The organism is Streptomyces flaveus (genome assembly GCF_014647675.1).
Taxonomy (GTDB): Bacteria; Actinomycetota; Actinomycetes; order Streptomycetales; family Streptomycetaceae; genus Streptomyces; species Streptomyces flaveus.
Genome location: NZ_BMPQ01000010.1, coordinates 1 through 55838, shown reverse-complemented (window position 1 = coordinate 55838; position 55838 = coordinate 1). Strand labels below are relative to the sequence as shown.

At 70.2% G+C, this 55838-nt stretch carries 55 protein-coding genes and 2 pseudogenes (1 of these 57 running past the window's edge); 25 read left to right on the top strand and 32 right to left on the bottom strand.

Going from position 1 to position 55838, the window contains the following annotated elements:
• The 7 genes from IEZ21_RS21315 to fabI form a co-directional block, all read left to right on the top strand.
• Positions 1-200, top strand: the final stretch of a protein-coding gene (locus IEZ21_RS21315; protein ID WP_189323522.1) for an AfsA-related hotdog domain-containing protein. 769 nt of this gene lie to the left of the window's left edge; the window shows 200 of its 969 coding nt (coding positions 770-969); its start codon lies off the left edge, out of view; it ends in the stop codon at positions 198-200.
• Positions 200-883 carry an HAD-IA family hydrolase gene (locus IEZ21_RS21310; RefSeq protein ID WP_189323521.1) on the top strand — a complete coding sequence of 228 codons (684 nt, stop codon included), beginning with the start codon at positions 200-202 and terminating at the stop codon, positions 881-883. The genes IEZ21_RS21315 and IEZ21_RS21310 overlap by 1 nt, the downstream gene beginning before the upstream one ends.
• Positions 884-923: 40 nt before the next feature.
• Positions 924-1931, top strand: coding sequence for a beta-ketoacyl-ACP synthase III (locus tag IEZ21_RS21305; protein WP_189323520.1), 1008 nt, complete (start codon positions 924-926; stop codon positions 1929-1931).
• A 69-nt stretch (positions 1932-2000) separates the two neighbouring features.
• Entirely contained in the window at positions 2001-2252 is a 252-nt protein-coding gene (locus tag IEZ21_RS21300; protein WP_189323519.1) for an acyl carrier protein, read from the top strand.
• Positions 2252-3499, top strand: a complete 1248-nt coding sequence (locus IEZ21_RS21295) for a beta-ketoacyl-[acyl-carrier-protein] synthase family protein (protein ID WP_189323518.1) — start codon at positions 2252-2254, stop codon at positions 3497-3499. Before IEZ21_RS21300 ends, IEZ21_RS21295 begins: the two co-directional genes overlap by 1 nt.
• Positions 3496-4206, top strand: a complete 711-nt coding sequence (locus IEZ21_RS21290; RefSeq protein WP_189323517.1) for an SDR family oxidoreductase — start codon at positions 3496-3498, stop codon at positions 4204-4206. The genes IEZ21_RS21295 and IEZ21_RS21290 overlap by 4 nt, the downstream gene beginning before the upstream one ends.
• Positions 4203-5000: an enoyl-ACP reductase FabI gene (gene fabI, locus IEZ21_RS21285; protein WP_189323516.1), complete on the top strand. Its 798-nt coding sequence runs from the start codon at positions 4203-4205 to the stop codon at positions 4998-5000. Before IEZ21_RS21290 ends, fabI begins: the two co-directional genes overlap by 4 nt.
• 50 nt (positions 5001-5050) lie before the next feature.
• Here the strand turns inward: fabI and IEZ21_RS21280 are convergent, their stop codons facing one another.
• A complete protein-coding gene (locus IEZ21_RS21280) occupies positions 5051-6256 on the bottom strand; it encodes a DUF418 domain-containing protein (RefSeq protein WP_189323515.1) in 1206 nt (401 codons plus the stop codon).
• 199 nt (positions 6257-6455) lie between these two features.
• On the opposite strand from IEZ21_RS21280, the gene IEZ21_RS21275 reads away from it, so the two are divergent.
• From IEZ21_RS21275 to IEZ21_RS21265, 3 genes are all read left to right on the top strand, one after another.
• A complete protein-coding gene (locus IEZ21_RS21275; RefSeq protein ID WP_189323677.1) occupies positions 6456-7127 on the top strand; it encodes a response regulator in 672 nt (223 codons plus the stop codon).
• On the top strand, positions 7124-8242 hold the full coding sequence (locus IEZ21_RS21270) for a sensor histidine kinase (protein WP_189323514.1): 1119 nt from the start codon (positions 7124-7126) through the stop codon (positions 8240-8242). Before IEZ21_RS21275 ends, IEZ21_RS21270 begins: the two co-directional genes overlap by 4 nt.
• A gap of 329 nt (positions 8243-8571) precedes the next feature.
• On the top strand, positions 8572-9810 hold the full coding sequence (locus IEZ21_RS21265) for a DUF418 domain-containing protein (RefSeq protein WP_189323513.1): 1239 nt from the start codon (positions 8572-8574) through the stop codon (positions 9808-9810).
• 127 nt (positions 9811-9937) lie between these two features.
• On the opposite strand, the gene IEZ21_RS21260 is transcribed toward IEZ21_RS21265, so the two are convergent.
• A complete protein-coding gene (locus tag IEZ21_RS21260; protein ID WP_189323512.1) occupies positions 9938-10624 on the bottom strand; it encodes a hypothetical protein in 687 nt (228 codons plus the stop codon).
• 324 nt (positions 10625-10948) lie between these two features.
• On the opposite strand from IEZ21_RS21260, the gene IEZ21_RS21255 reads away from it, so the two are divergent.
• The 5 genes from IEZ21_RS21255 (at position 10949) to IEZ21_RS21235 (ending at position 16919) form a co-directional block, all read left to right on the top strand.
• A complete protein-coding gene (locus IEZ21_RS21255) occupies positions 10949-12262 on the top strand; it encodes an ABC transporter substrate-binding protein (protein ID WP_189323511.1) in 1314 nt (437 codons plus the stop codon).
• Positions 12263-12364: 102 nt separating this feature from the next.
• The gene (locus IEZ21_RS21250; RefSeq protein WP_189323510.1) at positions 12365-14401 is read left to right on the top strand and encodes a branched-chain amino acid ABC transporter permease; all 2037 of its coding nucleotides are present in this window, start codon (positions 12365-12367) and stop codon (positions 14399-14401) included.
• A complete protein-coding gene (locus tag IEZ21_RS21245) occupies positions 14398-15213 on the top strand; it encodes an ABC transporter ATP-binding protein (RefSeq protein WP_189323509.1) in 816 nt (271 codons plus the stop codon). The genes IEZ21_RS21250 and IEZ21_RS21245 overlap by 4 nt, the downstream gene beginning before the upstream one ends.
• Positions 15210-15923: an ABC transporter ATP-binding protein gene (locus IEZ21_RS21240; protein WP_189323508.1), complete on the top strand. Its 714-nt coding sequence runs from the start codon at positions 15210-15212 to the stop codon at positions 15921-15923. The genes IEZ21_RS21245 and IEZ21_RS21240 overlap by 4 nt, the downstream gene beginning before the upstream one ends.
• 141 nt (positions 15924-16064) lie before the next feature.
• Entirely contained in the window at positions 16065-16919 is an 855-nt protein-coding gene (locus tag IEZ21_RS21235) for an alpha/beta fold hydrolase (protein WP_189323507.1), read from the top strand.
• Positions 16920-17144: 225 nt separating this feature from the next.
• Here IEZ21_RS21235 and IEZ21_RS21230 read toward each other — a convergent pair whose 3' ends face one another.
• The 3 genes from IEZ21_RS21230 to IEZ21_RS21220 form a co-directional block, all read right to left on the bottom strand.
• Positions 17145-18473, bottom strand: coding sequence for an MFS transporter (locus tag IEZ21_RS21230; protein ID WP_246567985.1), 1329 nt, complete (start codon positions 18471-18473; stop codon positions 17145-17147).
• Positions 18470-21664, bottom strand: coding sequence for an AfsR/SARP family transcriptional regulator (locus IEZ21_RS21225; protein ID WP_189323506.1), 3195 nt, complete (start codon positions 21662-21664; stop codon positions 18470-18472). Before IEZ21_RS21225 ends, IEZ21_RS21230 begins: the two co-directional genes overlap by 4 nt.
• 781 nt (positions 21665-22445) lie before the next feature.
• Entirely contained in the window at positions 22446-23306 is an 861-nt protein-coding gene (locus IEZ21_RS21220) for an alpha/beta fold hydrolase (protein ID WP_189323505.1), read from the bottom strand.
• A 65-nt stretch (positions 23307-23371) separates the two neighbouring features.
• On the opposite strand from IEZ21_RS21220, the gene IEZ21_RS21215 reads away from it, so the two are divergent.
• Positions 23372-23908 carry a cysteine hydrolase family protein gene (locus IEZ21_RS21215; protein WP_189323504.1) on the top strand — a complete coding sequence of 179 codons (537 nt, stop codon included), beginning with the start codon at positions 23372-23374 and terminating at the stop codon, positions 23906-23908.
• 48 nt (positions 23909-23956) lie between these two features.
• Here the strand turns inward: IEZ21_RS21215 and IEZ21_RS21210 are convergent, their stop codons facing one another.
• The 10 genes from IEZ21_RS21210 to IEZ21_RS21165 are packed head-to-tail and all read right to left on the bottom strand — an operon-like array spanning position 23957 to position 33867.
• On the bottom strand, positions 23957-24349 hold the full coding sequence (locus tag IEZ21_RS21210; RefSeq protein ID WP_189323503.1) for a PPOX class F420-dependent oxidoreductase: 393 nt from the start codon (positions 24347-24349) through the stop codon (positions 23957-23959).
• On the bottom strand, positions 24346-25875 hold the full coding sequence (locus tag IEZ21_RS21205; RefSeq protein WP_189323502.1) for an FAD-dependent monooxygenase: 1530 nt from the start codon (positions 25873-25875) through the stop codon (positions 24346-24348). Before IEZ21_RS21205 ends, IEZ21_RS21210 begins: the two co-directional genes overlap by 4 nt.
• On the bottom strand, positions 25872-27440 hold the full coding sequence (locus IEZ21_RS21200; protein WP_189323501.1) for an MFS transporter: 1569 nt from the start codon (positions 27438-27440) through the stop codon (positions 25872-25874). The genes IEZ21_RS21205 and IEZ21_RS21200 overlap by 4 nt, the downstream gene beginning before the upstream one ends.
• Positions 27441-27491: 51 nt before the next feature.
• The gene (locus IEZ21_RS21195) at positions 27492-28529 is read right to left on the bottom strand and encodes a beta-ketoacyl-[acyl-carrier-protein] synthase family protein (RefSeq protein ID WP_189323500.1); all 1038 of its coding nucleotides are present in this window, start codon (positions 28527-28529) and stop codon (positions 27492-27494) included.
• A complete protein-coding gene (locus IEZ21_RS21190; RefSeq protein ID WP_189323499.1) occupies positions 28516-29355 on the bottom strand; it encodes an HAD family hydrolase in 840 nt (279 codons plus the stop codon). Before IEZ21_RS21190 ends, IEZ21_RS21195 begins: the two co-directional genes overlap by 14 nt.
• A 4-nt stretch (positions 29356-29359) precedes the next feature.
• Positions 29360-30325: an aldo/keto reductase gene (locus IEZ21_RS21185; protein WP_246567983.1), complete on the bottom strand. Its 966-nt coding sequence runs from the start codon at positions 30323-30325 to the stop codon at positions 29360-29362.
• Between the two features lie 17 nt (positions 30326-30342).
• Entirely contained in the window at positions 30343-31575 is a 1233-nt protein-coding gene (locus tag IEZ21_RS21180; RefSeq protein ID WP_213089334.1) for a beta-ketoacyl-[acyl-carrier-protein] synthase family protein, read from the bottom strand.
• Complete coding sequence (locus IEZ21_RS21175; RefSeq protein WP_189323498.1) at positions 31572-31811, bottom strand: acyl carrier protein; 240 nt, start codon at positions 31809-31811, stop codon at positions 31572-31574. Before IEZ21_RS21175 ends, IEZ21_RS21180 begins: the two co-directional genes overlap by 4 nt.
• A gap of 17 nt (positions 31812-31828) precedes the next feature.
• Complete coding sequence (locus IEZ21_RS21170) at positions 31829-32875, bottom strand: beta-ketoacyl-ACP synthase III (protein ID WP_189323497.1); 1047 nt, start codon at positions 32873-32875, stop codon at positions 31829-31831.
• Complete coding sequence (locus IEZ21_RS21165) at positions 32872-33867, bottom strand: AfsA-related hotdog domain-containing protein (RefSeq protein WP_281399466.1); 996 nt, start codon at positions 33865-33867, stop codon at positions 32872-32874. Before IEZ21_RS21165 ends, IEZ21_RS21170 begins: the two co-directional genes overlap by 4 nt.
• A gap of 358 nt (positions 33868-34225) precedes the next feature.
• On the opposite strand from IEZ21_RS21165, the gene IEZ21_RS47720 reads away from it, so the two are divergent.
• From IEZ21_RS47720 to IEZ21_RS21150, 3 genes are all read left to right on the top strand, one after another.
• The gene (locus IEZ21_RS47720; RefSeq protein WP_246567981.1) at positions 34226-34366 is read left to right on the top strand and encodes a transposase; all 141 of its coding nucleotides are present in this window, start codon (positions 34226-34228) and stop codon (positions 34364-34366) included.
• A gap of 372 nt (positions 34367-34738) precedes the next feature.
• A complete protein-coding gene (locus IEZ21_RS21155) occupies positions 34739-34996 on the top strand; it encodes a type II toxin-antitoxin system VapB family antitoxin (protein ID WP_189323673.1) in 258 nt (85 codons plus the stop codon).
• Positions 34993-35406 carry a PIN domain nuclease gene (locus tag IEZ21_RS21150; RefSeq protein WP_189323495.1) on the top strand — a complete coding sequence of 138 codons (414 nt, stop codon included), beginning with the start codon at positions 34993-34995 and terminating at the stop codon, positions 35404-35406. The genes IEZ21_RS21155 and IEZ21_RS21150 overlap by 4 nt, the downstream gene beginning before the upstream one ends.
• 181 nt (positions 35407-35587) lie before the next feature.
• Here IEZ21_RS21150 and IEZ21_RS21145 read toward each other — a convergent pair whose 3' ends face one another.
• The 4 genes from IEZ21_RS21145 to IEZ21_RS21130 form a co-directional block, all read right to left on the bottom strand.
• Positions 35588-36280 (bottom strand): TetR/AcrR family transcriptional regulator, encoded by a 693-nt coding sequence (locus tag IEZ21_RS21145; protein WP_189323494.1) that lies wholly within the window; start codon positions 36278-36280, stop codon positions 35588-35590.
• 40 nt (positions 36281-36320) lie between these two features.
• Positions 36321-37082 (bottom strand): SDR family oxidoreductase, encoded by a 762-nt coding sequence (locus tag IEZ21_RS21140; protein WP_189323493.1) that lies wholly within the window; start codon positions 37080-37082, stop codon positions 36321-36323.
• Between the two features lie 269 nt (positions 37083-37351).
• On the bottom strand, positions 37352-37708 hold the full coding sequence (locus tag IEZ21_RS21135; protein WP_189323492.1) for an MmcQ/YjbR family DNA-binding protein: 357 nt from the start codon (positions 37706-37708) through the stop codon (positions 37352-37354).
• Positions 37705-38100 carry an MmcQ/YjbR family DNA-binding protein gene (locus IEZ21_RS21130; RefSeq protein WP_189323491.1) on the bottom strand — a complete coding sequence of 132 codons (396 nt, stop codon included), beginning with the start codon at positions 38098-38100 and terminating at the stop codon, positions 37705-37707. The genes IEZ21_RS21135 and IEZ21_RS21130 overlap by 4 nt, the downstream gene beginning before the upstream one ends.
• Positions 38101-38229: 129 nt before the next feature.
• Between IEZ21_RS21130 and IEZ21_RS21125 the strand changes: the two genes are divergently transcribed.
• Positions 38230-39165, top strand: a complete 936-nt coding sequence (locus IEZ21_RS21125; protein ID WP_189323490.1) for a helix-turn-helix domain-containing protein — start codon at positions 38230-38232, stop codon at positions 39163-39165.
• Positions 39166-39337: 172 nt separating this feature from the next.
• Here IEZ21_RS21125 and IEZ21_RS21120 read toward each other — a convergent pair whose 3' ends face one another.
• From IEZ21_RS21120 to IEZ21_RS21110, 3 genes and pseudogenes are all read right to left on the bottom strand, one after another.
• The gene (locus tag IEZ21_RS21120) at positions 39338-39898 is read right to left on the bottom strand and encodes a TetR/AcrR family transcriptional regulator (RefSeq protein ID WP_189323489.1); all 561 of its coding nucleotides are present in this window, start codon (positions 39896-39898) and stop codon (positions 39338-39340) included.
• 151 nt (positions 39899-40049) lie between these two features.
• A pseudogene (locus IEZ21_RS48860) lies at positions 40050-40286 on the bottom strand (NAD(P)H-binding protein); the annotation flags it as partial.
• A 66-nt stretch (positions 40287-40352) separates the two neighbouring features.
• Entirely contained in the window at positions 40353-40772 is a 420-nt protein-coding gene (locus IEZ21_RS21110; RefSeq protein WP_189323488.1) for a cyclophilin-like fold protein, read from the bottom strand.
• Positions 40773-40885: 113 nt separating this feature from the next.
• Between IEZ21_RS21110 and IEZ21_RS47715 the strand changes: the two are divergent.
• A pseudogene (locus IEZ21_RS47715) lies at positions 40886-41020 on the top strand (helix-turn-helix domain-containing protein); the annotation flags it as partial.
• Between the two features lie 22 nt (positions 41021-41042).
• Here IEZ21_RS47715 and IEZ21_RS21105 read toward each other — a convergent pair.
• The 8 genes from IEZ21_RS21105 to IEZ21_RS21070 form a co-directional block, all read right to left on the bottom strand.
• On the bottom strand, positions 41043-42065 hold the full coding sequence (locus IEZ21_RS21105) for an alcohol dehydrogenase catalytic domain-containing protein (protein ID WP_189323487.1): 1023 nt from the start codon (positions 42063-42065) through the stop codon (positions 41043-41045).
• A 58-nt stretch (positions 42066-42123) separates the two neighbouring features.
• Positions 42124-43560 carry a carboxylesterase family protein gene (locus IEZ21_RS21100; protein ID WP_189323486.1) on the bottom strand — a complete coding sequence of 479 codons (1437 nt, stop codon included), beginning with the start codon at positions 43558-43560 and terminating at the stop codon, positions 42124-42126.
• A gap of 568 nt (positions 43561-44128) precedes the next feature.
• On the bottom strand, positions 44129-45220 hold the full coding sequence (locus IEZ21_RS21095) for a branched-chain amino acid ABC transporter permease (protein ID WP_213089333.1): 1092 nt from the start codon (positions 45218-45220) through the stop codon (positions 44129-44131).
• Positions 45221-45338: 118 nt separating this feature from the next.
• The gene (locus tag IEZ21_RS21090; protein ID WP_189323485.1) at positions 45339-46199 is read right to left on the bottom strand and encodes a branched-chain amino acid ABC transporter permease; all 861 of its coding nucleotides are present in this window, start codon (positions 46197-46199) and stop codon (positions 45339-45341) included.
• The gene (locus IEZ21_RS21085; protein ID WP_189323484.1) at positions 46196-47074 is read right to left on the bottom strand and encodes an ABC transporter ATP-binding protein; all 879 of its coding nucleotides are present in this window, start codon (positions 47072-47074) and stop codon (positions 46196-46198) included. The genes IEZ21_RS21090 and IEZ21_RS21085 overlap by 4 nt, the downstream gene beginning before the upstream one ends.
• Complete coding sequence (locus tag IEZ21_RS21080; RefSeq protein ID WP_246567979.1) at positions 47071-47844, bottom strand: ABC transporter ATP-binding protein; 774 nt, start codon at positions 47842-47844, stop codon at positions 47071-47073. Before IEZ21_RS21080 ends, IEZ21_RS21085 begins: the two co-directional genes overlap by 4 nt.
• Complete coding sequence (locus IEZ21_RS21075) at positions 47841-49037, bottom strand: ABC transporter substrate-binding protein (RefSeq protein ID WP_213089332.1); 1197 nt, start codon at positions 49035-49037, stop codon at positions 47841-47843. Before IEZ21_RS21075 ends, IEZ21_RS21080 begins: the two co-directional genes overlap by 4 nt.
• A gap of 381 nt (positions 49038-49418) precedes the next feature.
• Positions 49419-50051 (bottom strand): TetR/AcrR family transcriptional regulator, encoded by a 633-nt coding sequence (locus IEZ21_RS21070; RefSeq protein WP_189323483.1) that lies wholly within the window; start codon positions 50049-50051, stop codon positions 49419-49421.
• 222 nt (positions 50052-50273) lie between these two features.
• Here IEZ21_RS21070 and IEZ21_RS48460 point away from each other — a divergent pair, with 222 nt between their 5' ends.
• The 4 genes from IEZ21_RS48460 (at position 50274) to IEZ21_RS21050 (ending at position 52918) form a co-directional block, all read left to right on the top strand.
• Positions 50274-51137 (top strand): MBL fold metallo-hydrolase, encoded by an 864-nt coding sequence (locus IEZ21_RS48460; RefSeq protein ID WP_281399465.1) that lies wholly within the window; start codon positions 50274-50276, stop codon positions 51135-51137.
• Between the two features lie 72 nt (positions 51138-51209).
• A complete protein-coding gene (locus IEZ21_RS21060) occupies positions 51210-51359 on the top strand; it encodes a hypothetical protein (protein WP_189323481.1) in 150 nt (49 codons plus the stop codon).
• Positions 51356-52300 carry a fumarylacetoacetate hydrolase family protein gene (locus IEZ21_RS21055; RefSeq protein ID WP_189323480.1) on the top strand — a complete coding sequence of 315 codons (945 nt, stop codon included), beginning with the start codon at positions 51356-51358 and terminating at the stop codon, positions 52298-52300. The genes IEZ21_RS21060 and IEZ21_RS21055 overlap by 4 nt, the downstream gene beginning before the upstream one ends.
• A gap of 435 nt (positions 52301-52735) precedes the next feature.
• Positions 52736-52918 (top strand): hypothetical protein, encoded by a 183-nt coding sequence (locus IEZ21_RS21050; RefSeq protein ID WP_189323479.1) that lies wholly within the window; start codon positions 52736-52738, stop codon positions 52916-52918.
• A 110-nt stretch (positions 52919-53028) separates the two neighbouring features.
• On the opposite strand, the gene IEZ21_RS21045 is transcribed toward IEZ21_RS21050, so the two are convergent.
• Positions 53029-54057, bottom strand: coding sequence for a CHAT domain-containing protein (locus IEZ21_RS21045; protein WP_189323478.1), 1029 nt, complete (start codon positions 54055-54057; stop codon positions 53029-53031).
• A partial coding sequence (locus IEZ21_RS21040; protein ID WP_189323477.1) for a tetratricopeptide repeat protein occupies positions 54047-55838 on the bottom strand: 1792 nt, incomplete at its 5' end. The genes IEZ21_RS21040 and IEZ21_RS21045, both read right to left, overlap by 11 nt.

The following is a 55838-nucleotide window of genomic DNA, read 5'->3' as shown; positions in this document are numbered from 1 at the left end:
CCCGGCAGGCCGCGCTCCTCGCGGCGGGCACCGGCGTGCGGATCACCGGCTACCGCTCGGCGTTCGCCCGGTTCGCCGAACTCGACTCCCCCGTCAGGGTGTCGGCCGTGCGCCGCGCCTGCGACGAGGTGGCCGTCCGCTTCCGGCAGGGCGGCACCGCCGTCAGCGAGATCGCCGTCGGCGTCTCGGAGGACCACTGATGGCGCCCGGGACCGGGCCGGTACGCGCGGTCTGGACCGACTACGGTGGCGTGCTGACCCCTCCGGTGGCCGAGTCCATGAAGACCTTCTGCGCCCGGCTCGGCGTGCCGCCGGCCACACTGCTCGCCGCCATGCGGCAGGTGTCCCGCGACTGCGGGGCCGGCGACGACATCCTGGCGCCGCTCGACACCCCGCTGCTCACCCAGGAGACCTGGGAGCGCCGCGTCGAGGAGGCCCTCGCGACGCACAACGGCATCCGCGTCGACCTCGGTGACTACCCCGCGCGCTGGTTCGCCGACCGTGCCGTCAACCAGCCCTGGCTCGACACGCTGCACCGGCTGCGCCGACAGGGCGTGTTCGTCGGCCTGTTGTCCAACATGCCGCCCGCCTGGGACCGGCACTGGCGCCTCGCCGTACCGCCCGAAGGTCTCTTCGACGCCGTGGTGCTCTCGTACGCGTCCGGCTGCCGCAAGCCCGAGGAGGAGATCTTCCGCCTCGCCGCCGAGCGGGCCGGGGTGCGCCGCGAGGAGTGCGTGCTCGTCGACGACCTGGCGGTCAACTGCGCCGGAGCGGAGCGAGCCGGGTGGCACGGCGTCGAGTTCACCGGCGCCGCGGCCGCTTCGGCCAGGGTCGACGCGCTGGTCGCGACAGACATCGCCCTCGTCCCGGGAGGCGACGCGTGAGGCCCACCGCCCGCACCACCCCCCTCCCAGGAGGCCACCCATGAAAGCCGCCGTCATCAGCGGCATCGGCGCCTGGCTGCCACCCGACCTCGTCACCAACGACGACCTCGCCGCACGTATGAACACCTCCGACGAGTGGATCCGCACTCGCACCGGCATCCGCACCCGGCACTTCGTGTCCGCCGGCATGCCGACCTCCCGGCTCGCCGCGGAGGCCGGGGCGCGGGCCATGGAGTCGGCGGGCACAGCGGACGTGGACGCGGTAGTCCTCGCCACCACCACACCCGACCGCCCCTGCCCGGCCAGCGCCCCCGAGGTGGCCCGCCGCCTGGGCCTCACCGGACGCCCGGCCTTCGACGTCTCCGCCGTCTGCACGGGATTCCTGTACGCCCTCACCACCGCCGCCGGGATGATCGCCTCCGGAGCGGCCGAACAGGTCCTCGTCATCGGCGCCGAGGCCTTCAGCACCCTCATCGACCCTCGTGACCGCTCCTGTGCCGTGGTGTTCGGCGACGGCGCGGGCGCGGTGGTGCTGCGCGCCGGGGAACCCGGCGATCCCGGCGCCCTGGGCCGGATCGTGCTCGGCAGCGACGGATCACTCGCCGATCTGATCACGGTGCGGGCCGGCGGCTCCGAGCGGCCCCACCCCGACGCCGATCCCGAGCGCACCGACGCGGCCGACCGCTACTTCTCCATGCGGGGCCGGGAGGTCTTCGAGCACGCCGTGGCCCGTATGTCCGAGTCGGCGCGCGCCGCACTCGCCCACACCGGATGGCAGCCGGGCGACGTCGACCGACTGGTCGGCCACCAGGCCAACCTGCGCATCCTGCGGGCTGTCGCGGAGCAGCTGGACATCCCGGCGGACCGGCTCGTCATCCACCTGAACCGGGTCGGCAACACGGCGGCGGCCTCCATCCCGCTCGCCCTGGCGCACGCGCACGCGACGGGCGACCTCGCTCCCGGCGCGCGCGTCGTCCTCGCCGCCTTCGGAGGCGGCGCCACGTGGGGGGCCACGGCACTGACCTGGCCCTCGCTGAAGTCCGTGTAACCACAGGCAGGTTCACGCCCCACTCGTCCCCACCCCACCCCACCCCACGCCCGAAAGGCGGCATCAGCCATGAGCACCTTCACTCCCCCCACCTTCGAGATCCTCTCCCAGGTCCTGGAGGAGAAGTTCGGCGTCCTGCGCGAGGACATCAAGCCCGACACCGTCCTGGAGGACATCGAGCTGGACTCGCTCGCGCTCATCGAGGTCGCGCTGACCCTGCAGAAGCGGCTGGGCTTCGTGATACCCACCGAGGACCTCAACAGCGGCGGCACCGTCTCGGACCTGTACGAGCTGGTGAACTCGGCGGCGGGGAACGCCTGATGGCCGAGCGCACCGGACGGGACGCACCCGTCGCGATCACGGGAATCGGCCTCGTCACCCCGGCCGGCATCGGCGTGGCGGCTAACTGGGAGCGGGTCCTGTCGGGCCGCTCCACCGCACAGCGCGACCCGGCGCTCGCCGGGCTGCCCGTGGACATCTCCTGCCGGGTCCCCGGCTTCGACGCCAACGCCCTGCTCGGCCGCTCGACGGCCTGGCGCCTGGACCGGGTCAGCCAACTCGCCCTGGTGGCCGCCAAGGAGGCCCTGGCCGACGCGGGCCTCGACCCGCGAAGGTGGGACGGCGCCCGGGTCGGCGTCGTCATGGGCAACGCGCTGGGCGGCGCGGCCTCCTACGAGGACGCTCACAGCACGTACTACCAAGAAGGCGCCGACCAGGTCTCGCCGCTGGTGATGGTGAACTGGCCGGTCAACATGATCTCCGGATATCTCGCCATGCACTGCCGGGCCCTCGGTCCGAACCTGGTGGTCGCCACCGCCTGCGCCTCCGGCGTCACCGCGGTCGGCACCGCACGTCAGATGCTGCAGTCCGGCGTCTGCGACCTCGTGCTCGCCGGCGCGTCCGAGGCACCACTGAGTCCCACGCCGATGGCCGCCTACCACCGGATGGGCGCGCTGTCCCGGCGCACCGACGACCCGGCGGGGGCATCCCGCCCCTTCGACGCGGACCGCGGCGGCTTCGTGGCCGCGGAGGCGGCGTCCGTGCTGGTCCTGGAGCGCGAACAGGACGCACGGGCGCGGGGCGGCACGGTCCGTGCGCTGGTCGCGGGCTTCGGGGCCAGCGCCGACGGGCACCACGCCTCCGCGCCGGACCCGGCGGGCGCCGGCGTGGAGCGCGCCCTGCGCTCGGCGCTCACCGACGCGGACGTGGCCCCCGAGGCCGTCGACCACGTCAACGCCCATGGCACATCGACCAAGTTGAACGACCTGATGGAGTCCCAGCTGATCAACCGCGTGCTCGGCGGGCGGCCCTCGGCCACCTCCACCAAGGGCGTCACGGGACACGCGCTCGGCGCCGCGGGCGCCATCGAGGTGGCCTACACGGCCCTGACCATCGAGCACGGCCTGGTGCCGCCCACCGCCAACCTCGACAAACTCGACCCCGAGATCGACATCGACGTCGTCAGCGGCGCGCCGCGCGAACAGCGCGTCACGACGGCGACCAGCCACTCCTTCGGATTCGGCGGGCAGAACGCCGTCCTCGTCCTACAGAAAGCGGGCACACGATGACCGACAGCCGGTCCGTCTTCGTCACCGGAGGGAATCGCGGCATCGGCCTGGCCATCGCCCGCGCCTTCGCCGCCCAGGGCGACCGGGTGGCGGTCGGCCACCGGTCGGACGAGCCTCCCGAGGGCTTCTTCGGCGTACGCTGCGACGTCACCGATTCCGACTCGCTGGACGCCGCGTACGAGAAGATCGAGTCCGAGCACGGTCCGGTGCAGGTCCTGGTGGCGAACGCCGGAATCATGCGGGACAAGCTGGCTCTGCACACCACCGACGAGGACTTCCTGGAGATCCTCGACACCAATCTGGTGGGCGCCTTCCGGTCCGCGCGACGGGCCATCCCGGGGATGCTGGAGGGCCGTTGGGGCCGGCTCGTCTTCATCTCGTCCTTCTCCGGGATGCTCGGGTCTCCTGGGCAGGCCAACTACGCGGCGTCGAAGACGGGCCTCACCGGTCTGGCCCGCTCTCTCGCTCGCGAGCTGGGACGTCGGGGCATCACGTCGAACGTCGTGGCCCCCGGTTTCATCGACACCGACATGGTCGCGGGTGTCACCCCGAAACGACGTGCCGAGTACCTCTCCATGACCGCGCTCGGCCGCCCCGGCACCCCGGAGGAGGTGGCGAACGTGGTGCGCTTCCTCGCCGGCGAGGACGCCTCGTATCTCACCGGCGCGTTCCTGCCGGTCAGCGGCGGACTCGGGATGGGCGTATGAGCACGGAGACAACGGAGACAAAGGGCGGCGGACTGCTCGCCGGGAAGCGGCTGCTGATCACCGGCGTGCTCTCCGACACATCGATCGCCTTCCACGTGGCGCGGATCGCCCAGCAGGAGGGCGCCCAAGTGGCGCTGACCTCCTTCGGGCGGGCCCTGCCCATCACGGAGGCGATGGCCGAGCGGCTGCCCGCACCCACGCCCGTGATCCGGCTCGACGTCACCGATCGCGGCGACCTCGACGCACTGTCGGCCGCGATCGCCGACCGTCTGGGCGGCCTCGACGGCATCGTGCACTCGATCGCGTTCGCCCCGCGGTCCGCGCTCGGCGGTGCCTTCCTGGAGACGTCATGGCAGGACGCGGCGACGGCGCTCGAAGTGTCGGCGTACTCCCTCAAGGCCCTTGTCACGGCGTGCCTCCCGCTACTGAAGGAGGGCTCGTCCGTGGTGGGACTCGACTTCGACGCGGCCCTGGCCTGGCCCGGCTACGACTGGATGGGCGTCTCCAAGGCAGCGCTCGAGTCCGTCACCCGCTACCTGGCGATGTACCTCGGGGAACGGCGCATCCGCGTCAACCTCGTCGCGGCGGGCATGGTTCGCACCCTGGCAGCACGCTCGATCCCCGGAGTGGACCGTATGGAGGAGATCTGGCGCACCCGCCCGCCACTCGCCTGGGACGTCCACGACCCGGAACCGACGGCGAAGGCCTGCTCGGTGCTCCTCTCGGACTGGCTGCCGGCCACCACCGGCGAGATCCTGCACGTCGACGGGGGGCTCCACGCGGTCATGACGTGAGAGGCATTGGCCTTGCCCAGGGCAGACTCCACCGTCTCCGTCGATGCGTCTCATTGAACGCGCCGGGCCATCTCGGTCGCCCGGCCCATCAGCCATTCGAGCGGCCCTCGCTGGAAGAAGCGGGACCAGATGGTGGCGAGGACGGTGACGGACGCGATGAAGCCGAGCAGGATGTACAGGGGCTGGACGGTCGCTTCCTCGGTGTTCAGGAGCCAGATGGCGACGATGTGGTAGACGTACGCCGTCAGCGACATCGAGCCGACCGCGATGACGGGCCCCGCCAGGCGGCGCAGCCGGGGGAAGGCGTCCATGGCGGCCAGGCACGCGGTGATCACCAAGATCGCCACACCGGTGGCGCCCACGATGGACAGGGTCGCCTCGCTGTGCGGGGCGGCGGCCAGCATCCCGGCCGGGCTGTCGCCGAAGATGCCGATGCTGTCGGGCGATACGGACGACATGGACGACATGCCCGATCCCTCTTCGGCTTTCCGGACGGCTTCGGCGGCACCGGGCACGAGACGCAGCGCCAGCCAGGAGCCGCCGTAGCCGGTGACGGCGAGGGCGACGCCGGTGAGGGCGAGGCGTATCCGGACAGTCGTGGCGGCCAGGTCGCAGCGGGCGACAGCCATACCGGCGAGGACGAACGGGACCCAGGTCAGGGCCGGATAGCCGCCGGTGAAGAACAGCGAGACGAGGCCGTCGGCCTGGCCGTAGGAAAGGAATACGCGGTCGCCGACCACCGGCTTCAGCGCGTACAGCAGTTGCGGGCCGATCAGGGCCCAGCCCGCGGCGATCAGCGCCAGCGGCTTGGCGCCCAGCCGGTACAGCGGGAGCACGAGCAGGAAGAACAGTCCGTAGAAGGCGAGGATCGGCACGACCGGGGTGCCGGTCATGGTCAGGGCGGTGCCGAGGGCCAGCAGGATCACGGCCCGGATGATCACCTTGGCGACGGCCTGGCGGCCGGCCAGGCCGGTCTTCGGTGTGCGGCGCCCGGTGATGAGGGCGACCGCGAAGCCGGCCAGGACGGCGAACAGGGCGGAGGAGCGGCCTTGCGCCAGCTCCATCAGGAAGCCGATGACACCGTCCTGGCCCGGGGCGGGGCCCACATGGACCGCGTACATGCCGAAGACGGCCAGGCCCCGGGCCAGGTCCAGTCCGACCAGTCGGCCCACGCCGGGCATGCCCGGCGTGGGCTCACCGCGCTCGTGTTCAGGGGACGGTGCGTCGGTCGGCGGGGAGTCCGCGTGCTGTGTCATGGCTCTCAGGCTGGAGACCGGGCCGATCATGGAGTATCCGGCAGAAGGCTGCCGTGTCCCCGCCGACCGGAGGGTGATACCCCGCCGGGTGGCTGGAGCTGCCATCCGGCAGGCTGCGGGGGCGCTCCGAAGCTTTAGGGTCGAGGCGGTAAGAGCCGGACGGCATGGACGAAGGTGAGGCCGAGGGCACGTGAACGGGGTGATCCGGGTAGTCGTGGTGGACGACGAGGCACTGGTCCGGTCTGGGTTCGGGCTCATCCTGGGCGCGTCCGAGGACATCGAGGTCGTCGCGACGGCGAGCGGTGGCGACGCCGTGGAGACCGTCCGCCGGGAGCGGCCGGATGTGGTGCTGCTGGACATCCGGATGCCGGACGTCGACGGGCTCACCGTGCTGCGCGAGCTGCGGACGATGCCGGACGCTCCCGTCGTGGCGATGCTGACCACGTTCGACGCCGACGAGTACATCCTGACCGCGTTGCACTCCGGCGCCGCCGGTTTCCTGCTCAAGGACACCGAGCCGGAACAGCTCGCCCACCTGGTGCGCACCCTGGCCGCGGGCGGCGTGGTGCTGTCCCCCAAGGCGTCGCGCACCCTGCTGCACAGCCACCCGGGCACCGAGGCCGCCGTCGACGAGGAGGCGGCCAGAGTCCGGCTGCTCACCACGCGTGAGCGCGACGTCCTCGTCCTGGTGGCCGAGGGCCTGTCGAACGCCGACATCGGGGCACGCATCCACCTGGGTGCCGGCACCGTCAAGGACCACGTCAGCGCGATCCTCACCAAGCTGCGGGTGACCAGCCGGGTGCAGGCCGCGCTGCTGGCGCAGCGGGCCGGACTGCTCGACGCGCGCCCCCAGCCGGAGGCCCGACGATGAAGCGCGCACGCGCCCTGTGGGAACAGGTGCCCGCGCCGGCCGTCGACCTCGTCCTGGTGGCGGTGGCAGCCGTGGACGTATGGCTGATGTTGTGGGACGACACGCGTCCCGGCGTCGCGCTGGCCACGCTCGGCTGCGCCGCGCTGGCCTTCCGGCGCAGGTTCCCGCTCGGGGTCCTCCTGCTCACCCTGCCCATCGCGCTGATGCAGGATATCGCCGTCGCCCCGCTCGTGGCGCTGTTCACCCTGGCCGAACGCTCCCGCAACCGCCTCCTCCTCGCGGGGTGCGTCGCCTTGGCCGCCGTGGTGAGCAGCGTTCCGTGGCCCCTGGCCAGTTTCTCCGAGGTCGGCCGGACCATGACGCTGATCGACTTCGTGTACAGCCTGGCCACCGCCGCGGCCCCGGTCCTCTTCGGGCAACTCCTCCAGGCGCACCGGGACCTGGCGCGGCGGCTGGCGGAGATCGAGGAGGCCAGGGAGCACGAGCGGGCCCTGCACGCCCAGGCCGTGCTCGCCCGCGAACGCGCCCAGCTGGCCCGCGAGATGCACGACGTGGTCTCCCACCAGGTCAGCCTGATCGCCGTACAGGCCGGAGCCATGCAGGTCGCCACCCAGGACCCGAACGCCAAAGAGGCCGCCCGCACGATCCGTTCCCTGAGCGTCACCACACTCGACGAACTGCGCACCATGGTCACGCTGCTGCGCGCCTCCGGCGGCCGAGCCACCGAGCTGACTCCTCAGCCCACCCTGGCCGACCTGCACAAACTCGTGGAGTCAAGCGGCACGCACGCACAGCTGACGGGTGAACTCCCGCCCACCGTGGGCACCCCGGCCCAACGGGCTCTCTACCGCACGGTCCAGGAGGCGCTGACCAACGTCCGCAAGCACGCCCCCGGCGCCACGGCCCGCGTCGAACTGTGGCAGGACGGCGACCACGTCGGAGTGACCGTCGCCAACACCCCGCCCACACGCCCCTCGTTGTCCCTGCCCGGATCACAGCACGGTTTGATCGGCCTGCGGGAACGGGCCGACATCCTGCACGGCACCCTGGAGGCAGGCCCGACCACGGAGGGCGGCTACCGGGTGCGGCTTCGAATTCCCCTCAGCACGGACTGACCGACCAGGACCTCATGCCGGCACGTCGGCTGCGCCGGCTCACCAGACCCGCCGCTCGGGCTCCGTGTGCATCCCGAGGGAAGTGTCGGTCTCCTTGTGTCGCGCACGCTGTGTCACGCCTCCAGCCTGCAAGTGCGGCCGTCTCGCGCCCATCCGGCAACCGTCGGGTCCACCCCCGCCGAGTGGGGGGAGAACACCGCCGTCCGGTCGCGCCGGACCCGGCCGGGAGGAGACTCCGCCGGTCGGCGGGGCGGTACCCGCCGACCGGCGGGGCTGATACCGAAGACTGCCGGATGGTCCGCCCCGGTCGTCCACGCGAGATTCTCCGCATGACAAAGATGCAGCCGCTGCAGGAGGCACCTCCGCAGGAGGCGTCTCCTGCCCATCCCCAAACCCCGCCCGAGTCCGCCGTGCCGACCTCGCCCGGTCCTTCGATGGGACGCCTCGTCGGGGTGGATCTGGCCCGCGCGCTGGCGGTGTTCGGCATGTATGTCGTGCACATCGGCCCTGCGCTGTCGGCCACGGACGGTGTCGGCAGCTGGGTCCGGTACATGGCGGACGGTCACTCGTCGGTCCTGTTCGCCACCCTCGCCGGGTTCTCGCTGATGCTGCTCGCCGGCCGCCGGGAGCCGAAGACGGGCCTGGCCGGCCGGCAGGCGAAGGCCAGGATCGTGATCCGTGCCGTGGTCCTGCTGGCGCTGGGCACCGTGATGGCGATGGAATACGGAGGAGTGGTCATCCTCGGCTTCTACGGGGTCTACTTCCTGCTGGCCCTGCCCCTGGTGCGCCTGCGCGCCAGGACGCTCGCGATCATCGCGGCCGCCCTCGCCCTCGTCACACCGCAGCTGTCGTTCGCCCTGAACGCTCTGCTGACCCAGCCGGTCCAGCAGAGCGTCAACGCCTACGACCCGCTCCACCGGCTCAGCGACGTGGGAGTGCTCGATCTGCTGTTCACCGGCTTCTACCCGACGATCACGTGGATATCGTTCGTGATCGCCGGTATGGCGCTGGCCCGCCTCGACCTGTCCCAGGCCGCCGTCCAGTGGCGCCTGGCCGCGCTCGGCGCCGCCCTCACCGTGGCCGCGTACGGCATGTCCTTGCTGCTGGCCGGCAAGGACGCGTTGAGGAGCACGGCGGAAGACGGGTCGTCGTCCGGCGGCTCCGGGTCGATGCCCCTCGACAGCGGGTCGCTCGAGTCCCAGGCATCGTCGCTCTTGACGGCCGGGCCGCACAGCGGCACCACGTTCGACATCATCGGCAGCGTGGGAGTCGCGATCCTCGTGATCGTGGGCGCGACGGTGGCTATGGACCGCCTGCCGCGACTGCGCCGCCTGGCCAAACCGGTCATCGCCGTGGGCACCATGTCCCTGACGGCCTACGTCGGCCACTTCGTCGCACAGGACATGCTGTCCGTGCCCAGCGGCGACACCCAGCAGTCCTGGGTGCCGCTGCTCATGTTCATCCTCGGCGCCACCCTGTTCGCCACGATCTGGTCCCGCTTCTTCCGCCGCGGCCCCCTGGAGTATCTGGTCAACGCCGCCACCAAGCCGGCGAAGCACATCCGATGAGGCCCGGCCGGGGTGGCTCGACCTCCACGTTCCACCCCGGCCTGGACCGCTCACGGATCCGCCAAGCGGCTCAGTCCTTACAGGTCTCCCCCATGGTTCTCATCGACGCATGGACGTGCGAACCCACCTACGCCGGTTCGGTGAACTGGTCGAACACCATCACGGCGGCCCGGGTGGCGAGGGACCAGCCGTCCTCTCCTTCCGGGTCCTCCAGGTTGGGGTGTCCGGCGATCCAGCGCATGTGGAAGCCGTCGAGCAGGGCGGCGATGGTGGTGGCGAGGTGTTCGACCTTGTAGGGCGCGCGCATGCGTAGCCCGTAGGCGTCCAGCAGCGTCTGGTACGCCTCGCAGGCGACCTCGGTGAACGACTCGGCGTAGTGCCCCAGGGCGTCGCGGACGCGTGGGTTGGCGGCGCTGGCGTAGAAGCCGAGCAGCACGCGGTAGATCGGGTCCACGCGGTGGTTCTCGTGGTTGTCCGTCAGGACGTCGTTGAGAGCCTCCTGCCAGGTCGTACCGCTGTCGACCGCCTCCTTGAAACGGCGGATGCTCTCCGGCAGCCCCGGGACCAGTTCGGCCTGCCGGCTGGTGAGGTGGAAGAGGAGATCTGCCTGGAAGTCGGCCTGCGCGGGCCAGATCTGGTAGATGGATCCGGTCGTGATCGCCGGTGCCGTGTCGTCGCCCAGTCTCTCCCGCATGATGCGGGTGGCTTCCTCGGTGACCCGCTTGACGCGGATATGAGCAAGGGCTGCGGAGACAGCCGCCTCGCTCGTGTCGGAGGTGCCGGCGCAGACGAGCTTGGTGGCCGCTTCCAGCATGAGGGCCCGGGTCTCTTCGGGTGAGCGCCGAGGGAGCCTGCGTCTCACGGCGTGCGCCGTCATGTCCTTCCCCTCCCATTGCATGATCGTTAATTCGGTGTGAAGCGGGGCGTTGACAGGGCGCAATCGTACACCTAGATTCCCAATCCGTAAGAAAGTTACGAAACGCGAAAGCGCCGGTCACCTGGCCTTTCGAAGTTCCTCGGGTTGGTCCGAGGCACCGGTCACCCCGGTGCGCCCTCCTGCCTTCCTTCTGCCTTCCGTGCTCTCCCCGCATGCCGTGCCGGGCACCGCCCTGCCGTTTCCGATCCTGGAGGATCCCGCATGCCCGCAACCTCACGCCCCCTCAGACTCGGCCTCGTCTCCGCCGCCGTGGCGCCCCTGCTGGGCGTCGCCGCATGCGGCGGATCGGGCACCACCGCACCCTCATCGACCGGCGCCTCCGGGGGTTCCTCCTCCGCGAGTGCGGACTCCCGCCCGGTGAGTGACGTCGTGACCGACTACCTCGGCTACGTCGGCGGAAAGGCGGGTAAGGCCGACGCCGGCCTCGAACCGGTCACCCTGGGTTGGGTGAACGTCGAGGGCGGCCCCGGCGGCAGCCCCGAAGCCACCCTGGGTGCCCGTGCCGCCGTGACGTACGTCAACGACAGGTTGGGCGGTATCGGCGGGCACCCGCTGAAACTGAACGTCTGCACGGTGGTGTCCGCCGAGGAGGAGGGACAGAAATGCGGCCAGCAACTGCTCGGCGACAAGACGGTCTCCGCCATCGGTGTCGGCAACCTCTACCTCGGCGACGCCTCCTTCAACTCCGTGATCGCGGGGAAGAAGCCCGTGCTGGTCGGAGTGGCGACGGGCCCGACCATGCCCACCGCGAAGAACACGTTCAGCACGTTCGGCGACCTGCCGCACATCTTCGGTACCTGGGGCACGTACGCCCGTGACGTACTGAAGGCGAAGACCGCGGCGGTGATCCACACGAGCACGCCCGGCGACAAGATCGCCTCCGGGGCAGCGGTGAAGGGCCTGAAAGCCGCCGGCCTGAAGGTGAAGTCCGTCGGATTCGACGCGCAGTCCACCGATCTGATCGGCCCGGTCACCGCGGCCGGGGCGAACACCGCGGATGTCGTGGTGCCCATCTCCGTCGGTGGCGGATGCGTCGGGATCGCCAAGGCACTGAAGCAGCTCAATGTCACCAAGCCGGTGGTCTCCACGCCGCTGTGCATGTCCCCCGATGTCACCCAGGGGCTCGGAGGGGACCTGCCCACCTGGACGTACGGCGTAGCCCAGACGCTGCCGATCGACTCCTCGGCCGCCGACTCCAAGGCGTTCCTGAAGGCCTCGGCGCAGGCGGGGCTGGACAAGGACGACCAGTCCAAGGTCTTCGCGCCGCTGGGCTGGAGCACGGTCCTGACATACGCGAAGGTGCTCAACACCGTCGGCCCGGACAAGATCACTCCCGCGTCGGTGACCGAGCAGCTCAAGAAGTTCACCGGGCCGGTCGTCATGGGCGCCGCCGAGGTCAAGTGCGGCAAATACCCGGACGCCCCCGCGGTCTGCAACGACCAGGCGAGGTTCTACCAGTACGAAGGCAAGGGCCAGTTCAAGCCCCTGACCGACTGGATCCGCCCGCCCCAGTGAGTCCCGCCCGCCCCCGCCGCCGCTGAGGCTGCACGCCCGCGCAGGACGCAGCCTCAGCAGCGCGGACTCGCGGACTCGCGGACCCATGACAGGAGTCATGAATTGGAACAGATCCTGCTCTTCGCCGTGCTCGGCCTCGGCCAGGGGGCACTGATCGCCGGCATCGCGCTCGGCGTCGTGGTCACCTACCGGGGCTCGGGCATCATCAACCTGTCCACCGGCGCCGTCGCCATGGCCTCAGCCTATGCCTTCTGGGCCCTGACCACCGGTTTCTTCGGGTTCACGCTGCCCGTCGGGCCCGCTCTCGCCGGCGCCCTCGCGGTCGCGCTCGCCGTCGGAGTGCTCACGGAGGTGGCGGTCTTCAAGCCGCTGCGAACCGTCTCGCCCCTGGCCAAACTCGCGGCCTCCCTCGGCATCCTGCTCACCCTGCAGGCCACCGTGCTACTGGTCTTCGGGGTTCAGCCGCAGCAGGCACCGAGCATCCTTCCGGCCGACACCGTCACCATCCTGGGCGTCACCACACCCTCCGACCGCTTCGTCCTGGCCGGACTGGTCGTCGTGATCGCCCTGGTCCTCGGGGCCCTGTACCGGTGGAGCCGCTTCGGCCTGGCCACCCGCGCGGCCTCGGAGAACGAACAGGCCGCTCTTCTGGCAGGCCTGTCGCCCAACAGCGTCTCGATGGCCAACACACTCCTGGCCGCCCTGGTCGCCGGGCTGCTCGGTGTCCTGGCCGCGCCCATCGTCCAGGTCGACTCCATGACGCTCCCCCTGCAGGTGGTACCGGCCCTGGCCGCCGCCCTCTTCGCCGGGTTCACCTCGCTGTGGATCGCCTGCACCACGGGCATCCTCATCGGAGTGCTCCAGTCGATCGTGTACTACCTGTCCACGCAGAGCTGGTTCCCGACCGACAACGGCAACGCCATGCCCGGCCTCCAGCAGCTCCTCGTCTTCGCTCTGATGGTCGTCGCCCTGTACGTGCGCGGCGCCGGTCTGCCGCGCCGCGGTGAACTCGTCGAAAAGCGGCTGCCCGCGGTGCCCCTGCCCGAGCGGCTGCTACGCCCCGCCTTGATGGCCGCTACGGTCGCCGCCGCCGCACTGATAGTGCTCCCGTTCGACTTCCGCCAGGCACTCACGAACTCGATGATCGGCATGGTCATCGTCCTGTCCTACGTCGTCATCACCGGCTACGTGGGGCAGATCTCCGTGATGCAGCTCGCGCTCTCCGGAACCGCGGGCTTCGTCCTCTCCCACCTCTCGGTCGGGTTGGGGATCCCGTTCCCGTTCTCCGCCCTCGGTGCGATGGTGCTGGCCACACTGCTCGGAGTGGCCGCGGGCGTCTCCGCCCTGCGGGTGCGGGGTGTGAGCCTGGCCGTCGTCACCCTGGCCGCGGCCCTGGCCATGGAACAGGCACTGTTCAACAACACCTCGTTCGGCGGAACGGCCGGAGTGTCCGTACCCCCGCCGCGCCTGTTCGGGAACGACCTCGGACCGAAAGCGGACTTCCGCGGCCTGGACGGCAACGAACCCAGCCCCATGTTCGGCTTCCTCGTCCTGGCCGTCACTGTCGCTCTCGGGCTGTACGTCGCCCATCTCAGGCGCACCGGACTCGGCCGGCGGATGCTCGCCGTCCGCTCCAACGAGCGCGCCGCCGCGGCAGCCGGTGTCGACGTGCAGGCCGTGAAGATCGCCGCGTTCGCGATCAGTTCCTTCATCGCCAGCGCCGCCGGCACCCTCTACGGCTACAACTTCGGCTCGGTCAGCGCCGCCCGGTTCACCGCGCTGGCCGCCCTCGGCCTGATCGGTTTCGCCTACATCGGCGGCATCACCATGGTGTCCGGAGCCGTGATCGCGGGGCTGATGTCCACCGAGGCGCTGCTCCCCCACGCGCTGGACAAGTGGTTCGGGATCAAGGGGACCTGGGCCCTGCTCTTCGGCGGCGTCTCCCTGATCGTGACGCTGATCGCCAACCCCGACGGCATCGCGGGCGCCGCCCACCGCCGGAGGACGGCGAAGAGGGCGAGGAGGACGGAACGCGCTGCGGCCGCCACGGGACCACCGACTGACAGCGCATCCGCCGTCGGCTCCCCGGAGATCCGTCTCGGCCGTACCGCTGCCGACGCCAAGGAGGTCGCACCGTGAACGTGCTCTCTGTCCAGCAGTTGGGCGTCAGCTACGGCGGCGTCCACGCACTCAGCGATGTCTCCCTGGAGGTCGGCGAGGGCCAGCTCGTGGGGCTCATCGGCCCCAACGGTGCCGGCAAGACCACCTTCGTGGACGCGGTCACCGGCCTCGTCGCCGCCCGGGGAAGGGTGGAACTGGATGGCAAGGACCTGACCGGACGGCCGCCCCATGTACGAGCCCGCCGAGGACTCGCCCGCACCTTCCAGAGCAGCGAACTCTTCGAAGACCTCACGGTCGCGGAGAACCTCCAGGTCACGGCGGACCCTTCGACGTGGTGGACCGCGCTCGGCGAGACCTTCGGCCGCCGCCCGTCCCCGAACCCCGCTGTCCCCAAGGCCCTTGCGGCCCTGGGACTCGAGGACCTGGCCGACGCATCGGCACACGAACTGTCCCAGGGCAGACGCAAACTCGTCGGTGTGGCGCGGGCCTTGGCAGCCCGGCCCCGCATCATCTGTCTCGACGAACCCGCGGCCGGTCTGGACACATCCGAGAGCGCCGAACTCGGACGCAGACTGCGCACGGTCGCCGACGCCGGCACGGCGCTGCTCCTCATCGACCACGACATGAGCCTCGTGATGGGCATCTGCGACCACGTCGTCGTCCTGGAGTTCGGCAAGGTGATCGCCTCCGGGACACCGGCTCAGGTCCGGACCGACCCCGCCGTCGTCACCGCCTACCTCGGGGCATCCACCGTCCAGCCTGCCACCGCGTCCGACACTTCGACCGGTGGCTCCGCCAAGGCCCTCACCAGCACACCGGAGACACCATGAGTACCCCAGTCCTGGAGGTGGCCGGCCTCACTGCCGGATACGACGGAGCCCCTGTCGTCCGCGGGATCGACCTCGAAGTGGGCGCGGGAGAGGTCGTAGCCCTCCTCGGGGCCAACGGAGCGGGGAAGACCACCACGCTCAAGGCCGTCTCCGCGCTGCTGCGCCCCTTTGCCGGCACGATCACTTTCAACGGAACGGACCTCGGCAGGATCCCGGCAGCGGCCCGCGCCCGCCTCGGCATCGCCCATGTTCCGGAAGGACGAGGCATCTTCTCCGGCCTCACGGTGGCGGAACACCTGCGCCTCGGTCACCGGGGTGAGCGCCTCGACCAGGCGGCCGCCCTACGTTACTTCCCCGCTCTGTCCCGCCTCCAGGACCGCAAGGCAGGACTGCTCTCCGGCGGCGAGCAGCAGATGCTCGCCATGGGACGAGCCCTGGCCCGCGGCCCCAAGCTGCTCCTTCTCGACGAGCTCAGCCTCGGCCTGGCACCCATCATCGTCGAGGAGTTGCTGCCCATAGTCAGGCGCTATGCCGACGACACCGGCTGCGGGGTGCTGCTCGTCGAACAGCACGTCGGCCTCGCCCTCGACATGGCCGACCGCGGCTACGTCCTCTCCCACGGCGAGATCACCGCGCACGCCACGGCCCAGGAACTGAGGGCCGACCAGTCCCGGATCCTCGCCGGCTACCTCGGCGAGCAGCACGCCTGACCCGGCCGGACGGCCACGCGGTCAACCGGCCACAACCGCCGTACACCACAACCACCGTGAGCCTGAACCACTCGGGCCGGCCCACCCCCTACAACTGGCCGGACACTCAGGGCTGCCCGCGTACCCAGGACAAGGAGTCCGATGTTCACCTTCGACAGCAAAGACGGCGTCCAGATCCACGTGCACGAATGGAAGCCGGACACCCCACCGCGAGCCGTCGTCCAGATCGCCCACGGCATGGGAGAGCACGCCGGCCGTTACGCCCCACTCGCGGCAGTACTGACCACTCAGGGCTACGCCGTCTATGCCAACGATCACCGCGGACACGGGCTGAGCAGGCACGCCGAGCCCGGTCATCTCGGGGACGACGGCTGGAACCGACTCGTCAGTGACATGGTCACCCTCTCGGAGACCATCCGCGAGCAGCACCCCGGCCTGCCCCTGGTGCTGCTCGGACACAGCCTCGGTTCCTTCGCCTCGCAGCAGTACGTCCTGGACCACGCCCACCTGATCGACGCACTCGCCCTCGCCGGTACTACCGCGGTAGACGTCATGCTCGCGGCACAGGCGCAGGAGGCCGCGGAGGGAGAAGACCCGTTGCTCGCGCTCAACCAGGCGTTCCAGCCGATCCGCACGCCGTTCGACTGGCTCAGCCGGGACGAACCGGCCGTCGACACCTACCTCGCCGACCCCATGTGCGGCTTCAGCCTCGACGCCCAGGGCATGGCCGACATCACCATCGCCTCGGCGTCACTTGCCCAGCCGAGGGGCATCCCGGCGGATCTACCCATCTGCATCCTGGTCGGCGATCACGACCCGCTGAACGCCGAGCTCTCACTCAGCAACCTGCTGGTCGAACGCTACGGCGAGGCCGGCCTCATCGACGTGACCCATCTCAGTTATCCCGAAGCCCGCCACGAACTGTTCCACGAGACCAACAAACAGGAGATCATCAGCGACCTCCTGGCCTGGCTGAACCGCGTCCTCGCCCGCTGACCCCGGCGCTGGGGACAGCGTCCCCAAGACGCGGCGGCAGCCCAGGGATCCAGAAGTCGCCCAGTATCCCGGTGGCCCACCACCACACCGCACCGACCCCGCCCTGACCGACCCGCGTGACGATGCTCCAGCCGGGAACCCGTCGACAGGTCTCTGGCGGTGCCATCGCGGACGTACGGCGCGCTGGAGGAGGCCGCCCGATGCCCCGCAGTGCGGGCGGCGTGGCTAAACCTCTCCGACGGCCGCCAGGTCCACGTCCTTCGTCTCCCGGTACCGGAGGAACGACACCGTGCTGATCAGACAGAGCACCACCACGTACCACGGGTACCAGTTGGCGTGGCCGTGCTCGGAGAGGTACTCGATCAGGTAGGGCGCCGTGCCGCCGAACAGGGCCACCGTCAGCGCGTACGGCAGCCCGACGCCGCTCGACCGCAGTGCCGTCGGGAACATCTCCAGCGTTGCCGACGGCGCGGCCGCCGCGTAGCAGCCGAACAGCAGCAGCGCCGCCACCATCACCACGCCCAGCCGCACCGCCGAACCCGACAGGAGCCCGAACAGCAGCGGGGACAGACAGGCGAACCCGCAGCCGAACACCAGCAGCAGCGGACGGCGCCCGAACCGGTCGGCTGCCATGCCGAACAGCGGCAGCGCGGCCATGAACACCACCTGCGCGACGACGGCGGCCCACAGCGCGGCGTTCGCCGGTACGCCGTACCGGAGTTGGGCGTACAGCGGCAGATACGAGGCGAAGGTGTAGTAGACGACGGTCGCGCCCAGCGTGAAGCCGACCACGCGGGCGGCGGTGCGCGGGTGCGCGCGCAGCACCTGCCGGGCCGGATTGCGCGGCCGCTCCCGCACCGCGTCGAAGACGGGCGTCTCACGCATCCGGCCGCGCAGGTACCAGCCGTACAGGGCGAGCAGCGCGCCGAGCGCGAAGGGCACCCGCCACCCCCAGCTGCCCAGCTGGGCAGGGCTGAGCGTGTTGTGCAGGAGCAGCGCGAGCAGCGTGGCCACGAGCGTGCCGAGGGTGGTGCTGATGTAGACGGCGCTGGAGTACAGGCCTCGACGACCGCGAGGCGCGATCTCGTTCACGTACGTGCTCATCGCCGCGCCCTCGCCGCCTGCGGACAGCCCCTGCAGCGCCCTGGCCACCACCAGCAGCACCGGGGCCAGCACGCCGACCGTCCGGTAGGGCGGGGCGAGCGCGATCAGGAGGCTGCCGCCCGCCATCATCAGCAGGGACAGCCGCAGTGCGGCACTGCGGCCGTTGCGGTCGCAGTACGCGCCGATCAGCGCCCCGCCGAGCGGCCGGAACAGGAAGCCGACGGCGAACACCGACAGGGTCTGCAGGACGTTCGTGGTGGCGTCGCCCGCCGGGTAGAACTGCGGGCCGAGCAGCGCGGCGAACGTCACGAACGCGCCCCAGTCGAACCACTCCATGGCATTGCCGATGGAGGCGGCCAGCACCGGCCGCAGCCGGTCCCGCCTCATGGATACGCGATCCGTCTCCGCGGCAAGGGTGTTCACGATGTCGTCCTCCCGTGCTGTGATCATGTCGCGGATGTCGTGCCGAGTCGTGCGCGTACGTCGTCGGCCTCGGCGACGCCGATCTCGGTGAACGCCTCCAGGGCCTGGGTCCAGTACGCCCGGGCCCGCGAGTGGTCACCGTCGAGCGCGGCGACGGCGCCCAGGAGGTGCTTGGCCTTGGCGATGGTCAGGCGCTGAGCGGTCGGCTGCGACAGGGCGAGCGCCAACTGCGCGCACTCCCTGGCACGGTGCGGGTCGCCCAGACTCAGGTAGAGCGGGGCCAGCTCCAGGTGGACCTTGCTGCGGGCGATGTGGTTCGCGCTGCCCTCGGCGAGGGAGCGGGCCGCCTCGGCGTGCCCGGTGGCGTCCTCACGGCCCAGCAGTCCGTCGGTGACGGCCAGGCGGGCCAGCGCGTACGCTTCGCCGTCGACGTAGCCGATCTGCCGGGCGCCGTCAAGCGCCGTGGCCGCGTAACGGGCCGACTGCGCCGGCGAGTCGAGGCCCACGCTGATGGCCGACAGCAGGCACAGCGTCTCCACCTCGTAGGTGCGGTCGCCGCACTCCTGGAAGGAACTCAGGGCCCGCTGCGCCGAGTCGAGCGCCGTCTCGTGCCGGCCGATGTCCAGGTCGACGAGGGCCAGCCCGTACAGCGAGATGCTTCTGTCGTACGAGGAGTCGATGGACTCGGACACCTGCAGCGCCCGGGTGAAGCAGGACCGCGCCTCGGCCAGCTCCCCGGTGGCCTGGCGCACCAGGCCCAGGTTGCGCAGGCTGTACGAGCTGATGTGGTGCAGACCGAGACCGCCCGCGGTGGACAGTGACGCGGTAAGGAACTCGGTGGCCCGCGCCATGTCGCCCTGCGTCCAGTGGATGAACCCCAACAGGCCCTGGGTGGTGGCCTCCAGCCGGGGAGAGCGGATGCTGTGGGCGACGTCGAGCGCCCGCCGTGCGGCCTCCTCGGCCTGCGCACCCCGGCCCAGGCTGAGGTGGGCGAGGCTCATGTTGTTCAGCATGGCCGCGACCTCCTCGGCCATGCCGAGCCGGTCGTGCAGCGCGAGGCTCTTCTCCTGGTGCGCGATGGCCTGCTCGTAGTCGCCCAGCGTGTTGTGGAGGTTGGCGAGGCTGCGGTGCATGGCCGCGATGCCGCGCTCGTCGTCGAGGGTCTCGGCCGCGGACAGCCCGATGCGGGTCGTCTCACGCCACTCGGTACGGTACTTGCCCGTCCAGAAGAAGCCGCGCAGCGCGTCAGCCAGGTGCCAGGACAGGTGGTGCGGTCCGTGTGTGCCGAAGTGGCGCACGCAGGCCATCAGATTGCGCCGCTCGGCCAGCAGCCAGGCCATCGCATGGCTCTCGTTGGGGAACTGCGGCGCGTCGAAGGTCGCCTTCGGCCGGGCCGGTTGGGCGAGCCGCACGAACTCGGAGTGCAGGACGTCGGCCGCGGCGCACGCGCCCGCGAGATACCACTGGCCGAGCCGTTCCAGCGCCCCGGCCCGCTCCTGCGCGTGGTGCTCGTCGGCGGCGCGGCCCTGCGCGTACTCACGCAGCAGGTCATGGAACTGGTAGCGGCCGGGGGCGGGTTGCTGCAACAGGCTCGCCGTCTCCAGACGGCTCAGACTGGTCCGCGCCTGAGCCTCGCTGATGTCGGCGAGCACCGAGACGGCGGCGGGGGTGAAGTCGGAGCCGGGGAAGAGCCCCGCGAGACGGAAGACCACGCGGTCGGCCGGGGTCATGGCGTCGTACGACAGGGCGATGGCCGTGGAGACGGCGGACGTGGTGTCGCCGTCGACGGAGAGGGCGGCGAGGCGGTTGCCGCGCCGCAGACTCTCCAGGTAGTCCTCGGTCTGCCCGCCCGGGGCGCTGATCAGGTTGGCCGCGGCGATCCGGAGCGCGAGCGGCAGATACGAGCACAGGGCGGCCACTTCGCGCACCACGTCGGGCTCGATCGGCACCGCGGCCTGCCTCATCATGGCGGTGACCAGCTCGGCCGACTCCTGCGGGCTGAGCGTGCCGACCCGGATCACCTGGGCGCCGTGCGTGACGGCGAGGGAGCGTAACTGCCGCCTGCTGGTGATCAGTACGGAACATCCCGCGTCACCGGGGATGAGCGGCAGCACCTGCTCGACGCTGGACGCGTTGTCCAGCACCACCAGCACGCTCTTCCCGGTCAGCTTGGACCGGTAGAGGTTGGCCTGTTCGACCGGGTCGACCGGGATCCGGTCCGCAGGCACGCCGAGGCTGCGCAGGAACTGCGAGAGCACCTGGTCCGGCGGGAGCGGCGCGTGCGCCCCGCCCTGTTCGTAGCCGCGCAGGTTCACGTACAGCTGCCCGTCCGGGAACGCGCCCCGCACCCGGCTGCCGAGCCACACGGCGAGCGCCGTCTTGCCCACGCCGGGCGGCCCGGACAGGACCACGACAGGGACGCCGGTACGGTCCGGCGCCGGCGGCAGCATCGTCTCGATCCGGTCGACGACGTCGTCCCTGCCCACGAACCCCAGGGCCAGGGGCGGGAGTTGCGCGGGTACCGTGACGGCCTCGCCTGCGCCGGGGCGCGGCTCGTTCGGGGCCGCGAGGGCGGGGTCCGATTCGAGGATGCCGGTGTGCAGGGCGCGCAGCCGCTCGCCGGGCTCGACACCGAGTTGCTCGACCAGTTCGCGGCGGGCCTGCTGGTAGACGTCCAGTGCCTCCGCCTGCCGCCCCGAGCGGTACAGGGCCAGCATCAGCAGGCTCCAGAAGTTCTCCCGCAGGGGGTTGTCCATGGCGGCGGTGCGCAGTTCCTTCACCAGTTGCGCGTGCCTGCCCAGATGGAGCTCGGTCTCGAAGTACGCCTCCAGCGCTCCGAGCCGCTCGTCCTCCAGCGCCGGGGACTCGTCACGGCGCAACGAGTCCGACGGGATGTCCGCGAGCGGCGCACCCCGCCAGGCGCTCAACGCCTCTGCCAGCAGCCGCGCCCGCTCCTCCGGCGTCTCGGACTGCTGCGCGAGTTGGACCAGGCGGCGGAACCGCGTCAGGTCCAACTCCGCGTCGGCCACATCGATCCGGTAGCCGCCGACCGCCGTCTCCACCAAGCCGACGTCGCCGAGCAGCATCCGCAGCCGTCGTACGTAGGTGTGCAGCGCCCCGCGCGGGTTCGACGGCTTTCGCTCGTCCCACAGCCAGTCGGCGAGGCGGTCGTTGTCGACCACCGAACCGGCCCGTAGCAGCAGCGCGGCCAGCAGCACCCGGAGCTTTCCGGAATCAATTACCAATTCTTTGCCGGCGACACGCGCGGTAAGCGTTCCCAATATCCCGAAGCTGTTCCCGTCGCCAGGCGCGGCGGCGCCAGGCGACGGAACGAATTCTGTTCGCACCATACAGTTCTTGCCATCCCCCGTAGGCTGTGCACAGCCTCCCCATGCGACACACCGCGCCATTGCCGGAACGCCGCGAGGGGACCCCTCAGCCGTGCGGTTGCCACAATAGGGGACGTCGGAGGCGGGCCGGGGGTTCGGCCTTGTTCAATTTGTCACACCACCGAGAGGCTCCCCGACTGTTTGACGGCAAGGGATTTCCCGCCATGACACTGGTTGCGCGAGGGTGACGGGCTCATAACGGACTCCCGACCGTTTCAATTTCAATATCTCTGAATTCCCTGCCCGGGCAGCCGCGCTCACGCGGTGCCGGTGAACCGGGAAATCGCCGCCGTCAGTGGATCCGAGAAGGACGCTTCCTCGATGCGGCGAAAGGGGCGCCGGCTGCGCAGTGCCCGGAGGAAATCGCTTGCTGCGTCCGGACCTTCGGTGTCGGCGGCCGGGGACGCGAGAGTTTCGCCGGGCTCGGGAACGTATGGCGGGGCTACGGGGCCGGGTGCCGCGGGACTGGGGCAGTGGCCCGACGCCGCACCCACGAGTGCCCTCGGCCGCGCTCGCCGGGAAACGGTCCTGCCGGTCGCATGACGCATCACAGTCTCCTTCGTACGCGATTCGTGTCCGAACAGCCGTGCCCGGGAGCAAAGTCCGGCCGTCACGTCCGGCGCAGATGGTCGACGACCAGCGATCTGATGGTCGACGACCAGTGCGGCGGGAAGATGTGACCCATGCCGGCGATCCTCCACAGACGCGCCTGCGGGATCACCCGGCGCAGTTCCTCACCGTGCTCCAGGGGGAAGACCGGGTCCTGCTCGCCGTGCACGACGAGGGTCGGCACCTCGAGAGTGGCGATCCGGCCGGTGAGCGGGGGTGTACGGTCCAGGGCCGCCGAGTGGCGCCAGGCGGTGTCGGGCCCGTCACCGCGGGACATCACACGCCGGACCAGGTCGACCCAGTAGACGCGGTCGAACGGCACGGAGGCCCCCACCAGCACCTGCCAGCCGTCGACCGCCGCGGCCAGACACGCCTCGGGCCCTTCGGGCGGAGACGCGGCCAGCCGGGCGGCCCGCTCCAGCATCGGCCGGCGCGGACCGGGCAGCCCGGTGCTCGGCGGCAGCCGCACATCGCCGTTCGCGTCCGGGGAACTGGACAACAGCACCAGCGACCGGACGAGTTCGGGCCGGTCGAGCGCGAGCAGCTGGGCCACCATGCCGCCGGCCGACTGCCCCACCACATGCGCCGAGCCCAGACCGAGCCCGGCGATCACGTCGGCGGCGTCCGCGGCCAGCGTCGACAGGTCGTACGCGCCGTCGGACTTGCCCGATCTGCCGGTGTCCCGGTGGTCGTACCGCACCACGAGGTACCCGTCCGCGGCGATCAGCCGGCACAGCTCGTCCGGCCACACGATGCCCGGCGCCGTGCCGCCCATCACCAGCAGCACCGCCGGATCGTCGCGGCTGCCGAACGCCTCCGTCCACAGGCGCAGACCGTCCCGCGTCGCGATTGGCCTCTCCATCTGGCTGTGTTTTCCCCTTGGTAGGGTGCGCTGGACCGCTGATCATCCGTCCCTGGGGGAACAGAATGACCCGCGCACGCACGGCTCTCGTCCTGATTGATCTGCAACGGTGGATCGTCGACATGCCGTGGCAGCCGGCCGGCGGCGATGTCGTGGTCGACGCCTGCGGAAGGCTGCGCGAGCACTTCGCGACGAACACCGGCTCCCCGACCGTCGTCCTCGTCCGGTACGTACGGGAGGACGGCGCCGACGGCGGCATCGGTGCCGCTCCCAACCGGCTGGTCCCCGGTCTTGAACCGCGTACCGGCGAACACCTGGTGACCAAGCACGGCCTCGACGCCTTCGAGGGCACCGACCTCCACGACCACCTGGACCGCGAAGGCGTCACCGAGGTCGTGGTCGCCGGACTGTCCACCGCGCACGGCGTCGCGGCCACCGCCGCGACGGCGCTGCGCCTGGGCTACGAGGTGACCGTCGTCTCCGACGCCACCGCCAGCGTGGACGAGGCGCAGCACCGCGAGGCACTCGACCGGCTCACCGCGCTCGGCGCGCGCACCGGGCTGGTCGCGGACCTGGTGACCGCGAAGGTCAGCGGGAACTGACCCCGCGGCCCCGGCGGTTCGGCGTGGGCCGGTCTCGCACCGGCCGGTTCACTGGTAGCTGACCGCCGTAGGCCTGACCACGTACACGATGCGGTGCGCGACGTCCGGCGGCGGGCCGTCCAGCTTCATTCCGTACCGCTGTGCGAGCTGCGCGAAGAACTCGCCGGACGAGTCGTCGTCGATCCGCTCCACCTCACCGCGGATCTCCAGGTAACGGTAGGGCTGGTCCGGGTCGTTGACCGACACCGCGACGTGCGGGTCTGCCGTGATGTTCTTGTACTTGTAGCGGACCGTCGTGTTGGTGAAGCGGACGTACTCGCCGTCCCAGGAGAACCACATCGGGTTCACCTGCGGCCCGCCGCCCGCCGCGCGGATCGTGGCCAGATGGCCGAAGAGCGGCCGCTCCAGCAGGTCCTTGTGGCTCTCGGGAATGAGACTCATGCCGTGTGTTCCTTCACTTTCTCTTGTTCGTCCTGCCGGGCCCCGAGCAAGGGGCGGAACAGGTCGGTGAGTCGGGCCCGCATCGTGGGGACGTCCCCCGCGATCCGGTCCACGTGGCCGTCCGGCCGGGCGAGCACGAGCGCGGGCTTTCCGCGGCGCGCCTCGGTGCGGATGTCGAGCACCGCGTCGAGCCGGTCCGCACACCACCGTGTCAGCTCCCGTACCGACTCGTCCGGCGGCCCCGTGAGGATCAGCGTGTGGCGCAGATCGTCGAGTTCCGTCCGTAGCGGCAGCGGCACCAGTGCGCCGGGCACGAAGCCGGCCGTCTTCTTTCCGGCCGTCTTCTTTCCGGCCGCGGGTTCGGTCCGGTATTTCGTCCGCAGACCGGCGAGCCACGGAATGTACGTCAGGTCGAAGAGCCGCAGGCCCGACGCGACACGCAACAGGTTGTCCCGCAGGACGACTTGGTGGCTCTTGCGCAGCAGCCACAGCTTCGTCTGTACGTCGGCCTGGCGCACCACCGCGCGCGCCACGTCCCCGCGCTCGCTCGCATAGGTTTCGAGCAGCCGCTCGGCGCTGTACCCGTGCCAGACGAGGGCGAGCTTCCACGACAGGTTGTGGGCGTCGTTGACACCGGTGTTGAGGCCCTGCCCGCCGGCCGGGCTGTGGATGTGCGCGGCGTCCCCGATCAGGAAGACCCGGCCGACCCGTGTCGTGTCGGCGTGCCGTGCGTGCACGTTGAAGACGCTGATCCAGTCGGGGTCGCGAAGCCGGATGCCACCGGGCCCACGCTCGTCGACCAGGCTCTGCACCATGGCCAGGTCGACGTCCTCCTGGCTGGCCCCGGCAGGCGCCGAGGTGAACACGCGCCAGCGGCCGTCGGGCAGGCCACAGGCCACCAGGATGCCTCGCGGTGAGCAGAAATAGTGCGTCATGCGATGGTCGAAGCGGGTGTCGATCCGCACGTCCGCGACCACGAACCGCAGTTCGTACGTGGATCCCTCGAAGCCGATACCGAGGTGGCCGCGGACGGTGCTGCTCGCCCCGTCCGCCCCGATGACATACGCGAACTCCTCCTCGTGCTCGGTGCCGTCCTGGTGACGCAGCCGGGCACGCACCCGGTCGTCGAGCTGCTCGAAGCCGAGCAGCTCGGTCCCCCACCGCACGGCGCCGCCGACCGAGGCGAAGTTGGTCCGCAGGACCTCCTCGATGTCCGGCTGCGGGCAGATCAGCGGCCGGGTCGCCGACTTGTAGCGGAGGTTGGCGATGACCTTGCCATCGGAGTAGTACCGCATCTGCGACTGGGGCAGCGCACGGGCGGCGAGCAGTTCGTGCCCGCCGACCCGGTGGATCAGCTCGACGGTCCGCGGCCACAGGCCCAGCGCCTTCGACAGCGTGCTGGGGCCGTCGGCCTTGTCCACGCAGCGGACCGGTACACCGCGCCGGGTGAGTTCGGTCGCCGCGGTGAGCCCGGCCGGTCCCGCGCCCGCGACAAGGACGGGGAGCGCACCCGCGGGGCTGGTCATACGGTCGCCTCCTCGGCGATGGCTTCGGCGGGCGCGGCAGGCTGGGCGCGCTCGCGCAGCATCACACTCACCAGCACGGCGCTCGCGGCACAGATGGCGACGACCACCCACAGCACCAGGTGCAGGCCGTCGGTGTAGCTGCCGGTGAGCAGGTCGAGGAAGCCGGAGCGAGCGGAACCGGCGACGGCGTCGGCCGCCCCGGCCAGGTCGCCGCCGATCACGCGGTCGGCCACGCCGCCCGCGTCGATGCCGTTCGCGCCCTGGACTCCCGACAGGCCGTCGGAGATGTGCGAGCGCGTCGAGTTGAGCAGCACGGCGCTCATCACGGCGATGGCGAACGCCTCACCGGCCAGGCGCATCGTGTTGAAGAGGCCGGCGGCGGCACCCGCCTGCGCCGGCTCCACGGAGGTGATCGCCGCACCGTCCACCAGACCGGCCGTCATGCCCATCGAGATGCCGAGCAGCAGCAGCGGACCGGCCAGCGCCACCACCGACACGTCCGCGTCGATCAGGGTGAGCCAGCCCGCGCCCACCGCGGCGACCACGAGGCTCAGGGTGAGGATGAGCCGGGTCGGGACGCCGCTCTTGACCAGCTTGCTGACGACGAGCGGAACCACCAGGACGGGCAGGGTGAGCAGCATCATCGTGGTGCCCGAGGCGTTCGTGCTCATCCCCGCGACCCCGGTGAAGTACGTGGGCAGCAGCACCAGCAGGCACACGAAGCTGAAGGACAGTGCGACGGGGATCAGCGAAACCGCCATGAAGCGGCCCTGCTTGAGGAGCGAGAGATCGATCATGGGCTGCGGCCGGCGCAGTTCGGCGACGGCGAACAGGGCCATCAGTACGGCCGCCGCGGCGAACAGCAGCAGGGTCGTGCCGCTCGTCCAGCCCTGCTGCGGGCCCTGGACGATGGCGTACATCAGGCAGAACAGGGACAGCGTGAACGTCGTGGTGCCGGCCCAGTCGACCTTCGTCGCGGCGGGGTTCTTCGACTCCGGCATCAGCGGCACCGCGACGAGCACGAGCACTGAGATGATCAGGTGCGAGAAGAACACCGAACGCCAGCCGAAGGTGTTGACGAGCAGACCCGCGGTCGACGGGCCGAGTGCCAGACCGGCACCGGCCGACGAGCCAAGGATCGCGAAGGCCCGCGCCTGGGCGGCGCCCTCGAACGTCGTGGCCAGTATCGCGGCACCCGAGGTCATCACCGCCGCAGCCCCGAGCCCGGCGAGCGCACGCGCCACGTCGAGCACCACAATGCTCGACGTCACCGCGCTGGCCAGGGTCGACAGGGCGAACAGGGCGGTACCGGCGGCGAACATCCGCCGTCGGCCCACGATGTCCGCGAGCGAGCCGCAGCCCAGCATGAAGCAGGCGAAGGCGAGGTTGTAGGCGTTGACCACCCACTGCAGCGGGGCGAGCCCCACGTGCAGATCGGAGTTGATGTCCGGAAGTGCGACGGAGGTACCGGTCAGCGAGGCGGGCAGGACCAGGACGGCTAGACAGACCGCGACAAGCGTCAGTGTCGGATTGCCGCGACCGGTGTCCGGACGAGCCGTACTCATGAAAAGTCCCCTTTCAGGGGGTTGATGGGGGGATAGATGTACGAGTGGGGGTCAGCGGGCCGGCCGGGCGACGACCGCGCACGTGAAGCCGAAGCCCCCGCCCGCCGAGATGGTGACGGCGATCTCGCCCGGCGCGAGCAGTTCCTGCTCCCGGATGTCCGTCAGGTTCGCCGCCATGTCGCCGGCTCCCAAGTGGCCTGTGCGGTTGCCCAGTTCGACGATCCTTGCCTTGGTCAGGCCCTCGACCGCCGGGTGGTACGTCTCGCGGCGGACCTTGATGCCCACCCTGGGGAGGGCGAGGGCCCGGATGCGGGGGTCGTCGACGTCGATGCCGGCCTCCTCCAGCGCGGTCGTGACGATGCCGCGCAGCGCGACATGCACTCCGCTGTAGAAGCCGTCGAGGCCCACATCATTGATGAACGCCTTCTTGGTGCGCTTGACGTCGATCCGGTCGCTGTTCCACCGGCTCGCCGGGGTGAACTCGTCCCTGCCACGGTGCAGTCCCTCGGCCGCCGAGACGGCGGCGCTGGACAGGCCGAGGAGCGTGAAATCATCGAGAGAGTCGTCGCGTTCGTGCAGCAGGACCGCCGTCGCCCCGTCGCCGTAGAAGACGCCGTAGTCGCCCGCCCAGCGGTCGAAGCCCTCGTCGGGGAAGCGGTCGCCGGTGGTGACCAGCGCGGTGCCGGTGGTGCTGTCGGCCAGGAGCCGCGACGCGGCCGCCTCCAGCGCGGTGCCGCCGCCGTTGCACATCACCTGGATGCCCAGCGGTACACCGCGCACCGCACCGACCCGGTGCGCCACGTAGTGCGCGGGTGACCAGAAGTCGTGGCCCTGGTGATGGATCCAGGCGTGCGTGGTGAAGCCGAGGTCGGCGCCGTCCCAGCCCGCCGCGGCGAGCGCGCCGCGCGCCGCCGCCACCGCCATGTCCGGCGCCGAGACCGTTCCCGAGACCGGGACCTCGGTGACGCCGGTGTTCATCAGGTCGTCCTCGCCGATCCTGCCGCGCGCGATGGCGTCCAGGGCGGTCTCGACGGTCTCCGGCAGACAGGTCCTGACGGCCCGGATCCCCAGCCCGTTACCGAGTCGCATGTGTGAGTTCCTCCGTGCTCGACGTGAATGGAGCGGGTGGGGTCTCCGACGTTTGCGAGGACGAGGCGGACGGGTGCGCGGCCGGGTCCGCAGCGGCGGTCCCCTGTGCCACCGCTGCAGACCCGGCGGTCCCCGGCAACCGGATCCAGCCGAACCGATCGGCGTGTTCGGCGAGCACCGGGTCGTCCCCAACGACCCCCGCACCGCCCACGCAGGTCAGCAGCGGCAGGTCCGACGCGTGGTCGCCGTACGCGACGCACTCCTCGGGACGTGCGCCCGACCGGTCCATCAGGGCGCGGGCGGCCGTGGCCTTCGCCTCGCCGATCATCGCGGTGCGCACCTCGCCCGTGTACCGGCCCGCGACCACCTCGGGCTCGCCGCACAGCATGTGGTCCGCGCCGAGGTGCTCCGCGATCGGGTCGAGGCAGGCCCGGAACGACCCCGAGACGAGCGCGACTTGGCACCCCTCTGCCTGGAGCCGGCGCAGTTCGCGTACGACCTCCTGGTGGAGGAAGCCGTCCCGCTGCCGCTCGCGGGCGAACCAGCGGCGCCCGCTCTCGGCGACCGCGGCCTGTTCCATCCCCGCGTAGTTCCGGTAGTAGGCGCGGTTGGTTTCCTCGCGGGGCACGCCGGCCCGTGCCGCGCGCGTCAACTTGCCTGCGGCCGCGCGGTACTGGTCCGGATCGGCGAGGTGGAACTCCAGGAAGGAGAACATGCTCTTGCTGTCGATGAGCGTCTCGTCGACGTCGAAGAACGCGATCCGGACGGACCGTGCGGGCCCGCTCCCGCGCTCGCCGCCGCCGGTGGGTCGGGTGTCGTCGCTCATGCGCTCAGTACCTGCTTCCGACGGCGGCGGGCAGCGCGGCCAGGTCGGCCAGGTCCTCCTCGGTGAGGTGGACCTCCGCCGCGGCCAGGTTCTCCCGCAGATAGCGGGAGTTCTTCGTGCCGGGGATCGGCACCACCCGGTCGCCCTGCGCCAGCGTCCAGGCGATGGCGACCTGGGCGGGCGTGACCGAACGACGGTCGGCGACCTCCCTGATCACGTCGACGATGCGCTGGTTCGCCTCCATCGCGGCGCGGTGGAAGCGCGGGTTGGCAGTGCGGAAGTCGCTGTCCTCGAACTGGCCGGCGTGCAGGGTCCCGGTGAGGAAGCCGCGGCCCAGCGGCGCGAACGGGATGAAGCTCGCCCCCACGCTCTCGCACCAGCCGACCATCCCGCCCGACTCGCCCTCCAGCGCGTCGCGCGTCCACAGCGAGAGTTCGGACTGGACGGCGGTCACCGGGTGGATCTCGTGCGCGTCGCGGGCCTGTGCGACGGTGGCCTCGGACAGGCCGAGCCAGCGCACCTTGCCCTCCTCGACGAGCTCCGCCATCGCGCCCCATGTCTGAGCCAGCGGGACGGCGGGGTCGATGCGATGGACGTAGTAGAGGTCGATGACGTCGATGTTCAGCCGTCGCAGGCTGGCCTCGACCGCCGTACGCACATAGGCCGGTGAGTTGTCGCGATGGGCCGCCCGCTGCTGAAGGTCGTCCAGGACGATGCCGAACTTCGTCGCGACGACCGCCTCGTCCCGGCGACCTGCGACGGCCTTGCCCAGCAGCGTCTCGTTGTGGCCCGCCCCGTAGAGGTCCGCCGTGTCCAGCAGGTTCCCGCCGAGGTCCAGTGCCTCGTTGATGACCCGGATGGAGCGTTCGTCGTCCCGGGCGGACTCCTGGTAGAGCCAGCTCATGCCCATGCACCCGAGGCCGACGCTGCCGATCTTGATTCCTGTGTTGCCCAGATTCCTCAGGCGCACTTTTCCTCCTTCTGCCTTCAGGCGGCCGCGAACACGAGGGCGGCGTTGTGGCCGCCGAAACCGAGTGAGGTGCTCACCGCGACCTCCAGGTGGGCCTTCGCCGCCGTGCCCGTCGTGATGTCGAGGTCGATCTCGGGGTCGAGCTCGGTGAGGTTGGCCGTCGGCGGAACCACGCCGTGACGCAGTGCCAGCGCCGTGAAGGCGGCCTCGATGGCGCCCGCGGCGGCGAGCGCGTGCCCGGTGACGCCCTTGGTCGAGGTGACCAGCGGTCGCTCGCCCAGGACCCGGCGCAGTACGCGGCCCTCGGTGACGTCGTTGAGCGGGGTGGAGGTGCCGTGCGCGTTCACGTGGTCCACCTCGTCCGTCCCCGTGCCCGCGTCGGCGAGGGCGGCGCGCAGGGCGCGCTCCATCCCGGCTCCGCTCGGGTCGGGCGCGGTGGCGTGGTACGCGTCCGTCGACGAGCCGAAGCCGATCACGTCGGCGTAGACCGAGGCACCGCGCGCCCGCGCGTCCTCGGGCCGCTCCAGTACGAGGATTCCCGCGCCCTCCGCCGCGACGAAGCCGTCGCGCGCCACGTCGAACGGCCGGGACGCGGCGCCCGGGTCCTCGCGCCGCCCCGAGAGCCCGCCCATCCGCGTCAGGCCTGTGATGGTCCCGGGCGTCAGGGCGGCCTCGGCTCCACCGGCGAGCACCACGTCGCAGGTGCCGGACCGCAGCAGGTCCCGGGCCAGGCCGATGGCGTTGGAGCCGGACGCGCAGGCGCTCGCCGTGACCATGCTCGGCCCGAACGCCTTGACGTCGATGGCCGTATGGCCCGCGACCATGTTCGACATCCCCATGGGGATCATCAGCGGGGAGACGCTCTTCGGGGCGTCCTCCAGGAACCTGCGGTGCTGCTGCTCCCACGTTCCCGTGCCACCGAGGGAGTTGCCGACGATGACGCCCACGCGGGTGCCGTCCCAGCTCTCCGGGTCGAGGCCCGCGTCGGCCACCGCCTGGCGGGCGGCGACGATCGCCAGTTGCGTGAAGCGGTCCAGCCGCCAGGCGTTGCCCGGCCCGAGCAGCGCCCCGGCGTCGAAGCCGGGCACGCGGCAGGAGAAGTCGACGGGAAGTCCGGCGAGTTCGGGATCGGGGGCGGCGGTCGACCGGCCGGAGCACACCCGCTCCCAGCTCGTCCGCGCGTCGAGGCCGGCAGCGGTCACGAGTCCGACACCCGTGATCGCCACGGCCCCCTTCGAGGGGAGGGTCACGCGCGCACGCCCTGGGACTCGATGAGCTCGACGGTGTCCGCTATGGTCGTCTCGCCCTGGAGGACGTCGTCGTCGAGGGCGCCCCCCAGCTCCCTGTTGATGAGCATGGTCAGCTCGATCAGCGCGAGCGAGTCGAGGGCGAGATCCTTGTAGGTGATCCCCGGCTCGATCTTCGCGGCGGGCACGCCGAGCTGGGAGACGAGCAGACCGGTCAGCTTTTCCTGTACAGCGCTCATGGTTCCGCTTTCTTCCTTCACTTCGTGTAGGTGGATTCAGCAGGCGCCGGGGAACCCGGCAGTGGTTCGACGGACACCTCGGGAAACTCCAGGGCCGCGGCCCCCCAGGTGAGGCCTCCGCCGAAGCCGCACAGCAGCAGCCGGTGGCCCGGTGCGATCGAGCCCGTGTGCACGGCGTCGGCCAGCGCCAGCGGGATGGAGGCGGCAACGGTGTTGCCGACCCGGTCGAGGTTGACCACCAACTTCTCCTCGGGAAGCCCGAGTTCATTGCCTACGGCGGTCAGGATGCGGATGTTCGCCTGGTGGGCGACGAGTCGGTCGATGGACTCGAGGGGCCAGTCGAGCTGTTTCGCCAGCCGCCGCGACGACTCGCTCATCCGCGTCACCGCGTTGCGGAACACCGAACGGCCCTGCATCGTGAAAAACTCGTCGCCCGGTGCGGCGAGGCCCTTCGAGCGGTACTCGGACCCGCCGCCCGGCACGGTGATCAGGTCGGCCTGGGAGCCGTCGCTGGCCAGGTCGAACCCGAGCAGCGCACCGCGTTCCCACAGGCTTCCGGCGCGCAGCACCATCGCCCCCGCACCGTCCCCGAAGATCGCCCTGGTCGTACGGTCTCCGGGGTCGAGGATGGTGGAGAAGGTGTCGGCGCCGATCACCAGGGCGCTGTCGGCGATCCCCGCACGGATCATGCTCGACGCGGTCGCCAGCGCGTACACGAACCCTGTACACACGGCGGCCACGTCGAACGCGGGTATCTCTCCGAGCCCGAGCCTGCCGGCCACTTCCGGCGCCGTGGCCGGGCACGGGTGGTCCGGGGTGCTCGTGGCGAGGACGAGGAGGCCCACCGAGTCCGTGCCCGCCGAGGCGAGCGCCCGGGCCCCGGCCTCGATCGCGACGTCCGAGGTGGACAGTCCCGGCGGGACCACGAACCGCTGCCGGATCCCGGTGCGGGTGGTGATCCACTCGTCGGTGGTGTCGAGTTGCCGGGCGAGGTCGTCGTTGGTGATTCGCGTCGGTGGCAGCCAGCCACCGAGCCCCGCCAGCACCGCCGCACGTCCGCTCACCGTGCGCTCCGGTGTGACGCGGGGACGGTCGTGGTCTCCACGGTGCCGGACGCGACCTCGTCGCCGTTCTGCTGGAAGGCGATCCGGAAGGTCTGGATCCCGTCACTGTCGCGCTCGGGGATCGCGCTGATCGTGGTCGGTGCGTCGAGTTCGGCGAACTTGGCGAAGCCGAGGTCGAACCCGACCAGCGTGGTCCCGTCCGCGGGCCGGCCGAGGAGCCGGGCGCCGGCGAGCAGGGCGGCCTGCCGTGCGGCCTCCGTGAGCACCATGCCCGGCAGGTGGTCCTGCGCGTGGTCGAACATGCTCGGGTTGTCGTTGGGGGTCCGTACGCCGGCGGAGATTCCGTCACCGTCGTGCACAGGGTCGATGAGCAGGGCGTTGACCGGGTCCGCGCGCCCAAGGTCCTGAGGGGCGACCGTCGCCGGGACGGTCGCGACGTCGTCGGACGAGACGGGCGGGCTGCCGCGCCGCTTCGACCGGATGAAGGAGTACGTCCCGGACGACAGGTAGCCGACCGCCATGCGCACCTCGCCGACCTCCTCACCGGAGAGCAGGAAGCGCATCTCGTACGTGACGGACCGGGCGGGCGCGGTCGCGCCGACGGGCCGGTCGGTGGTGACCTGGATGGTCAGCTCCGACGGGTCGCCGGAGTGCGCGGTGAACAGGCCGGGCAGCCGCATGGACCACGACTGCAGGACGAACTTCGTGTCGCTGTCGACGCCGAGGTGAGTGTGCGCGCCGTATGTCTCGGCCTGCCGAGCGCACTCCAGGAGCAGGACCGGGTCGACGACCGTGTGGCCGACGTGATCGGTGAAGTAGGCGTGCGAGGAAGGGAGTTGGGCGCCCGCGAGGAAGCACTGCTCGTCCACCGCGGAGGTGTCGGTGAGGAACACTTCCGACAAGGCCCGGCGGTGGAGCAGGCGCCGGTCGACAGACCGGACGAACTCGAGTGCCCGGACACCGGACGCAAAGGTACTTGTGGACACCGTCATCGGCGGGTAACCCCCCTCTCAAGAGCGCGGTGGTACTCGCACCGGTGCTCTCGGAATCTCGTAGTCACCGGCGGACCAACGCGTCCGCGGTTGACAGTGACGAAATTAGCCACGACGTCTTTCGTCCCACTGTCGGAGCGTGTAAGGGGCTGGCATCCCGCTGTCAGGACCGCTGGCATGGGGGCGCTCAGAGGGCGTTCTGCGAGAGTTCGGCGGTTCTCGTGGTGCTTGAACGCGGGTGATCCGGTTCCTGGCCTTGCGGTTCACCGGGGATGGGGTGCGCTGGTGGGCGTTGGCGGGCGCCTACGCATCCGAGTGCACCTCCCCTCCTACTGTGGAGACCGTGACGGAGGGATAGTTGGGGGTCAGGGCATCCAGGAAGCGCATCTACGACGCCGAGTTCCGTGAGGGGGCGGTGCGGATCGCGACGGAGACCGGAAAGCCGATTCCGGAGGTGGCCGAGGATCTGGGCATCCATCCCCGGACGCTGCACAGCTGAGTCTCGCGGGCCCGGCGCAACGGGTCTCCGTCATCGGATCGGCCGGTGGCCGAGCCGTCTGGTGACCGACTTCGGGAGAGTGAGCGGGCGGAGCTGGAGCGGCTACGGGCCGAGGCCGGGGAGAAGGACAAGCGCATCCGCGAGCTGGAGATGGAGGATCGGCATTCCATGCCGCGGCTCCGGAACCGAACGCGCCTGGCGGCCGCGGCATGGCCCACCTCGGCGGCCTTGGTCCGCGTCGCGCGGTCGCGTCGGCTCCAGATCCCATGGCTCGACCCAGCAGACACGGGCCCCTCACGGCCATCGCGGGAACTGATATATAAAAGATCTTGCATCTTGGCATACTCTGGTTGGCATACAGAGGAGGCCACCATGAGTCGCACAGTCATCGACCTCGACGACAAGGCCCTGGAAGAAGCAGCCAAGGAACTCGGCACCACCACCAAGCGCGACACCGTCAACACCGCCCTGCGGGAAGTCACGGCCCGCTACCGGCGTCTGCGCGCGCTCGAAGAAGCCCGCGAACTGGTGGCCGACGGCGCCCTCGACATGAACCTGCTGCTGGACAAGCACGCGTACCGCCCCACGGGCGCGGCAGGTGACAACCGCGGCGCCGGAGCCGGCGAGTGACCGTCGCCGACTACCTCATCGACACCTCCGCCCTCGCCCGCGTCCTGCTCCGCCAGACCACGGCCGAATGGGACGACAGAATCGGCGCCGGCCTCGTCGCGATCTGCGACATCACCGAACTGGAAGTCCTCTACTCGGCTCGCTCGGCCCAGGATCGTGCCCGCTTGAAAGCTGCACTCGACGCCCACTACGCCTGGTGCCCCATGCCCGACGGCGTCTACCGCCGCTCCCGCATCGTCCAGGAACAGCTGACCGCCAAAGGGGAACACCGCAGCGCGGGCCCCGTCGACCTCCTCGTGGCCGCCGCCGCGGAAGAAGCAGGCCTCACCCTGCTCCACTTCGACCGCGACTTCGAAACCGTTGCTCGCACGACGGGGCAGCCGGCCCGCATGATCGACCTCAGGCAGTAGAGCCCGCGCGGTGGCAGTACCGGGAGGCCACGGTCCCGGCTGAGCCGTCGGCCGCTGTTGGTTACTGGGAGGACCGGTCGCGCTCGCCCGTATTCGTTGTCGGTCGAGTCACCCATACCTGTGCCTGTCCCGGTAGGGCGACGTATCGGGGTCCTTGCAGCGTGAACTGGTGGTCCGGGGTTCAGGATCCGGTGCGATAGCGGGTGAGCATGAGGGCGACGGCTTCGTCCACGATCGTGGTGTCGGTGGGGTCGGGCGGGATGAAGTCAGTGCGTACGAGTTGGGGCCACAGGAGCTGGCCGCAGATCATGCCGAGGAACTGTTCGGCCACTGCGGATGTCGGCTGCGGCTGTCCGTCGGCCGAACGGAAGTCGAGTGTGCCGGCCTGCGCTTCGGCGTCCAGGTAGTCGCGGAGTCGGTCGAAGAAGGGTCCGCGGTCGATGGCGAAGCCGGTGCCGACGATGTCGGCGAGTTCCGGCATCTGGGGAAGTTCGGTGATGATGAGGCGACACAGCGCCGCCGTGCCAGGCCGCCCGATCAGACAGGCGTAGTCGCGGCCGATGTGGTCCAGCCCGTAGCGGGGATCGCCGGGCGGGGGCGGTGCGGCGTACTGCACGTCCAGCTGCCACTGTTCGGAGGTGACGGCCGCGAACAGCGCAGCCTTGGAGGGGTACCGCTTGAAGAGGGTGCCGGTGGAGACGCGGGCCTCCCTGGCGATCTGGGCCAGGGAGGTCTTGTCGTATCCCCGGGCGAGGAAGAGGTCGCGGGCGGCGCGGATGATGCGCGCGCGGTTCTCCGCTTTGATCTGCGCGTGATACCCCGCCTGGCGCGTATCGCCACCGGTTTCCGCTCGGTCACGGTCCGCCACCGACATGCCCACGCCCCTCGCCCGTCTCCCAGCCGTATCCTCGCTGTCAGAGGACGGTCTGGCCGCCGTCCAGGATAAGGTCCTGGCCCACGGTGAAGGCGGAGGCGTCGGAGGCCAGGTACACGACGGCTTCCGCGATCTCCCCGGGCATACCCATGCGTTCCAGCGGGATGCCGGAGCTGATCGCCTCCAGAACCGCCGTCTGCTGCGCGGGATCCTCGATCCCGAGCTTGGATGCGGAGTACAGCGGGGTGTTCACCGGGCCGGGGCTGATCGCGTTGAACCGGATGCCGTGCGACGTGAGCAGGTCCGCGTTCCACGACCGCATCAGGGAGCCGACAGCCGCCTTCGTCGCGGCGTAGGCGTTCGACCGCCCGTAGCCGCCGTGCGCGCTGTTGGACGCGTTGAGGGTGACCGAGGACGAGTTGGACAGCACGGGCACCAGGGCCTGTGTGAGAAAGAAGACGCTCTTGACGTTGATGTCGAAGAGCCGGTCGAAACTGTCCTCCGTGTGGTCCTCGAACGGCCGCCAGTCCGAGACGCCGGCGTTCAGGAACGCCACGTCCAGCTCCCCGAAGTGCTCACGCACCCGCTCCGCCAGGCCGCGCTGCGCATCGAGATCGCGCGCATCCGCCTGGACCACCGGCACCTTGTCCCCGAGGATCTGCCGCGCCTTCTCGATGCTGGCCGGGGTTACCCCCGTGACCAGCACATCGGCCCCCTCCGCGACAAAACGCTGCGCGGTCTCCAGACCGATCCCACTCGTGCCGCCGGTGATGAGGGCGCGCTTGCCCGCAAGACGATTCATGTGCCTGTTCCTTGCCGAGTCGTGAGGTAAGTCGATGGACTTACTATCTGAAGGTAACTGCCGCATCCCCCGTATGGCAAGTCGATCCACTTACTATCGAGGGAGGTGATCAACGGCGGGATCTGTTGATCATGGAGATGCCAAGTGAGTGAGGTGACGCGCATGCGTACGCTGCCGGAACCCACCGACTATTCACTGGCCCTTGCCGCAACTGCCTAGGACCTGCTGGCGGTTCGGGGGGCTACACGTCGGCGTCGCGCCCGACGCATTCAAGGAGCTGGTCGCGGCAGCCGCTCGGCGACCAGGTCGTAGGAATCCTCGACCGCGTCGGTGACCAGCCGCTCGGTGATGCCGGGGCCAGGACCGAGCGAGATCCAGTGCCGTTTGTCGAGATAGCGGCCCGGTGTGATCGAGGCGTAGCCGCGTACTTGCGCGCGGGCGTGTTCGGGTTCGCACTTGACCGTGATGATCTGATCGTCCGGGTCGTCGGTGACGATCAGGAACACTTTCCCCGCGACCTTGTACACGTCGAGTCCGGGGGTGAAGGGGTATCCGTGGCTGACGTCGGGGAGGGCCAGGGCCGCCTGGCGGGCGGTGTCCTGGAGCCGGTCACCGGCCGCGCTCACCGGGCCGCCTGTGCGCCAGTGCCGTAGGTGCGCGGGGCGACGGGCCGCTCGGCCCTGGGCAGGTGGGCGACGACGAGCCGGTAGGAGTCGGTGACGAGCTCCCTGACGAGCTCCTGGTCGACGCCTTCTCCGCTCTCCAGGGTGATCCAGTGCTTCTTGTTCATGTGGTAGCCGGGGGTGATGTGGCTGTACTGCTCCCGCAGGGCGTGGGCCTCGCCGGGGTCCGCCTTGAGGATCACGACGGGACGCCCCGGGACTTCGGTCATCAGCATGAACACCTTGCCTCGTACCTTGTAGACCTCCCAGTCGGGGCCGAAGGGGTGCTCCAGGTGGGCTCCGGGGAGTCCCTCCGCGCAGTCGGCGGCGGTATGGTGCAGGGCCGATCCGTTCATGGGTGGTGAGCCTTCTCAGGTGGTGACGGACTATGGCATCGAAGGAGGCGGAGGGCGCGCCGCGCGGGCGCGGTGGCACGTCCCATCCTTCCGTCGAAGCCGACTGGAAGGGCGGTAGGCTGCGGACACGTGATGGTCGACAAGCGACACCCCAGCCCAAGCGGACAGACTGAACCGGCCGCGGTTCCGCTGTACGGTTTCCAGCCCCCGGTCGGCACTCCGTACGGCCTGGAGGTGAACACCATCGAGGACTTCTTCGCCCAGCACGACGACTGGCCGTGGAACCCGCCTCGTCCGGTCCGCGCCACCTTCCACTACCTCATCGCGATCACCGAGGGCGAGCTGCGGCACGACGTCGACCACGTCACGCGGACCATCGCCCCCGGCCAGTGGCTGTGGGTGCGTCCCGGGCACACGCTGTGCTGGCATCCGCCCGGCTCCGCCCGCGGCCCGTTCGTCCTGTTCGAACCGGATGTACTGCGGCCCGACCTCGCCCGTCTGCTGGCCCCGCTCACCGCGCACGACGCCCCGGCCGTGCTGAGCCCGCAAGCCGATGACGCCGCCTGGCTCCAGCAGACGGCGCTCCAGCTCCTGGACGAACACCGCGCACTGGGGCGCCGCCCCCTCGACATCCACCACGCTCTGCGGCGCAGCCTGCTCGAATCGCTGCTGCTGCGCCTGGCCAACTCCCCGGGCATCGCCCCCATCGGCACGGCCACGGCCGGCACGGGCCGCACCGACAGGTACGGACGCTTCCTGGACGCCTTGGAGCTGCACTTCCGTGAGCTGCACCAGGCCGCGGATTACGCCGAGTTGCTCGGCTGTTCGGTCCGCACCCTGAGCCGTGCCGCCCGGGACGCCACCGGCAAGGGGGTACGTGACCTCATCGACGAGCGGCGCCTCCTCGAAGCCCGGCGCCTGCTGGGAGGTGCCCGGTGGGACGCCCGGGCTGTGGCCGTCCACCTCGGCTTCACTGATCCCGCGAACTTCGGCCGCTTCTTCCGCGACCGCACCGGTCTCACCCCGGCCGCCTTCGCGGCCCGCGCAGCGAGGACCGACGCGTGACGGAAACGCGGCGTCAGCTGGCCGAGGAAACCCGCCCCGGCCGACACCTGAACGTTCCAGGCCACGGATGCCCGCCGGGCCTCGGCACGTCCATGATCAGTCAGCAGTGCCTGGTCATTTCCGCTTGGTGAACTGCCAGACGATTCTGGCCAGTCCTCTGCCCTCACCGCCCTCACCGGTCCGCGTCTTGTCGGGCAAGACCGTCGAAGATGACGTTCATCAGAGGCCGTGCCCTTGATCCCCACTCATCCCGGTCCAGTCGGCCGAGGTATGCCATGAGATGGAGGACCCCGTGGGCGTCCACGTCTGCGCGGATGGAACCTGTCGCTTTCCCGGCGTCCAGCAGGTGATCGAGGGCGCCCTCGATGGGGTTGTGGCTGTGGGCGGCAAGGTCTTGCCACGCCGCCGCCTCGAGCGCTGCCAGGACGCCGCGCTTGATCTCGGCGTAGTCGATCACTCGGTCGAGCCAGTGACGCAAGGCTTTCACAGGCTCGTATTCCGCCAGCAGAGCGGAGGCGGCGGCCATGAGTTCTTCGACATCGCGCCGGTAGACCTCGGCGAGGAGCGCTTCGCGGTTGGGAAAGTTCCGGTAGAGCGTTCCCCGTCCTACACCGGCGCGCTTGGCGATCTCGTTGAGGTGGACGTGGTTGGACTCGGCAAGGGCTGCGCGGGCGGCCTCCAGTATGCGGGTCCGGTTCTGCGCCGCATCCCGACGGCGTGCTGGCGCGCTCATAGGCCTCTCCTGATGTTCCGCCCACCACAATTGGACACGTGTCCGGTAGGGCGGGCCGCGCACGGGAAGGCGGAAACGAGGAGGAACCGGTGGACTCCTGCCTTCGCTGCGGCGGTTGCCGCGATTTCCACGCCCTGCCCATCACAGCGTCCGCCTGTCGCGGGCCGGCTCCGCTCGCGCCCGCGGTGAAGACGACTGCGCCGGCACTTTCCAGACGGGCGGCTGGAGTGTCCACGCTGAGCGACGTCAGGTCGCCGAGAACCGGCTCTGTTCCGTCGGATTCCAGGGTGTGCGCCTGCCCGGTATGGCGGTGAAGGCCCACCACCTGGTCGCCCTGTTCGATGAGTCGTGCGGCGAGGCGGGAGCCGACGCCGCCGGTCGCCCCGATGGCGAGGCCCGGGACATGGTCCCCTCCTCTCGTTGGTTGACGATCTCGGTGGTGTCCGGCTGGGTCTCAGTCGATGGCCTCGATGGTGACGTCGACCGTGTCGTCGTACTTCTTGAAGGCATCGGCCCCCGAGTCGATTTCGCCGAGGATGATGATGCCGGGGGCGGGGATGGACTGGCCGTCGTGGTCGTAGAAGATGGCGATGTCGGGACCGGGTGACCAGTAGATGATGTTGCCGATCTCGTAGCTGGACTGCGGCTTGCCTCCTGCGGTGAGAGACCGGGGCAGGTGACCGTACTTCTCGCGCTTGAGCAGGTCGTTCATCTGCAGCGTCAGCGGAAGCAGTGAGGCGAAGTCGCGTGCCGTCGCGTTGTCTTCGAGGGTTGCGTTGAGGACGGTTTCTCCGGCGGTCAGTCGGATTCTCATATGGGTTCTGCCCTCTGTGGTGTTGTTGGAGTGATCGTCGGCGGCCGACACGTACGCCATGTTCATCGGAGTATGAGCGTCAGTTCGGCACGGACTCCGTGAAGGTAACTTCCGCACCACTCCGATGGCAAGTCGATCCACTTACCATTCGAGGCTTGGGGCTGGTCGGCCATTTACCCGGCACGGCCACGGCCGGCATGGGCCGTGCCGACAGGTACGGACGCTTCCTGGACGCCGTGGAGCTGCACTTTCGCGAACTGCACCAGACCGTGGATTACGCCGAGTTGCTCGGCTGTTCGGTCCGCACCACGTTTCTCAGTTGCCCAGGTCTCAGTCGTCCAGGACGACGACGTGCTTGCCCGGCGTGGTGCCGGACTCGACGTCGGCCTGGGCGTCACGGACCTGTTCCAGGCCGTGGTAGACCTTCGCGACCGGGACTTTGAGACGCCCTGCGGCGATGGCCTGGAGCCGGCGGGCGAAGACGTCGGCCGGCAGGTCGGCGGCCTGACCGCCGTAGGACGTCAGCCGCACCCCGTTGGGGATCATGAACGGGGTGAAATCGGGGATCGTCCACTGGCCCGCCAGGGCTCCGGTGAAGCAGACCGTGCCGTGCCGGCGGACGGTGCGGAGGGTGTCGGCGAGGACCGAGCAGCCCACCAGCTCCAGTACGGCGTCGACACCCTCCGGCATCAGCTCGCGCACCTGGTCGGCGATCGTGCCGTTGTCGACGAGGGGATGGTCGACGCCCGCGGCCCGCAGTCCCCCGGCCCTTTCCGGGCTGCGGGTGGTGGACAGCACGGTGGCTCCGAGGTCCTTCGCGATCGTGGCCGCGCTCAGCCCGACCGTGGAGGTGCCGCCGCGGATCAGTAGCGTCTGCCCGGCCTTGAGGTCCAGGCCGGTGGTCAGCGATCCGTAGGCGGTCTGGAACATCTCCGGCAGCGCACCGACGACCTCCCACGGCAGGCCGGTCTCGAACGGGATGACCTGTGCCGCGGGGACGGTCACGTACTGGGCGTACGCGCCGTCGTACGAGCGGCCCATGCCGCCCATCATCGTGGCCACCTGCTGTCCCGGCCGCAGCTCGCTGTCCTCGTCGGCCGCATCGACCACGCCGACGCCCTCGATGCCGGGCACGCGCGGGTAGGTGACCACCGCGTCCGACTCGCCCTTGCGGGTGGTGACCTCGGACTCGTTGACGCCGAACGCCTTCACTCTGATCCGCACCCAGCCGGGCTTGCGTACGGGCACCGGCACATCCCGGATCTCCAGTGCGTCGAGGCCGCCGGGCCGGGTGACGACGACGGCCCGCATCGTCGCCTGTGCGGCGTCGCCGGCTTCTGTCGGTTGGCTCATGTCGAGTTCCTCACTCTGTTCGCCCCCTGGTGCGCTGTTCCGGATCGCCCGGTGACCGTCAGGGGCGGGCGATGTTCTCGAACAGGTCGAGGACCGCCTGGTAGCGGGCGCTGGGCTCGTAGGGAAGGTTGCCGACACTCCCCGAGGTGGGCCGGTCCGTGACGGCGGGCCACAGGCGGGTCTGCTCGCCGGTGACGAAGTCGAGGACGATGTCGCGGATACGCGTGTCACGGCCGGCCTGTTCAGGGCTGCGCCCTGGCCGTTCCTGGCCGACCAGGGCGTACATCTCGGTGCCGTGCACGGCGGGCGCGCCCTCGGCGGGCCCGATCATGAGGAGATGGGCGTTGCCGCCCGCGGCGGCGTGGGCCAGAGCGCCGCGAGCGGCGGGGAGCGCGAAAATGTAGTCCGTCAGGGACGCGGCTCGGACCTCGGCAGGGGTGCGGCCGCCCTGGTCGTAGGTATCGACGATCCTCTTGGCGCGGGAGCGGGGAATGCGCCACCCCGCGAATTCGTCGGTGACGCGGTCGACGGTGTGCGGGTCGAACCGGTCGATGTCGTTCGCCACCCACCAGCCCATCTCGTCACTGGCCGTGCTCAGGAGGACGTCGATGTCCCGGTGCGAGCCCGAGGCCAGGACGTCCAGGGGGTGGGCGTGCAGCACCCCGCCGGGCTGTTCGGCGTCCAGGACGACGCCGAGGCTCTGGTTGTCCATCCCGCCCCGGACTCCGAGGTCCGTCGGACAGACCTTGCGCAGGGCGGCCACCAGGGAGGCTGCGTCGAGATCGATCAGCTTGTCGGGGTTGCCCGTGACACCGAGTTCGGTGACGAACCGCTCCGCGAGCTCCTCGGCCCACCAGGCCGGGACGAGACGCGAGGGCGCGCCGGAGAACCCGGCCAGTCGCCGGTACAGGCCGTCCGCGGAGGAGGCCCCGAGCAGCCCGAGGGTGGAATAGGCGCCGGCGCTGTGGCCGAAGACGGTGACGTCGTCGGGGTCGCCACCGAAGTGGGCGATGTTCTGCTTGATCCAGGTGAGCGCGGCGATGACGTCCTGCAGGCCCAGGTTGCTGGCCTCGGCGAGCCGCCCGCCGTACTGCGAGAGCGAGAGCGCACCCAGTGCGCCGAGCCGGTAGTTGATCGACACGCTCACCACGCGCCCCGTGGCAGCGAGACCGGAGGCGTTCGAGGTGATCTGGGTGTTCGCGCCGTACTCGAATCCGCCGCCGTGGACGTACACGGTCACCGGGAGCGCCTTGTCGGCCGGCTGCTCGGGGGCCCACACGTTCAGGTTCAGGCAGTCCTCGCCCATCCCGCTGTCCGCTTCGAGCCAGTCGCCGCTGTCGGGCTGGACGGGGGCGACGCCCTTACGGTCGTAGGGAAGGTCCGGATCGAAGTCCGCGACCACGGGGCGGCGGTACCGCCCGGCGGTGGCGTACGGGATTCCCCACCAGGACCGCACCCCTGGTGCAGTCGGAGCCTTGGGCGCAGTGGCGGTCATGGCGTGAGATTCCTTCCGGTGCGGTCGGGGTGTTTCGCGCGGTGTGTCGGCTACTGGTTGCTTACAGTGACGCTCCCCAATCATTTCCTGTGACCCCACACATCACCTGGCAGACAGCGGTCACCTGATGGTCACCAGGCGACACTTGCCTGCTCCTCCTCTTCTTCTCGTGGCCCGTCGCCGCCGGGCAGGCGAGGGCGACCTGAGGCCCTGCCGTCAGCGGGTTCCCTGGCTCGACACGCTGACTTGCCCAGGAAAGCCGGTGCAACTCGCGGGCCCCAGCATGCCCGCTGATCATGCTGCCGCATCGGGCGGTGATCTTCCCGGCCTCGCCCAGGAACGCGAGCCGGCTGCAGAAGGCGACGGGTGTGGTGTGACGTGGCGCGGGAGGGCTTCGTTGATCTTCTGAGGTTCGTTCTCGGGGGGTGCCTGTACCCGCCCTGGAAACTCGAACCCGAGGGGCCGGCTCAGCCGATCCGAAGCCGATCGCGCCAGTTCGGGGATCGGTCTCGGACCCGCCCGCAGCGGATTCCCCTTCCAACGCGTAGAGGAGACTCGGCGCGACGTATCACGAGGACGCTCGCCCCGCGAGGCGGCGCTGCCACGCGTCGCGCAGTGCGGGGACGATGCCGCGCGGCAGGAACAGCACGACGAGGATGAGAAAGGCGGCGTACACGGCGTAGTTGAGGATGCTGGGGGCACTGGCGGGCATGCCCGGCCTGGAGCCCAGGTCGTTGAGGAACTGCACGATCAGGGTGATCGCGGTGGCGCCCAAAAGCGCGCCCCAGATGGTGCCGAGCCCGCCGACGACGGCCATCACCAGGAACTGGATGGACAGCAGGACCGGGAACGACCCCGGATTGATGTAGCCGATGAAGAAGGCGTAGATCCCTCCGGCGAGTCCGGCGAACGCGGCGGCCAGGGTGAACACGGCGAGTTTGTAGCGGGCCACCGGCACTCCGCTGGCACTCGCCGCCGTCTCGCTGGTGGCCAGCGCACGCAGTCCACGGCCGGCCCGTGAGGTGACGACGTTGCGGGCGACCAGGACGGTGACGGCCACGGCAGCCCAGGCCAGGTAGGCGTAGTGGATGTCCTCGCCGAGTTCCGTACCTCCGGCGGACAGTCGTGGGATGCCCTGCAGACCGACCGAGCCGCCGGCCCAGTCCGCCTCGCCGAGCAGGGAGATGAGGATGAGCTGCAGGGCGATGGTGGCGAAGGCCAGGTGGTGCCCTCGCAGCCGCAGCAGCGGTCCGCCGATGGCGGCGGCGAACAGTGCGGCGATCAGTGGTGCCGCGGCCAGCGCCAGCAGCGGCGGCGTGCCGTGGACGCTCAGCAGGCCGGCCGCGTAGGCGCCGATGGCGTAGAACGACGCCTGGCCGATGGAGACCTGGCCCGCGTAGCCCATGAGCAGGCTCAGCCCGACGGTGACCATGGCGGACAGGGCGAGCAGGATGTACACCGAGAGCTGACTGGCGGTCAGCATCGGAGGCAGGGCGAGGGTCACGGCCACCGCCGCGCCTGCGGCGACGAGGCCGGCCCGCCTCCCCCGGCCGGCGAAACGGGCGCCGAGGGGCCCTCGGGCGTCCGACGACTCGGTGTCCCCCGCGCCGCCGGGGGGCTGGGAGGCGGCCCGTTCACGGCCGGAGGTGACGGCGCTCATATCGTGCTGCCTTTCTGGTGCGGCGGATACGGATCGGGCACGGACGGGGTGCCCCATGCGTGCATACGCCCGGTGTACGCGGAGGGCAGCGGGCGTCCCACAGAGGACTGATGAGGCGTCATCCGGCCTCCGCCACGACGCTGTGGGTGCGGGCCGCCTGCCCGATCATCAGCGCCAGGACCAGACCCAGCGCCACCACGGTCTGGTACGTGGCGCTTCCATAGCCCGCGACCATCGCTTCGGCCACTCCGAGGAACAGCGCACCGGCCAGGGTGCGGCCGATGTGATGCATGGACCCGACGACCGCCGCCGCAAAACCGTTGATGATCAGCGCCACGTCGGAGTCGAAGGCCACCGAGTTCATGGGCGCCAGCAGAACGCCGGCCAGACCGCCGAGAGCGCCGCCGACGGCGAAGGCGATCAGCCCCATGCGGGTGACGGAGATCCCGACGACGCGGGCCGCGTACGGGTTGGAGGAGCACGCGGAGAGGGCCTTGCCGGCGTCGGTACGGCCGAACAGCGCGGCCATCGCGGCGAAGACGGCCATGGTGACGCCGATGATGAGCAGGTAGTGGGTCTGGATACGAGCGCCGAACACGGTCACGGCGCCGGAGAGCCCCTCGGAGGACCGGCCCTGGTCCCCCCAGAGCATGACCTCCACGGCGTACGCCAGAATGCCAAGGCCCAGGGTGACCATCAGCGCGGCCTGCGGCGAGGTGCCCCGCCGGCCGATGGCGATCATGCCGAAGAGCAGTCCCACGACGGCGGCGACGGCGACCCCGAGCACTTCGGCGAGCCCGTGCGGGAGACCGGTGTCGAGGAGCGAGATGGCGGTCAGTCCCCCGACGACGGCGAAGGTGCCCTGGGCGAAGTTGACCACGCGCGTCACCCGGTGGACGAGCACCAGGCCGCTGCCGATCAGCGCGATGCCGCAGCCGGTGCCCAGTCCGGTGATGAGGTAGACGAGGAAGTCGCTCATTTCGCCTCCCGTGTCGTGGCCCGCGCGGCCTGGACGGCGGTGTCCTGGTTGCCCCGGCCGGTCTTGACAGTGCCGGGCGTGGGTACGGGGTCGGCCGTGGCCCGGTCGTCCGGACCTGGGGCGTCCGGGCCCGGGGCACCCTGAGCGTCCGGAGGGCTCGGGAGTCCCTGGGCCTCGCCGAGGTAGGCCCGGGCGATGTCGGGGCTGGCGGCCAGGTCGGCGCTGTCGCCCTCGGCGGCGATCCGTCCCGCTTCCAGGACGTAGGCGCGGCTGCACAGGTCCAGGGCGAGCCGTGCGTTCTGCTCGATGAGCACAACGGCCGTGCCCTGCTCCCGGTTGAGCTCGGTCAGGTGCTCGGCGAGGTCGGCGACGATGAGGGGCGCGAGGCCGAGGGACAGCTCGTCGATCACGAGGACCTCCGGCCGGCTCATCAGGGCGCGCCCGACGGCGACCATCTGCTGCTGTCCTCCCGACAGCCCGCCCGCCTTCCGGTCGCGTACCCGCACCAGGTCCGGAAGGAGCTCGTACACCCATGAGGTGTCACGCTGCTTACGGCGGCTCTTGCCGCGTCCGCGCAGCTGCCAGGCACCCAGGCGCAGATTGTCGTCGACGGTGAGGTCGCCGAACATCTGCCGCCCCTCGGGTACTTGAGCGATCCTGGCCCGGACCACCACGCTGCCGGAGGCCGGTGTCAGGATCCCGGTCAGGGTGTTGACGAGGGTGGACTTGCCAGCCCCGTTGGGCCCGACGAGGGCGACCATCTCACCGGGCGCGACACGCAACGAGACGCTGTCGAGAGCGGTCGCCGCGCCGTAGCGGACCACCAGGTCGCGTACCTCGACGGCATCGCTCCGGGACGGTTGCGAGGCGTTCATGCGGCCGCCTCCGTGCCCAGATAGGCGGTGACGACCCGCGGGTCAGTACGTATCTCATCCGGTGTGCCCTCGGCGATGACCTTGCCCAGGTCCAGAACGGTGACACGGTCGGCGAGGCGGCCGACCAGGGCGACGTCGTGTTCGACGAGCATGATGGTGAGTCCGTCCGCACGCAGTTGCTCGACGAGGTCGGCGAGCCGGTCCCGTTCCCCGGCCCGCAGGCCGGAGGCGGGTTCGTCGAGGAGCAGCAGGGTGGGTTCCCCGCACAGGGCGCGGGCGACCTGGAGCGCGCGCTGCTGCCCGAGCGGCAGCAGCTCCGCGGGGCGGTCCGCCCAGGCCTCGAGCCCGACCCGCCGTACCGCCTCGCGTGCCCGCTCGGCGATCAGGCGTTCCTCTCGGCGGTGGCGCGGCAGCCTGAGCGCGGCTGCCGCGAACCCGGCGCCGGTGGTGGCGTGGGCGCCGACCATCGCGTTCTCCAGCACGCTCATCCCGTGGAAGACGCGGGCGCCCTGGAAGACGATGGCGATCCCCAGGCGGGCTCTGCGGTGGGGCGGCAGCCGGTCGATACGTCGTCCACCGAGTCGGATCTCGCCCCGCTCGGCCGGCAGTTGACCGCTGACCAGGTTGAACAGGGTCGACTTGCCCGCCCCGTTGGGGCCGATGACTCCGAGGATGCTCCCACGTTCTACCGTCAGGTCGACGTCGTCCACGGCGTACACCCCGCCGAACGACCGTGACAGGCCGCTCACCTGGAGCAGGGGCTCGGTCACTCGGCCACCTTCTCCAACTCGCTCTTCGACCAGACGGTCGGCACGAACGTGCCGTCGGTGACGGCGTTGACCGAGATGTAGTCGGGAGACAGTCCCGAGTGGTCCTTCTCGCTGTAGCGGTAGGTGCCGTTCGGGGTGGTGAGCGTCAGCTCCTCCATCGCCTGCCGGATCTTCTCGTGGTCGGTGCTCTTCGCCTTCTCGATGGCGGCGGCCAGCAGCTGGACGCCGGTGTATCCGTCCTGCGCGAACTGCGGCGGCTGGTAGTTGTACTTCTGCGTAAACGGCTTGTTGACGGCCTCGATGGCCTTCTTCTGGGCTCCGTCCGGGAGCGTGTCGCCGACCAGGCCGATGGAACTGGCGACGACGGCGCCCTCGGCGGCCTTGCCGGCCGGGTCGAGCCACAGCTTGCTGGCCTGGGAGCCGGTGAAGGAGATCGGGATGTCCAGTCCCGAGGCGGCGTACTGCTTGGTGAGGACGACGGACGCGGGGCCGGTCACCCACACCGCGAGCGCCTGGGCGCCGGTGCCCTTGACGTGCGTGAAGACGGCGCTGAAGTCGGACGCGGTGCTCTGGATCTCCTCGGTGGCGACGACCTTGATGCCGTACTCCCCGGCCTTCGCCTTCATCGCCTTGTAGCCGGCGGTCGGATACGCGGTCTTGGTGTCGTAGGCCACGGCCAGCTTGGTGACGCCCTCCGACTTGTAGTACTGCAACAGCCGCTCGGCGTAGTCGGAGGCCAGTGCCGGTACGACGAAGACGTAGGGGTGGACGGGCGCCACCTGCTCGTCGGCCGGACTCAGGGAGATGTACGGGATCTCCGCCCGGTCCACCGCGGGCAGCGTGGCCAGCGCCGACCCTGCGGACGGTGAGCCGAGGACCGCGGTCACGCCCTGGTCCTTGAATGCGTTGAAGGCGAGTACGGACTGGTCGGGCAGGCTCTTGTCGTCCTTGACCGTCAGTTCCAGCTTCCGTCCGAGGACCCCGCCGTCCTTGTTGATCTGCTCGACTGCCAGTTCCGCGGCCTTGCGGCCCTCGGTACCGAGGGTCTGGAGCTGACCGGTGAGCGAGGTGATCATGCCGATCTCGATCGGGCCGTCATCAGGGGAGGAGGACTCGGACGAACCGCCTCCGCACGCTGTGACGGTGAGCGCCAGACCGATGGCGAGAGTGGCAAGGGGCGTACGAGGGCGCACGGGAACCTCCCGGATACGGAGCGGGAACGGCACGGGGAAGAGGCACGGGGGAAAGACGCACACGCGCCCGGAGGAGACCCCGTGTGCACGAAAACGATGCAGGAAGAGTCGGTTTGCGGGCTTTTGCGGCTTGCAGCCCGATCGACGGGTTGAACATAAGCCGCGACCAGATGGGGGTCAACACTTCAAGCCAAGATTCTTGGACTCAAGTCCAAGTCTGCTCTCAAGTCTGCTGATTTCCAGGACGAGACGGACGTGCCGCAGGGCCAGCCACGAACCGGGCGAGGCCGCCGCCCGTCATCGGCGGGACACCGACGACCGCACCACCTGTGGGTCAGCCGCCATGGCGCCTCAGCGGCGCCCCCCACCCCTCCGCGCCGGTCACGGATGCGCGAGGATGCCCAGCAGGATGATGTCGAGCGCCCCATCGAGGCGGCCGGGCAGGTCGAACGGCGGCGGCTCCTCGCGGATCCAGCGCAGGACCGAGGAGAAGTAGCAGGACGCGAGCAGGGCGCCGGCCTGGTCGGGATCGACCTGCGACCGGATCTCTCCGCGCTCCCGCCCCTCCTCGACGATCTTCGCGAGTTCGGTTTCCAGGGAGGGGTCCTGCAGCAGGCGGCCGAAGCGTGCGGAGGCATCCATCAGGACAGTGGTCTCCGCACGGGAGGCGACGTTGAGGTCAGCCATCTCCCCCAGGTAGCGGCGCAGCCGGTCGCCGACCGGCAGGTCCTCGGCGTGCTCCTGGCCGAGGATGGCCGCGACCCGAGCCCGGCGGCGGACACCCCACTCCTCCAGAAAGCCGACCTTCTGTGAGAAGTGGTTGAAGACGGTGGCCCGGGCGACGTCGGCGGACTCGGCGATCTGCTCCATGGTCGTCGCCTCGTATCCCTGGGCGACGAACAGCCCCACCGCGGCGCCGTAGAGCTGGTCGCGCACCTGCTGTCGCTTCCGCTCGCGGCGCCCGAGGGGCGGGGCGCCCTGTGCGGGTGCGCCTCCCGCCTCAGAGATCGTCATGGGCCCAGTACAGCACAGGCATACGCAGGTATTGACCTCCCCGAGCCACCTCTTTAGATTACGCCCCATGAATGGACTCAAGTCCATTTATAGATCTCAGTCTCGATTTGCTGCTTCGGGACGTGGACAGGAGGCAGCGTGGCTTCCGTGCTTTCCCCAGCCGGCCGGATCGACCTCGGCCATGGCTGTCATGCGTGGGTACCGGATACGGCCGGATGGGGTATGAGCAACGCCGGGCTGGTCACCGGCCGGGGCGAGTCCCTGCTCGTCGACACCCTCTACGACCTGCACCTCACCCGGGCCCTGCTCGACGGGCTGGCGCCGGTGACCGACGCCGCGCCCGTCTCGACCGTGGTCAACACCCATGGCAACGGCGACCACTGGTTCGGCAACCAGCTCGTGGCCCACGCCGAGATCATCGCGGCCCGTGGCTCACTGACCGACATGCGGCAGGTGGGCCCGGCCGAGATGCGGGCACTGACCAGCGCGGACACCGCCGCGGGACGGTTCGCCCGCCGGATCTTCGGCCGCTTCGACTACTCCGGCGTCCAGCCCGTGCTTCCGCACCGGGTGTTCGACGGCGAGACGGTCCTGGACATCGGCGGGACGGAGGTCCGTCTGATCGACGTGGGCCCCGCACACAGCGCCGGGGACACGATCGTCCATGTCCCGCGTGCCCGGACCGTCTACACCGGAGACATCGTGTTCGCCGGCTCCACACCCGTCATATGGCACGGTCCGTTCGCCAACTGGCTCACCGCCTGCGACCTGCTCCTCAGCCTCGACATGGACATCATCGTGCCCGGCCACGGCCCGGTCACCACGAAGGAGGCGGTCCGCACCGTCCGTGACTATCTGTCATACGTCCACGAACAGGCCACCGCCCGCTTCAGCGCGGGAATGCCCGCCGAGGCAGCCGGACGCGACATCAGCCTCGGACGCTTCGCCGACCTCGACGAGAGCGAACGCCTCGCCGTCAACGTGCACACCGTCTACCGCGAACTCGACCCCTCGCTACCCCCGCTCGACGGCCCCCGGCTCTTCGGCCGCATGGCCGACCTCGCCTGCCCCTGCCCCGGCCTCTGAGCCGCATCAGGCCCGGGGTCCATTGCCTGGCCGTATCGCCTCGGTCTCCCCCGAACCCGCCAAGGAGAAGACATGGTCACCAGCACCGTCCACGGCGCACCCGCCGTCCCTTCCGGCCGCCCGTCCACCCGGCACACCGGCACCGTCATCGCCGGATGCCTGGCGACCCGCCCCGCCTGGATCCACCCCGCCCCGACCGAGACAGAGGAGAGCGCGGCGTGAAGTTCGCGACCTTCGTGCACGACGGGAAGCGGCAGGCGGGAGTCGTCGCCGATGACCATGTCCACCCCTTCCAGTACCCCGCCGTGCTGCTGGACCTGATCGTGGAGGGCGAGGAGTCCCTGCATAGGGCGGGAGAACGCGCGCTGACCGGCTCGCTGCCGGTGCCCCTGGCCGACGTCGGGCTGCTGCCGCCGCTCCAGCCGCCGACCGTCCGCGACTACATGACCTTCGAGAGCCATGTCGCGGGTGTCGCCCGGGGATACGGTGACACCGTCCCCGAGGAGTGGTACGCGGCGCCAGCGTTCTATTTCACCAACCCGTACGCGACGATCGGCGCCCTCGAAGACGTACCCGTGCCACCCGGCTGCCTCCGCTTCGACTTCGAACTCGAGGTGGCCGCCGTCATCGGCAAGGCCGGCCGGGACCTGACGCCCGAGCAGGCTCGCGAGCACATCATCGGCTACACGATCCTCAACGACTGGTCCGCCCGCGACCTCCAGGGCCGCGAGATGAGGGTCAAACTCGGCCCCGCCAAGGGCAAGGACACCGCCACCACCCTCGGCCCCTGGCTGGTCACCGCCGACGAACTCGAGCCCCACCGCAATGCGGAAGGCTTCCTCGACCTGGCCCTCACCGTCCAGGTCAACGGCGAGACGATCGGGCGGGACAGGCTGGCCAACATGGCCTGGACGTTCGAGGAGATGGCGGCGTACGCCTCCCGCGGCACATGGATCCGCCCCGGCGACGTCCTCGGCTCCGGCACCTGCGGCAACGGCGGCTGCCTGGCCGAACTCTGGGGCCACAACGGCGCCTTGGAGCCCTCACCACTCATCCCCGGGGACACCGTCACCATGACGGTCGAGGGCATCGGAACCCTCAGCAACACCGTCGTCGAGGGCGTCGCTCCGGTTCCTCTGCCCCCTGCCCGCCGCAGGCAATGACCGCCGTACGTCCGGGAAACAGGGCCGGGGCGACGGCTCGGCCCCGTCCCTGACTCCTGCCCCAGACGGCGTAGGCGATGGCCCCAGGCAGCCACTTCCGATTACCTGCGTCCTGCCAGCGTCCCGAATTCAGCGTCCAACCGCTCGCACAGGCCACTTGCGGCGGCTTGCCTCGGCGGTGGGCTAACACGTCTATGCACCCATGAGGGCTGGGGCTGTCAAGGCGCATGATGCCCCGGCCCGGTGCAAGTTGTTGGGCCCGCGCCGGGCTGATCACGGCTGTGGACAGGGATGTTGGGCCGTGGTCCCCCGAGTGCTGGTCGTGCGGAGGGGACTCGCACGCACCCGCAGCGGATCCTCCTTCCGATGCGTAGAGGCTCCGCACCGATCCTCCGGAGCGGAGCCTCTACGGCCGTGGCGAAGTCGCGGAGCGGTATGGAACGACCCGTCAGTCGCTGCACCACTTGGCGGAGGCGGTTCCGGAAGATCACTTCGGTGTGGGCCGACGACGGTTACGCCGGCCGCCTCGTCAACTGGGCGAAGGAGAGGCTCCATCTCACCCTGCAGATCGTCGAACGCAGCGACGCCAGGGCCCCTCAGTTGAGGCCGGCGCGGTGAGCCGATCGGCGTTCTGAATGATCCCTGGCCGGCCGTTGATGGCATCGGCCACGCTGAGGTGCGGGAGCGTGAGCGACCGCTCTGTTGGATCCGGCCTCGGACCAAGTGGTTCAGAAGATGTGGGCTGCCGCATCGCCATGGAGTACAGGCAGCGGGAGATCTGGATGTGGGCCCGTCAGTTCGGCTTCCGCGTCCTTGCAGCTGTCACCTACGGAGCGCCGGATGGTCAGCGATTGGTACAGCTGCCTGGTGAAAGTCCGGGCCTGCTGGTCGTCCACGGAATGAGGCCAGCTGATGACCGTTGTCACAGTCAGCGCGATCTCGTCGGCGAGCGCGGTGGAGCCGCAGAAGTTGAGAACAGCGAGGCGGGGCGGGCGGCGGACACGGGAGATCTCCGCGCACAAGGTCTCGTACGCGATGCAGAGGTTTCCGCCCTCCTGAGTGAGGTGGATTCCGCCGAAGGAGCTGTGTGCCGCGATGTGCAGGACCGTCGGGCTGTATACGTCCAGGGCGGGACAGATCTCGGCGAGTCCGACCGATGCCATCTCGGTCAGTCGCATGTAACTCGCGGCGACGGCCTGCCGGATGCATGCGGCCTCGGGGCCGAAGTCGTTGCGTCCAGGGCGTGGATCGCCGGAGACGAACAGCACGCGCGGGGCGGCGCCCGCTGAGGAGAGGACTCCCGCGTCGTGGCCCTGCGGGGGGATGTCGGCGGAGAACGCCGAGTTCTGCGACGAGTGGGCGGAGATCGAGGCGGACCACGTCTGGTTCATCAATTCTGACGGGGGCGGTCGCGGGCGACTGGTCGGAGGGTGCAGCGGGTCCCGGGGCAGGCGGTCGCCGATTCTGGTCGGTGCGGTGGGCGGTGGAGGCGCCGGGAGCGGTTTGTCGGTCATCTCTCGCATGCGGTGCAGGAGTTCTTCCTGCGGGATGCGGAGAGCACGGGTGATGTCCGGCCAGGCCACGCCGTCGGCGTGGTGCCGCCGGACGACTTTGATGGCCGCGTCGAGAGCGTCTTGCATGGCTCGGTAGCCGGGTGCCGAGTGGAAGAGCCGGCCCATGTTGCTGAGGTACGTGATCTCTTCCACCGTGAGTTTGCGCGGTGACCCGGAGGACGGGAGCCGTTCCTCATCCGACATCGGAGGCGGTTTCGCTTTGCGGGGCCGGCGCGGCTGCGGTGAGGGCGGCGGCCAACTGGAGCAGCGTTAGCGCGTGATTGGGGCGGTGCTGGGCAAGTCGGCGGAGACGGGCTGCGCCGGCACCTCGCTGTACTTCGGAGCCTTGTGCCGCTGCTTGCTCGATGAGGTCGGTGGGGGACGGGGCGTTGGCGTCGGGGGTTGCCTCGGGTTGTGGTGACTCGGCGGCTGCTGCCGTGGAGAACACGGTGTGTACGGCGAACAGGTACGGAGTGACGAACGGAATCTTCGTGAGGGCTGGGGATGCGAGGAAGAGCGGGAGGAGTGCGTCCGGGCGTCCCTGCGCGACGAACTCCATGGCTGTGTCGATCGCCGTTGTGGGATCGGTGATCGCGTCGTAGATGTCTGGTGCGGGAATGCGGCCGGTGAGTTGGAGAATGCCCAGGTGCTGGCGTGACGCCGGGTCGTCCCACTGTGAGGTGAGCAGCTCCCGTACGAGGGGGTCGTCGGTCAGTCGGGGATGGCGGCTGAGGAATTCCAGGTCCTCCGGCCAGGTGCGGGTGGCGAGCCACTCGTCGACCAGATTGGACCTGGCGTTGGTCTCACGGAGTTCTTCCAGTACCTGGTCAAGGCCTCGTTCGTGCGCGGCGTCGAGTACGGCTGCGAGTGTGCTGAGACCGGTGGCTTCCGGGTACAGCGCACGGGTGAGGGCGAGAACAGCTCGGCCTTCCGGCGCCGCGAGGAGTGGATAGGCCTGCTGGATGAACGTTTCCCGCTCAGGCCAACTACGTGCGGAGAGCCAGCCGTTGAAACGGTCGATGGCCTCGGGCGGGAGTTCGTCCTTCGACCAGGCGGGCAGGCCAGGGAGGGTTGGTTTCAGCGATTGCCGCGCCAGTACGTGTCGGCCCAGTTCTTCGGCGAGTTCGCGGACGGCACGGCGGGAACGCCCGGCCCAGCTGGAGTCGGTGGTTTCATCCGCGCGTCGCGCGGCGGAGAGGAGATCTGCCGCCGCACCGGCGTGATCGTCGTGGAGGTGGCGCCACCGTGCGCGCGAGACGAGCAGTTCGGCTTGGGGGCCGGAGGGGAGGTCCGAGATCACTTGGTCGTAGGTGCGCAATGCATCGTCAAGGTGCTGACGCTCGCTCTGCTGGTTGGAGAGGTTGTTGAGGGACATGGCGAGGTCGGGGAGGAAGGCGGCGGGGTTCGCCTGGGCGAGAGTGCGGTAGAGCTCGACGGCTTCGGTGATGGAGACGAGCGCCGCCTCACGATCCCCGGCGCCACTCTGCCGGTTGGAGAGATTGTTGAGGGAGGAAGCGAGGTCGGGGAGGAAGGCGGCGCGGTTCGCCTGGGCGAGAGTGCGGCGGATCTGGACGGCTTCGGTGATGGAAGTGAGCGCCGCCTCACGGTCCCCAGCGCCGCTCTGCTGGTTGGAGAGATTGTTGAGGGACATGGCGAGGTCGGGGAGGAAGGCGGCGCGGTTCGCCTGGGCGAGAGTGCGGTAGAGCTCGACGGCTTCGGTGATGGAAGTGAGCGCCGCCTCACGGTCGCCTACCTCGCTCTGCTGGTTGGAGAGATTGTTGAGGGACATGGCGAGGTCGGGGAGGAAGGCGGCGCGGTTCGCCTGGGCGAGAGTGCGGTAGAACTCGACGGCTTCGGTGATGGAGACGAGTGCCGCCTCACGATCCCCGGCGTCGCCCTGCCGGTTGGAGAGATTGTTGAGGGACATGGCGAGGTCGGGGAGGAAGGCGGCGCGGTTCGCCTGGGCGAGAGTGCGGCGGATCTGG

Excerpts from the sequence above, each read along its gene's own strand:
- IEZ21_RS21310 (WP_189323521.1), top strand. The coding sequence starts at position 200 with ATGGCGCCCGGGACCGGGCCGGTACGCGCGGTCTGGACCGACTACGGT.
- IEZ21_RS21305 (WP_189323520.1), top strand. The coding sequence starts at position 924 with ATGAAAGCCGCCGTCATCAGCGGCATCGGCGCCTGGCTGCCACCCGAC.
- IEZ21_RS21300 (WP_189323519.1), top strand. The coding sequence starts at position 2,001 with ATGAGCACCTTCACTCCCCCCACCTTCGAGATCCTCTCCCAGGTCCTG.
- IEZ21_RS21295 (WP_189323518.1), top strand. The coding sequence starts at position 2,252 with ATGGCCGAGCGCACCGGACGGGACGCACCCGTCGCGATCACGGGAATC.
- IEZ21_RS21290 (WP_189323517.1), top strand. The coding sequence starts at position 3,496 with ATGACCGACAGCCGGTCCGTCTTCGTCACCGGAGGGAATCGCGGCATC.
- fabI (WP_189323516.1), top strand. The coding sequence starts at position 4,203 with ATGAGCACGGAGACAACGGAGACAAAGGGCGGCGGACTGCTCGCCGGG.
- IEZ21_RS21280 (WP_189323515.1), bottom strand. The coding sequence starts at position 6,256 with ATGACACAGCACGCGGACTCCCCGCCGACCGACGCACCGTCCCCTGAA.
- IEZ21_RS21270 (WP_189323514.1), top strand. The coding sequence starts at position 7,124 with ATGAAGCGCGCACGCGCCCTGTGGGAACAGGTGCCCGCGCCGGCCGTC.
- IEZ21_RS21265 (WP_189323513.1), top strand. The coding sequence starts at position 8,572 with ATGACAAAGATGCAGCCGCTGCAGGAGGCACCTCCGCAGGAGGCGTCT.
- IEZ21_RS21260 (WP_189323512.1), bottom strand. The coding sequence starts at position 10,624 with ATGCTGGAAGCGGCCACCAAGCTCGTCTGCGCCGGCACCTCCGACACG.
- IEZ21_RS21255 (WP_189323511.1), top strand. The coding sequence starts at position 10,949 with ATGCCCGCAACCTCACGCCCCCTCAGACTCGGCCTCGTCTCCGCCGCC.
- IEZ21_RS21240 (WP_189323508.1), top strand. The coding sequence starts at position 15,210 with ATGAGTACCCCAGTCCTGGAGGTGGCCGGCCTCACTGCCGGATACGAC.
- IEZ21_RS21235 (WP_189323507.1), top strand. The coding sequence starts at position 16,065 with ATGTTCACCTTCGACAGCAAAGACGGCGTCCAGATCCACGTGCACGAA.
- IEZ21_RS21230 (WP_246567985.1), bottom strand. The coding sequence starts at position 18,473 with ATGATCACAGCACGGGAGGACGACATCGTGAACACCCTTGCCGCGGAG.
- IEZ21_RS21220 (WP_189323505.1), bottom strand. The coding sequence starts at position 23,306 with ATGGAGAGGCCAATCGCGACGCGGGACGGTCTGCGCCTGTGGACGGAG.
- IEZ21_RS21215 (WP_189323504.1), top strand. The coding sequence starts at position 23,372 with ATGACCCGCGCACGCACGGCTCTCGTCCTGATTGATCTGCAACGGTGG.
- IEZ21_RS21210 (WP_189323503.1), bottom strand. The coding sequence starts at position 24,349 with ATGAGTCTCATTCCCGAGAGCCACAAGGACCTGCTGGAGCGGCCGCTC.
- IEZ21_RS21205 (WP_189323502.1), bottom strand. The coding sequence starts at position 25,875 with ATGACCAGCCCCGCGGGTGCGCTCCCCGTCCTTGTCGCGGGCGCGGGA.
- IEZ21_RS21200 (WP_189323501.1), bottom strand. The coding sequence starts at position 27,440 with ATGAGTACGGCTCGTCCGGACACCGGTCGCGGCAATCCGACACTGACG.
- IEZ21_RS21195 (WP_189323500.1), bottom strand. The coding sequence starts at position 28,529 with ATGCGACTCGGTAACGGGCTGGGGATCCGGGCCGTCAGGACCTGTCTG.
- IEZ21_RS21190 (WP_189323499.1), bottom strand. The coding sequence starts at position 29,355 with ATGAGCGACGACACCCGACCCACCGGCGGCGGCGAGCGCGGGAGCGGG.
- IEZ21_RS21175 (WP_189323498.1), bottom strand. The coding sequence starts at position 31,811 with ATGAGCGCTGTACAGGAAAAGCTGACCGGTCTGCTCGTCTCCCAGCTC.
- IEZ21_RS21165 (WP_281399466.1), bottom strand. The coding sequence starts at position 33,867 with ATGACGGTGTCCACAAGTACCTTTGCGTCCGGTGTCCGGGCACTCGAG.
- IEZ21_RS21155 (WP_189323673.1), top strand. The coding sequence starts at position 34,739 with ATGAGTCGCACAGTCATCGACCTCGACGACAAGGCCCTGGAAGAAGCA.
- IEZ21_RS21145 (WP_189323494.1), bottom strand. The coding sequence starts at position 36,280 with ATGTCGGTGGCGGACCGTGACCGAGCGGAAACCGGTGGCGATACGCGC.
- IEZ21_RS21140 (WP_189323493.1), bottom strand. The coding sequence starts at position 37,082 with ATGAATCGTCTTGCGGGCAAGCGCGCCCTCATCACCGGCGGCACGAGT.
- IEZ21_RS21130 (WP_189323491.1), bottom strand. The coding sequence starts at position 38,100 with ATGAACGGATCGGCCCTGCACCATACCGCCGCCGACTGCGCGGAGGGA.
- IEZ21_RS21120 (WP_189323489.1), bottom strand. The coding sequence starts at position 39,898 with ATGAGCGCGCCAGCACGCCGTCGGGATGCGGCGCAGAACCGGACCCGC.
- IEZ21_RS21110 (WP_189323488.1), bottom strand. The coding sequence starts at position 40,772 with ATGGCGTACGTGTCGGCCGCCGACGATCACTCCAACAACACCACAGAG.
- IEZ21_RS21105 (WP_189323487.1), bottom strand. The coding sequence starts at position 42,065 with ATGAGCCAACCGACAGAAGCCGGCGACGCCGCACAGGCGACGATGCGG.
- IEZ21_RS21100 (WP_189323486.1), bottom strand. The coding sequence starts at position 43,560 with ATGACCGCCACTGCGCCCAAGGCTCCGACTGCACCAGGGGTGCGGTCC.
- IEZ21_RS21095 (WP_213089333.1), bottom strand. The coding sequence starts at position 45,220 with ATGAGCGCCGTCACCTCCGGCCGTGAACGGGCCGCCTCCCAGCCCCCC.
- IEZ21_RS21090 (WP_189323485.1), bottom strand. The coding sequence starts at position 46,199 with ATGAGCGACTTCCTCGTCTACCTCATCACCGGACTGGGCACCGGCTGC.
- IEZ21_RS21085 (WP_189323484.1), bottom strand. The coding sequence starts at position 47,074 with ATGAACGCCTCGCAACCGTCCCGGAGCGATGCCGTCGAGGTACGCGAC.
- IEZ21_RS21070 (WP_189323483.1), bottom strand. The coding sequence starts at position 50,051 with ATGACGATCTCTGAGGCGGGAGGCGCACCCGCACAGGGCGCCCCGCCC.
- IEZ21_RS48460 (WP_281399465.1), top strand. The coding sequence starts at position 50,274 with ATGAGCAACGCCGGGCTGGTCACCGGCCGGGGCGAGTCCCTGCTCGTC.
- IEZ21_RS21060 (WP_189323481.1), top strand. The coding sequence starts at position 51,210 with ATGGTCACCAGCACCGTCCACGGCGCACCCGCCGTCCCTTCCGGCCGC.
- IEZ21_RS21050 (WP_189323479.1), top strand. The coding sequence starts at position 52,736 with ATGGAACGACCCGTCAGTCGCTGCACCACTTGGCGGAGGCGGTTCCGG.
- IEZ21_RS21045 (WP_189323478.1), bottom strand. The coding sequence starts at position 54,057 with ATGTCGGATGAGGAACGGCTCCCGTCCTCCGGGTCACCGCGCAAACTC.